The sequence below is a fragment of the Priestia sp. JV24 genome (assembly GCF_025910025.1).
Taxonomy (GTDB): domain Bacteria; phylum Bacillota; class Bacilli; order Bacillales; family Bacillaceae_H; genus Priestia; species Priestia megaterium.
The window spans coordinates 172,190-229,860 of the sequence record NZ_JAPCIN010000010.1 but is presented as its reverse complement, the minus strand read 5'-3'; the positions used below and the strand labels follow the sequence as shown (position 1 = coordinate 229,860).

General features: G+C 38.2%; 50 protein-coding genes and 1 riboswitch (2 of these 51 running past the window's edge). Of the genes, 18 read left to right on the top strand and 32 right to left on the bottom strand.

Going from position 1 to position 57,671, the window contains the following annotated elements; genetic code table 11:
* Positions 1-70, bottom strand: the start of a protein-coding gene (gene folP, locus OK414_RS04030; protein ID WP_016763130.1) for a dihydropteroate synthase. 779 nt of this gene lie to the left of the window's left edge; the window shows 70 of its 849 coding nt (coding positions 1-70); its start codon is at positions 68-70; the stop codon falls past the left edge of the window.
* A gap of 353 nt (positions 71-423) precedes the next feature.
* Here folP and OK414_RS04025 point away from each other — a divergent pair, with 353 nt between their 5' ends.
* Complete coding sequence (locus OK414_RS04025; RefSeq protein WP_080743195.1) at positions 424-1,410, top strand: S8 family peptidase; 987 nt, start codon at positions 424-426, stop codon at positions 1,408-1,410.
* 69 nt (positions 1,411-1,479) lie between these two features.
* Here OK414_RS04025 and OK414_RS04020 read toward each other — a convergent pair whose 3' ends face one another.
* Genes OK414_RS04020 through OK414_RS04005 form a run of 4 tightly spaced genes read right to left on the bottom strand, consistent with a single transcriptional unit; the run spans position 1,480 to position 5,176 of the window.
* Positions 1,480-2,676, bottom strand: coding sequence for an ABC transporter permease (locus OK414_RS04020; RefSeq protein WP_016763129.1), 1,197 nt, complete (start codon positions 2,674-2,676; stop codon positions 1,480-1,482).
* On the bottom strand, positions 2,673-3,362 hold the full coding sequence (locus OK414_RS04015) for an ABC transporter ATP-binding protein (RefSeq protein ID WP_013081850.1): 690 nt from the start codon (positions 3,360-3,362) through the stop codon (positions 2,673-2,675). Before OK414_RS04015 ends, OK414_RS04020 begins: the two co-directional genes overlap by 4 nt.
* The gene (locus OK414_RS04010; RefSeq protein ID WP_263045694.1) at positions 3,359-4,489 is read right to left on the bottom strand and encodes an efflux RND transporter periplasmic adaptor subunit; all 1,131 of its coding nucleotides are present in this window, start codon (positions 4,487-4,489) and stop codon (positions 3,359-3,361) included. Before OK414_RS04010 ends, OK414_RS04015 begins: the two co-directional genes overlap by 4 nt.
* Complete coding sequence (locus OK414_RS04005; RefSeq protein WP_034654215.1) at positions 4,490-5,176, bottom strand: Yip1 family protein; 687 nt, start codon at positions 5,174-5,176, stop codon at positions 4,490-4,492.
* Positions 5,177-5,520: 344 nt separating this feature from the next.
* Between OK414_RS04005 and OK414_RS04000 the strand changes: the two genes are divergently transcribed.
* The 3 genes from OK414_RS04000 (at position 5,521) to OK414_RS03990 (ending at position 8,415) form a co-directional block, all read left to right on the top strand.
* Positions 5,521-6,828, top strand: a complete 1,308-nt coding sequence (locus OK414_RS04000; protein ID WP_047933653.1) for a homocysteine synthase — start codon at positions 5,521-5,523, stop codon at positions 6,826-6,828.
* Positions 6,829-6,925: 97 nt separating this feature from the next.
* Complete coding sequence (locus OK414_RS03995; protein ID WP_034654219.1) at positions 6,926-7,663, top strand: phosphate ABC transporter ATP-binding protein; 738 nt, start codon at positions 6,926-6,928, stop codon at positions 7,661-7,663.
* Complete coding sequence (locus tag OK414_RS03990) at positions 7,660-8,415, top strand: ABC transporter permease (protein WP_013081845.1); 756 nt, start codon at positions 7,660-7,662, stop codon at positions 8,413-8,415. Before OK414_RS03995 ends, OK414_RS03990 begins: the two co-directional genes overlap by 4 nt.
* Before the next feature lie 30 nt (positions 8,416-8,445).
* Here OK414_RS03990 and OK414_RS03985 read toward each other — a convergent pair whose 3' ends face one another.
* The 6 genes from OK414_RS03985 to OK414_RS03960 form a co-directional block, all read right to left on the bottom strand.
* Complete coding sequence (locus OK414_RS03985) at positions 8,446-9,453, bottom strand: aromatic ring-hydroxylating oxygenase subunit alpha (protein WP_221788827.1); 1,008 nt, start codon at positions 9,451-9,453, stop codon at positions 8,446-8,448.
* Positions 9,454-9,845: 392 nt separating this feature from the next.
* Positions 9,846-10,289 (bottom strand): hypothetical protein, encoded by a 444-nt coding sequence (locus tag OK414_RS03980; RefSeq protein WP_016763123.1) that lies wholly within the window; start codon positions 10,287-10,289, stop codon positions 9,846-9,848.
* 217 nt (positions 10,290-10,506) lie between these two features.
* The gene (gene ppc / locus OK414_RS03975) at positions 10,507-13,275 is read right to left on the bottom strand and encodes a phosphoenolpyruvate carboxylase (RefSeq protein WP_095380101.1); all 2,769 of its coding nucleotides are present in this window, start codon (positions 13,273-13,275) and stop codon (positions 10,507-10,509) included.
* A gap of 462 nt (positions 13,276-13,737) precedes the next feature.
* Positions 13,738-14,247, bottom strand: coding sequence for an acyl-CoA thioesterase (locus tag OK414_RS03970; protein ID WP_013055518.1), 510 nt, complete (start codon positions 14,245-14,247; stop codon positions 13,738-13,740).
* Positions 14,248-14,397: 150 nt separating this feature from the next.
* Positions 14,398-15,444, bottom strand: coding sequence for a DUF5105 domain-containing protein (locus tag OK414_RS03965; RefSeq protein ID WP_263045748.1), 1,047 nt, complete (start codon positions 15,442-15,444; stop codon positions 14,398-14,400).
* Positions 15,445-15,626: 182 nt separating this feature from the next.
* A complete protein-coding gene (locus tag OK414_RS03960) occupies positions 15,627-17,222 on the bottom strand; it encodes an APC family permease (RefSeq protein WP_263045695.1) in 1,596 nt (531 codons plus the stop codon).
* Positions 17,223-17,278: 56 nt separating this feature from the next.
* A riboswitch (ZMP/ZTP riboswitch) is annotated at positions 17,279-17,357 on the bottom strand.
* Between the two features lie 384 nt (positions 17,358-17,741).
* Here OK414_RS03960 and OK414_RS03955 point away from each other — a divergent pair.
* From OK414_RS03955 to OK414_RS03945, 3 genes are all read left to right on the top strand, one after another.
* On the top strand, positions 17,742-18,341 hold the full coding sequence (locus OK414_RS03955) for a cupin domain-containing protein (protein ID WP_080621362.1): 600 nt from the start codon (positions 17,742-17,744) through the stop codon (positions 18,339-18,341).
* Between the two features lie 377 nt (positions 18,342-18,718).
* Entirely contained in the window at positions 18,719-18,922 is a 204-nt protein-coding gene (locus OK414_RS03950; protein ID WP_013055514.1) for a DUF3311 domain-containing protein, read from the top strand.
* Positions 18,922-20,421 (top strand): sodium:solute symporter family protein, encoded by a 1,500-nt coding sequence (locus OK414_RS03945; RefSeq protein ID WP_263045696.1) that lies wholly within the window; start codon positions 18,922-18,924, stop codon positions 20,419-20,421. The genes OK414_RS03950 and OK414_RS03945 overlap by 1 nt, the downstream gene beginning before the upstream one ends.
* Positions 20,422-20,450: 29 nt before the next feature.
* On the opposite strand, the gene OK414_RS03940 is transcribed toward OK414_RS03945, so the two are convergent.
* The gene (locus tag OK414_RS03940; protein WP_016763120.1) at positions 20,451-21,881 is read right to left on the bottom strand and encodes an alanine/glycine:cation symporter family protein; all 1,431 of its coding nucleotides are present in this window, start codon (positions 21,879-21,881) and stop codon (positions 20,451-20,453) included.
* Positions 21,882-21,984: 103 nt separating this feature from the next.
* Positions 21,985-22,974, bottom strand: a complete 990-nt coding sequence (locus OK414_RS03935) for a glutaminase (protein WP_013081836.1) — start codon at positions 22,972-22,974, stop codon at positions 21,985-21,987.
* A 266-nt stretch (positions 22,975-23,240) separates the two neighbouring features.
* Between OK414_RS03935 and OK414_RS03930 the strand changes: the two genes are divergently transcribed.
* Together OK414_RS03930 and OK414_RS03925 are read left to right on the top strand one after the other, a co-directional pair.
* Entirely contained in the window at positions 23,241-24,491 is a 1,251-nt protein-coding gene (locus tag OK414_RS03930; RefSeq protein ID WP_263045749.1) for an ATP-binding protein, read from the top strand.
* A gap of 4 nt (positions 24,492-24,495) precedes the next feature.
* Entirely contained in the window at positions 24,496-25,434 is a 939-nt protein-coding gene (locus OK414_RS03925) for a response regulator (RefSeq protein WP_016763117.1), read from the top strand.
* Between the two features lie 39 nt (positions 25,435-25,473).
* On the opposite strand, the gene OK414_RS03920 is transcribed toward OK414_RS03925, so the two are convergent.
* From OK414_RS03920 to OK414_RS03885, 8 genes are all read right to left on the bottom strand, one after another.
* Complete coding sequence (locus tag OK414_RS03920; RefSeq protein WP_013081833.1) at positions 25,474-26,082, bottom strand: malonate decarboxylase holo-ACP synthase; 609 nt, start codon at positions 26,080-26,082, stop codon at positions 25,474-25,476.
* Positions 26,070-27,770, bottom strand: coding sequence for a biotin-independent malonate decarboxylase subunit beta (gene mdcD / locus OK414_RS03915; RefSeq protein WP_263045697.1), 1,701 nt, complete (start codon positions 27,768-27,770; stop codon positions 26,070-26,072). Before mdcD ends, OK414_RS03920 begins: the two co-directional genes overlap by 13 nt.
* On the bottom strand, positions 27,757-28,059 hold the full coding sequence (locus tag OK414_RS03910) for a malonate decarboxylase subunit delta (RefSeq protein ID WP_034654233.1): 303 nt from the start codon (positions 28,057-28,059) through the stop codon (positions 27,757-27,759). Before OK414_RS03910 ends, mdcD begins: the two co-directional genes overlap by 14 nt.
* A 23-nt stretch (positions 28,060-28,082) precedes the next feature.
* Complete coding sequence (locus tag OK414_RS03905) at positions 28,083-28,949, bottom strand: triphosphoribosyl-dephospho-CoA synthase (RefSeq protein WP_263045698.1); 867 nt, start codon at positions 28,947-28,949, stop codon at positions 28,083-28,085.
* 5 nt (positions 28,950-28,954) lie between these two features.
* Positions 28,955-30,607 carry a malonate decarboxylase subunit alpha gene (gene mdcA / locus OK414_RS03900; RefSeq protein WP_263045699.1) on the bottom strand — a complete coding sequence of 551 codons (1,653 nt, stop codon included), beginning with the start codon at positions 30,605-30,607 and terminating at the stop codon, positions 28,955-28,957.
* A 37-nt stretch (positions 30,608-30,644) separates the two neighbouring features.
* Positions 30,645-31,571, bottom strand: a complete 927-nt coding sequence (gene mdcH / locus OK414_RS03895; protein WP_263045700.1) for a malonate decarboxylase subunit epsilon — start codon at positions 31,569-31,571, stop codon at positions 30,645-30,647.
* Positions 31,572-31,795: 224 nt separating this feature from the next.
* Positions 31,796-32,752 (bottom strand): LLM class oxidoreductase, encoded by a 957-nt coding sequence (locus OK414_RS03890; RefSeq protein ID WP_263045701.1) that lies wholly within the window; start codon positions 32,750-32,752, stop codon positions 31,796-31,798.
* A gap of 57 nt (positions 32,753-32,809) precedes the next feature.
* Positions 32,810-34,009, bottom strand: a complete 1,200-nt coding sequence (locus OK414_RS03885) for an MFS transporter (protein WP_034654246.1) — start codon at positions 34,007-34,009, stop codon at positions 32,810-32,812.
* A gap of 329 nt (positions 34,010-34,338) precedes the next feature.
* Between OK414_RS03885 and OK414_RS03880 the strand changes: the two genes are divergently transcribed.
* From OK414_RS03880 to budA, 6 genes are all read left to right on the top strand, one after another.
* Positions 34,339-34,707: a winged helix-turn-helix transcriptional regulator gene (locus OK414_RS03880; RefSeq protein ID WP_013055500.1), complete on the top strand. Its 369-nt coding sequence runs from the start codon at positions 34,339-34,341 to the stop codon at positions 34,705-34,707.
* 84 nt (positions 34,708-34,791) lie between these two features.
* Positions 34,792-34,971 (top strand): hypothetical protein, encoded by a 180-nt coding sequence (locus tag OK414_RS03875; RefSeq protein ID WP_013055499.1) that lies wholly within the window; start codon positions 34,792-34,794, stop codon positions 34,969-34,971.
* Complete coding sequence (locus tag OK414_RS03870; RefSeq protein WP_013055498.1) at positions 34,971-35,168, top strand: YwbE family protein; 198 nt, start codon at positions 34,971-34,973, stop codon at positions 35,166-35,168. Before OK414_RS03875 ends, OK414_RS03870 begins: the two co-directional genes overlap by 1 nt.
* 870 nt (positions 35,169-36,038) lie before the next feature.
* On the top strand, positions 36,039-36,203 hold the full coding sequence (locus OK414_RS03865) for an aspartyl-phosphate phosphatase Spo0E family protein (protein WP_014461503.1): 165 nt from the start codon (positions 36,039-36,041) through the stop codon (positions 36,201-36,203).
* 226 nt (positions 36,204-36,429) lie between these two features.
* On the top strand, positions 36,430-38,109 hold the full coding sequence (gene alsS, locus OK414_RS03860) for an acetolactate synthase AlsS (RefSeq protein WP_404932071.1): 1,680 nt from the start codon (positions 36,430-36,432) through the stop codon (positions 38,107-38,109).
* Positions 38,110-38,125: 16 nt separating this feature from the next.
* A complete protein-coding gene (budA, locus tag OK414_RS03855; protein ID WP_263045702.1) occupies positions 38,126-38,839 on the top strand; it encodes an acetolactate decarboxylase in 714 nt (237 codons plus the stop codon).
* A gap of 112 nt (positions 38,840-38,951) precedes the next feature.
* On the opposite strand, the gene OK414_RS03850 is transcribed toward budA, so the two are convergent.
* From OK414_RS03850 to OK414_RS03825, 6 genes are read right to left on the bottom strand one after another with little or no spacing between them, the layout of a single operon-like run.
* Positions 38,952-39,374 carry an NUDIX hydrolase gene (locus tag OK414_RS03850; RefSeq protein WP_013081823.1) on the bottom strand — a complete coding sequence of 141 codons (423 nt, stop codon included), beginning with the start codon at positions 39,372-39,374 and terminating at the stop codon, positions 38,952-38,954.
* 7 nt (positions 39,375-39,381) lie between these two features.
* On the bottom strand, positions 39,382-41,223 hold the full coding sequence (locus OK414_RS03845; protein WP_034654252.1) for a 2-aminoethylphosphonate aminotransferase: 1,842 nt from the start codon (positions 41,221-41,223) through the stop codon (positions 39,382-39,384).
* Positions 41,216-42,346, bottom strand: coding sequence for a phosphonopyruvate decarboxylase (gene aepY, locus OK414_RS03840; RefSeq protein WP_034654254.1), 1,131 nt, complete (start codon positions 42,344-42,346; stop codon positions 41,216-41,218). The genes OK414_RS03845 and aepY overlap by 8 nt, the downstream gene beginning before the upstream one ends.
* Complete coding sequence (gene aepX, locus OK414_RS03835; RefSeq protein ID WP_263045703.1) at positions 42,339-43,856, bottom strand: phosphoenolpyruvate mutase; 1,518 nt, start codon at positions 43,854-43,856, stop codon at positions 42,339-42,341. Before aepX ends, aepY begins: the two co-directional genes overlap by 8 nt.
* A gap of 13 nt (positions 43,857-43,869) precedes the next feature.
* Positions 43,870-45,279, bottom strand: coding sequence for a Mur ligase family protein (locus OK414_RS03830; protein ID WP_263045704.1), 1,410 nt, complete (start codon positions 45,277-45,279; stop codon positions 43,870-43,872).
* Positions 45,276-47,897 (bottom strand): putative amidoligase domain-containing protein, encoded by a 2,622-nt coding sequence (locus tag OK414_RS03825; protein WP_263045705.1) that lies wholly within the window; start codon positions 47,895-47,897, stop codon positions 45,276-45,278. Before OK414_RS03825 ends, OK414_RS03830 begins: the two co-directional genes overlap by 4 nt.
* A 245-nt stretch (positions 47,898-48,142) precedes the next feature.
* Here OK414_RS03825 and OK414_RS03820 point away from each other — a divergent pair, with 245 nt between their 5' ends.
* On the top strand, positions 48,143-48,817 hold the full coding sequence (locus tag OK414_RS03820) for a hypothetical protein (protein WP_263045706.1): 675 nt from the start codon (positions 48,143-48,145) through the stop codon (positions 48,815-48,817).
* A gap of 3 nt (positions 48,818-48,820) precedes the next feature.
* Here the strand turns inward: OK414_RS03820 and speE are convergent, their stop codons facing one another.
* Positions 48,821-49,708 carry a polyamine aminopropyltransferase gene (speE, locus tag OK414_RS03815; RefSeq protein ID WP_034654266.1) on the bottom strand — a complete coding sequence of 296 codons (888 nt, stop codon included), beginning with the start codon at positions 49,706-49,708 and terminating at the stop codon, positions 48,821-48,823.
* Between the two features lie 388 nt (positions 49,709-50,096).
* Between speE and OK414_RS03810 the strand changes: the two genes are divergently transcribed.
* A complete protein-coding gene (locus tag OK414_RS03810) occupies positions 50,097-51,278 on the top strand; it encodes an MFS transporter (protein WP_034654269.1) in 1,182 nt (393 codons plus the stop codon).
* A gap of 49 nt (positions 51,279-51,327) precedes the next feature.
* Here the strand turns inward: OK414_RS03810 and nasC are convergent, their stop codons facing one another.
* Together nasC and nirB are read right to left on the bottom strand one after the other, a co-directional pair.
* Positions 51,328-53,478, bottom strand: a complete 2,151-nt coding sequence (gene nasC, locus OK414_RS03805) for an assimilatory nitrate reductase catalytic subunit NasC (protein WP_034654271.1) — start codon at positions 53,476-53,478, stop codon at positions 51,328-51,330.
* 19 nt (positions 53,479-53,497) lie between these two features.
* Complete coding sequence (gene nirB / locus OK414_RS03800) at positions 53,498-55,843, bottom strand: nitrite reductase large subunit NirB (protein ID WP_263045707.1); 2,346 nt, start codon at positions 55,841-55,843, stop codon at positions 53,498-53,500.
* A 336-nt stretch (positions 55,844-56,179) separates the two neighbouring features.
* On the opposite strand from nirB, the gene OK414_RS03795 reads away from it, so the two are divergent.
* On the top strand, positions 56,180-56,614 hold the full coding sequence (locus OK414_RS03795) for a hypothetical protein (protein WP_016763097.1): 435 nt from the start codon (positions 56,180-56,182) through the stop codon (positions 56,612-56,614).
* A 55-nt stretch (positions 56,615-56,669) separates the two neighbouring features.
* On the opposite strand, the gene lrgB is transcribed toward OK414_RS03795, so the two are convergent.
* On the bottom strand, positions 56,670-57,350 hold the full coding sequence (gene lrgB / locus OK414_RS03790; RefSeq protein ID WP_013055484.1) for an antiholin-like protein LrgB: 681 nt from the start codon (positions 57,348-57,350) through the stop codon (positions 56,670-56,672).
* Positions 57,351-57,383: 33 nt separating this feature from the next.
* Positions 57,384-57,671, bottom strand: partial view of an antiholin-like murein hydrolase modulator LrgA gene (gene lrgA / locus OK414_RS03785; protein WP_034654275.1) — the 3' portion only. It continues 147 nt past the right edge of the window; the window shows 288 of its 435 coding nt (coding positions 148-435); the start codon falls outside the window, past its right edge; the stop codon is at positions 57,384-57,386.

Sequence of the window (57,671 nt, the reverse complement as noted above, 5' to 3'; positions counted from 1 at the left end):
GCGTACGGTCCGCATAATTCAGTTCATACTTTCCGCATTTAATGACCGATTGAGACGTTAAAGTTGACACTATCCTCAGCCCCTTCGTAATTTGCAAATTGATGTATATTTATAAATATCATGTATTTTGAGAATGTCATACCGTTCGTAATTATATCAAAAGTTACCAGTCCTATGTGATTTTTCTTGGAGTTTCTTTCTTCTATAGTGTGAGATAAACATTAAAAGTGAATACACAGATAACATTAAAAATCTCTATCGGGCTTGTCTTCAGGGTCTTTTTTCCTCTTCTCACATCTTTTGTGAGTCTTTTTATTTAAAAAGAAAGGATTCGCATGAAAAATGTTTAATTTATAGCAATAGTTGGGAATTTATAATTAAACAACTTCCGTTTTTATGAAATTCATTTTAAGGAGGATGACTATGACTCAACAACCGTTACAAGTCAAATTAATTCCTTATACAATTGAGTCGATTATCGACTCAACAAACGAAACGCCTAAAGGAGTAAGCTTAATTCAAGCGCCTGCTATTTGGGAACAAAGCAATCAAGGAGAAGGCATTGTAATTGCAGTTATCGACACTGGTGTTGACACAAATCATCCTGACTTAAAAGATTGTATTATCGGAGGAAGAAACTTCACTTCGGATTATGACGGGGATTCTTCTGTATTTGAAGATAATAATGGGCACGGCACTCACGTGTCTGGTACCATTGCTGCTGCGCTCAATAATGAAGGGGTAGTAGGAGTGGCACCCAAAGCAAAAATTCTAAGCTTAAAAGTACTTACCGGTGAAGGATCGGGAAATTACGAATGGATTATTGACGCTATTAACTACGCCGTCGAATGGCGCGGTCCTAACAATGAGCGAGCACGAGTTATTTCCATGTCACTCGGGGGACCACAAGACGTTCCAGAACTGCACGAAGCTGTTCAAAATGCTGTGAATAAAGATGTTTCTGTTGTTGTTGCGGCTGGAAATGAAGGTGACGACCGCGAAGAAACCCTTGAATATTCATATCCAGGAAGTTACAACGAAGTCATTCAAGTAGGAGCAGTGGACAGCAGCTTAAATCTTGCCCCTTTTACTAATGCAAATGAAGAAGTGGACCTAGTCGCACCGGGAGTTAACATTATCTCTACTTACTTGGAAAATAAGTACGCGACTCTTTCAGGAACTTCAATGGCAACTCCCCACGTGGCAGGAGCTTTAGCTCTATTAATTAACTTATGTGAGAAGGAATTTGGCCGCTCTTTAATCGAAGCCGAAATCTATGCTCAGCTTGTAAGAAGAACCCTTCCTCTTGGATATCGAAAAAGCTCTGAAGGAAACGGATTTCTCATGCTCGATTTGGTAGAGAAAATACATGATATTATTAACGTAGCCCGTATCAACCCTAGTAAGTAATAAATAAGAAAAACGAGAAATCTTCTTGGTTCTCGTTAAATTAAAATAAAGACATGCGAACGCATGTCTTTATTCATATCTTAATGCTTCGATTGGATCTAGCTTCGCCGCTTTGTTTGCAGGAAGCATGCCGAATACAATGCCAATCGTCATGGAGAACAACACTCCTCCAAGTACTACTTGCCACGAAATTAATGACGGCCAGCCAGCAAATAATGAAACAAGAGCTGCCCCGCCCGCGCCGAGGCCAATTCCAAGCAAACCACCAATTAACGTGAGGGTAATGGATTCAATCAAAAACTGAGTTAGAATTTGTCTTTTAGATGCTCCCAACGCTTTACGAATACCAATTTCTCTTGTACGTTCCGTTACAGAAACCAGCATAATGTTCATAACGCCAATCCCGCCAACAAGCAGGGAAATGCCTGCAATCGATCCAATAATCGTTGTCATAATCCGCGTTACATTTCCAATGCTATCTGCTATTTCTTCTAAGTTCTGCACTTGGTAAGCGTCTTCCGCATCATGCAAATTATTTAACAAATCCGTTGCGTCATTCCCTACTTTTTTTAGTTGATCAGAGCTTTTTGCTTGAACACTAAGGTTTGTGTAATCGAGCTTACCGAAGCTTGATTTATACGTATTATTCGGAATATAAATGGTTGGTATTTCAAATGCTAAAAAGCCCGTTGCCTTTTTTGTGACACCAATAATTTTGATAGGCTGGCCTTGCACCCATACTACTTGTCCAAGGGCTTCTTTTTTATCAAATAGCTCTTTTTTCATATCGCTTGTGATAACACCTACTCGATTACCTGATAAAAAGTCAGAGCTGTCTAACATTCTTCCTTTTGAAACTTCCAGCTGATTAACTTCAATATAGCCTTCGTTAATAGCATTAACAGTCGTATCAGATTCCTTGTCTCTATATCTTATCCCCATTCCCATTGAACTAGAAGCCACCACATTCTTCACTCCGGGAATAGTCGAAAGAGCTTTAATATCATCCTCTGTAAAGATAGGCTCACCCGTCATTGAAAGGTCATCAGCTTGCATCTCGTCTTCAGGAGGCTGATAGTATACATCAACTGTATTGCTTGCTCCTGTTATTTCCGACTTAATCATCTGTTCTCCGCCCTGACCAATGGCTACAACGATAATAACAGCCGCTACGCCAATGATAATACCAAGCATCGTTAAAATAGAGCGCATTTTATGAGCAAGAACCGAAGAGAGAGCCATGCGAATATTTTCTATCAAACTCATAAGCTATCGTTCTCCTTATCGCTATGACTTAGCACTTTACCGTCACGAACGATAACTGTACGCGATGTGTATTCTGCCACTTCAGGTTCATGGGTAATGACTACAACCGTTGTGCCATCTGCATTAAGCTGAGAAAATTGCTCCATAATATCAGCACTTGTTTTTGTATCTAGAGCTCCTGTTGGTTCATCTGCTAAAATAAGCGTCGGATTGTTAACAATAGAACGAGCAATAGCAACGCGCTGCTTTTGCCCTCCTGATAGCTCGCTCGGTAAATGTTTCATCCGCTCACTCAGCCCTACTTTTTCAAGCGCAGCTTCTGCTCTGGCTCGTCTTTCCTTACGCGTTACACCGGCATATACCATTGGAAGCTCTACGTTTTCTACCGCTGTTAAACGCGGCAACAGCTGAAATTGCTGAAAAACAAAACCGATATGAATATTTCTTACTTTTGCAAGCTGCTCATCACTATAAGTGGAGATTTCTTGTTCATTTAATAAATAGGACCCTGAAGACGAACGGTCTAAACATCCGATAATGTTCATTAGCGTTGATTTACCAGAGCCAGAAGGTCCCATAATCGCAACAAATTCACCGTCATAAATCTTCAAATTAATATCTTTTAAAATTGGCACTTCCTCTTTGCCAAGATGATAACTTTTATGAATATTCACAAGCTCGATCATTGAACAGTCACTTCCGCACCGTCAGTTAAGTTCTTTGTAGGATTTGTAATGACTTTGTCTTTAGAAGATACGCCGCTTTTGATTTCACTAAATTTATTTGTTGTTTCTCCAATCTTTACTTCCTTACGAACCGCCTTTTTATCTTTCACCACATATACATATTTTTCTCCGTCTTCATTTACAACTGCTTTTATCGGCAGTGATGAAGCTTTTTTACTGCTTGTTTCAATTTCAAGCAGCAGCTTAAATCCCGGCTTAATCATCGTGATATCTTGGTCATCTACTTTTACTTCAACTGGATATTGATTAGCCCCATCATTGCCCGCTTCTGCTGATGCCTGCTGCTGAGGTAGATAGTCAATTTGTTTAACGCTCCCTGCCCATTCTTTATCAGGCAGCACATCTGATGTAATTTTGACAGCTTGACCGGTTTTAATTTTTAATGCATCGTACTCAGACAGCACACCAGTAGCTAAGTATTCATCGGTATTACCAATATGTATAAGCGGTTTTTGAACGTCACTTGTGTTATTAACCGCTTCTTTATCTACTTCTAGCACCGTCCCATTAATATCACTCGCTACGTCTAAATTACGTTCTTTTTTAGCAATTGATTTGGCTTCTAGTTTGTTTCGTTCTAAATCAATTTTAGCCGTTTCTAAATCGAGATTGAGCTGCGTACGTTCTGTATCGATTTGATCTCTCGCTTCTTGCTTACTCATTTCTTTTTCCAATTCTTTTTGTTTTTTATTTAAATTAGAAAGCTGTTTGCTTACTGAGTCAATTTGCAGCTGACTGGATTTTTTTTCTAGCTTATTTTGTTCTTGCTCTAAATCAAGCGTATCGCTTTCGTATGTTACAAGAGAGGTTCCCTGCTGGACACGAGATCCTTCTGTTACGCGAAATCGTTCAACCTCGCCTTTTTCAGCATCAAAATAGACATATTGCTCATCAGCAAGCTTTAACGTACCGGGAACCATAACTGTATTTCTTAACTTTTTTTCCTTTATATTTGCTACGTGAACATTGATTGCTTTCCCACTTACACTTTGTGCACGATATACGTTAATTCCAATAACCGCCACAATAACAACTGCTACAGCTGTAATAATTATTCCTTTTTTCATTTACAATCCTGCTCCTTTAAGCGCTTCTGAAGCAGCTCCTCCAACTCCTGAAATAGCGGCTCCTAAGATGAATAAAATAATCACTGTAATAATAGAAGCAGCTTTTGATACATTTGCCACTTTTTGTAGTCCTACTGCTGTCAGAATAAGTCCCCAGATAGAAAAGATTTCAATGGAAGTAAATACTCCTCCCATAGCACCTTTCGCATCAACCATTCCATTTAACGAAGTCACATTAGCTGAAGTATGTGCTAGTGCAGCTACTCCCGTATTAATTAGCTGACCGATTGCTGTGATGAACGTAACAAACAAATTTAAGCTAAACATTTGACGGTAAGTTGTTTTTCCAGTCCCTAACTTTGCAATTAAAAACAAAATTAAACTCGTGAATGCCAGTGTAGCAACTATTGCAATCACTCCTCCAACCGTTCCGCCGATCATACTAAATGTTGAATTCACTTCAATGCCAGCTTCTTTTTGCTGCTGTAATGCTTCTTTTGCCTGAGGGGTATAGACGGCTAGAATCGTTGTTGCAGCTGTTAAGATGAGGATAAGTAAAAGAGGTCCCCAAATGACCGGGCTGCTTTTCATTTTCTCAAACTGTACAACTGGACTCGTAATAAAACCAAAAATAGAGGGCTTTCCTTTCTCTTGGACTTCCGAAGATACGTTAACTTCTGTGCTCATAATCAAACTCCTTTTATATTGTTTCGTTATTAGCTCTTAAGACCCGTCTTTTGCTGTTTTTTAAAGTTTTCTAGCAAAATCGACTCTTTCTAAGAAACTCTCAAACACCTAATATTCTAACATAATTATACAAATTAATTTACATTTTTATTACATTTTATATTTTTTATGGTATTTTTAGAAATTAAAGAGATATCTTAATGCTGAATGACAGTATTAATCTTATTTATATTTTCTAAATATTCAAATTATAATTTGACATCATTCAATAGAATTCGTATATTATGATTAAAGTTTATTATTCCTATGTTTTTTATAAGTTTTATATTTAAGGAGGAGTTTCAATGTCTACTAAGAAACCATTTCGTCCTGAAACACAAGCCATCCATTCTGGCCAACAGCTTGACCCGGCTACTTTTTCGCGTGCGGTACCTATTTATCAAACAAGCTCATTTGGGTTTAAAGATACGGAGCATGCTGCATCTTTATTTAATTTAAGTGAACAAGGCTACATCTACACTCGAATTGTAAACCCTACTACGGACGTTTTTGAACAGCGAATTGCTGAGTTAGAAGGCGGAGTAGGTGCTCTAGGAGTAGCTTCGGGTCAGTCAGCTACTACCTTTTCCATTTTGAATATCGCTTCCGCAGGAGATGAAATTGTATCAGCAAGCAGTTTATATGGAGGAACATATAACCTCTTTTCGTCTACGCTTCCTAAACTGGGCATTACCGTCAAATTTGTAAACGCTGATAATCCAGAAAATTTTAGAAATGCAATCACTTCCAAAACAAAGGCAATTTATGCTGAATCCGTTGGAAACCCGCAGGGAAATGTGCTAGACATCGAGGCAGTTGCAGACATTGCCCATGAGCATGGAATTCCTCTTATTATTGATAATACGGTTCCAAGCCCTTACCTTCTTCGTCCCATCGATTTCGGAGCAGATATTGTCGTTCATTCTGCTACTAAGTTTCTTGGAGGACATGGAACAGCAATTGGGGGTGTTATCGTAGACAGTGGAAAATTTGATTGGGAAGCGAGCGGGAAATTTCCAGACTTAACAACTCCAGATCCAAGTTACCATGGCCTTGTATACACAGAAGCTGCCGGTGAAGCTGCTTATATTACAAAAGCGCGCGTTCAGCTTTTACGAGATATTGGAGCTGCTTTATCACCTTTTAATTCCTTTTTACTCCTTCAAGGGGTAGAAACACTCCACCTGCGATTAGAGCGTCACAGCGAAAACGCATTAAAGGTAGCAAAATTTTTAGAGCAGCATGAATTAGTACAATGGGTAAATTATGCGGGGCTTCCTTCCCACCCTTCCTATTCTTTGGCACAAAAATACTTGCCTAAAGGGCAAGGAGCAATTTTAACCTTTGGTGTAAGGGGAGGAAAAAACGCTGCGGCTAAGTTAATTGATTCGGTTCAGTTATTTTCTCATTTAGCCAATATCGGCGACTCTAAATCACTCATTATTCACCCGGCAAGCACTACTCATCAACAGCTATCTAAAGACGAACAAAAAGCTTCGGGTGTGACGCCAGAACTTATTCGTTTATCGGTTGGAACAGAAGCAATCGACGACCTTCTTGAAGATTTAGATTATGCCTTAAAAGCCAGCCAAAAAGTGAATACAACTGTTTAAAAGCTGTGATTTTTCACAGCTTTTTTTATATCATCCAATAACTTTTTATACTTTCGCTTATGCTACAATAAACAAAACGAATGAAAAAGGAGTTACTATGAACACGTTCAATTCAATACCTGCTATTACATTTACAGACGTTCATAAAACATTTAAGGATAAAGAACATAGTGTTTTAAAAGGCATATCGGGTACAGTAATGCAAGGCTCGCTCGTCATGATGGTAGGACCATCAGGATCGGGAAAAAGCACCCTTCTTTCCATGTGCAATTTACTTTCTGCACCTGATGAAGGAAGTATTGAAGTATATGGAAAAGACATTAGCAAATGGACTATTTCTGATTTACGAAAAAAAGTGGGCATTGCTTTTCAATCAGCTCCTGTTATTGATGGAACAGTGCGAGATAACATGATGCTTGTTCAAAAACTCCATGGCAAGCAGGATATTATGCCTGAAGAACTCTGTGCCTTAACGGGTCTTTCACCTGACTTGTTAGAGCAGGATGCAAGAGATTTATCCGGTGGTCAAAGACAAAGATTATCATTAGCCCGCACGCTGTCGAACGGATCTGACCTTTTACTTTTAGACGAAATCACTTCCGCTTTGGATGCCACTTCTGCTCATGAAATTGAGCAGCTTATTTCTCATTTACATAAAGAGCGGAATAAAACGATTATTTGGGTTACCCATAATTTAGATCAAGCGAAACGTTTAGGAGAGGAAGTCTGGCTTTTAATGAACGGAGTGATTGTAGAAAAAGCGAAGACGGAGACCTTTTTTCATACTCCTGTAAAAGCTGAAACAAAACAATTTATTGAAGGAGCCTTTCTATGAGTTCACTTTCACTGATTTTTACAATCGTTTTTGTTTTTATTGCTCTTTTTTTATCAAAATCTTTTCGTATAGGACTCGAAAAAGATATTATCATTGCCAGTATTCGAGCAGCCGTTCAGCTGTTAGTGATCGGATATGTTTTATCGTTTATTTTTGACGCGAATCACCCTGCGTTTATTATTCTCATTTTATTCGTTATGCTGACGGTCGCTTCCCAAAATGTTGTAAAGAAAAAAAAGCAGGGATTTAAAGCTTTCTTTCGTGTATTTGTCACTCTTTTTATTGTAGAAATCCTGACCCAAAGCGTTATGCTCGGACTACATATTATCCCTGCTACTCCGCGATATATCATTCCCGTCAGCGGTATGATTATTGGAAATTCGATGATTTTGGCCAATTTATTTTTAAATCGGTTAGATGCTGAAGTAAATAGAAGACGAGACGAAATTCAATTGATTCTGGCGCTTGGCGGCACTCCTAAACAAGCTATTCATAGTATTTTAAATGCCGCAATCAAAGCTAGCATGATTCCTACTGTAGAAAGTCAAAAAACAATTGGACTCGTTCAGCTTCCGGGTATGATGACAGGCCAGATTATTGGAGGGGCAGATCCGATACAAGCTGTCAAATTCCAGCTGCTTATCGTTTTTACTATTCTAGCGTCTGCTACGCTTTCCTGCGTCATTTTAAGCCAATTAACATATCCTACCCTTTTTAATAGCTATCAGCAGCTTATCCGTGAGCATGCATAAAAAAAGAAAGGAGACTCCTTTCTTCTTTTTTTATTGAGCAGCTTTTTTTAACCTTGATCCTATATCACTTCCAAAGGTTACTCCTAAATCGCCGAGCCATCTTCTATACGCAATACTCAGTCGGTCCGGATTCAAATGAAGCTCTGCTTGTAAGTCAAGCGGCAGCTCTTCTGGTTTTTGACTTTCCACAATACTGGTATCTTGTTCAATAATAAGCTGCTGAAAATCGCGGAAATATTGATCAGGTGCATCAAACGAATAGTTTCTAGAAACCAGCGCAAACACGGTGGACTTTCTTTCCTCTTCAGGTAAAACCGCAAACAGCATTGAAAAGATTTCACCCGTTTCGTGGTTCACTTTTTTCAACCTTGCAACGGTAGGACGAAGAATTTCAAAGGTGTAATAAATAGTCGTAAAGTTACCCGTGCCATCTGCATCTGCGTACACAGCGATTTCATCAGAAACGTATCGGTTATCTTTCCAATGCACCTTATAATCAGGAATTTCGGCGTAGTCAGAGTGTCCCAGGCTTCCTTCGTGAACAAAAGCCAAATGGCTTACATCTAGAAAGTTTTCTACGACACGAGGAGCTGCTGCCTGCAGAGTATGAGGGTTGGCGCAAACCGTTTTGAATCCGGAGTTAAGATGTTCATCATACAGGGGAAGAGGAGTATCACCTGCCTCGCTGTTCATCTTCACCCATATAATCCCGTACTTTTCAACGCAGTCATACACCTGTGCTTTTGCTTTTGAAGGAATAGCTCTTCCCGGCGGCTGTTGAGGAATTTTCACACAAGCCCCGGCATCATCGTATTTCCATCCGTGATAAGGGCATACAATGCAATCATCTACCACTTTTCCAAGAGATAACGCTGCACCGCGGTGGATGCACAAATCCTTAAATGCTTTAATAGCATTAGTTGTGCGAAAAAGTACAACTCGCTCTTCTAAAATCGTTACTTGCAAGGGCTGATCTGTTAAATCATGTGAATAAGCTGCAGGCAGCCATTCCTTAGCCAATACTAAATCTTTAATCATCTGCATCGCCTCCGTACAATAAGTAAATTTATTTCTTGTTTATAAAAAAAACCGCAGAAATAGAAGGAGTGCTTCTAATTCCGCAGCTTTTTCGTTCCGTAAAACAGACTATAAGCGCGCGAAGATTCTACATGATTGCAGATAGAGCGACCTTAGCACTTCATCTACAATGACCATACGTATTCATCGCTATTTTTTTAACCTTAAAACCTAACCCTTATATATTGAATAAAGAGCGGCCAGCCGCTAAAAGCTTTTCTGTCCACTGATTTCTCTTAGTTTTACTTTATCAATTTCCCACTGAAAAATCTCTTGATTTGTAAGCATCTCTAACATAATTTTTTCGGTTAAACGAATAAAAGCTGCGGTTTTAAAAACCGCAGCTTGCTTTATTATGAGCTCATATAACTAGCTGTATATTTTTTCGTCTGCTTTTGTATTTCTTGATTTAAATGCTTGAAAAATGAGAGGGTTTCTTCATAATCCGTCGCTTTTTCATGAAACTTCAATGTAAGACTTTCTTCAAACAACGTTTCTCCCTGATGACCAACCGCTTTCAGCTGAACATCTGTAACAATACCTTGCGAAATCGAACATAATAAATAATTAAAGCAATGAACCGGAACGATATGCATGAGATGAAAATCGTCGATAGTTCTATCACTTTTTGTTTTCTTAAATTCCACGGTGAGTTCTTCTGGATGAATAAACACATTTATATGCTGTTTGGACAAACAAGTAGGATTCATCTTTTGTGTATACTCACAAAATTCCAGTCCAATAAATATAGAATTCTCGGAGTCATCTTCAATGAAGATTTGCGAATTTTTTACCATTGTCCTCGTCCTCCATATTCAATCTAGTTATCCCGTCACTCGCACCCATTTGTAGAATATTTCCATCCTTTCTCTATTCTATCATTGATTTTTCTCAATGCCTATTTCGCAGGCGGAAGTTCTCTTTAAAAGAGAGGGAACTGACAGACAGTTCTTTATGTGAGAAGAATAAACAAAAGACACCTCTTTTATTTTCTTGAGGTGTCTTTTGATATCATCAGCCTGTGTTACGCAACCCTGCTGCAATGCCGTTAATCGTTAATAACGCTTCTTTTAAAAGCTCTTCATTTAACGTTCCAGCCTCATCTTCACGCAGCTTGGAAATGACCTTAACTTGTAAGAATGTTAGAGGGTCCACATACGGATTTCGTAATTTAATAGATTCTTTAATCGTAGGAAGATGATCCATTAATTCTTTTTGACCTGTGATTTGAAGAATCATTTCTTTTGTGAGATTATATTCTTTTTTAATGGCGGTAAAAATCCGCTCTGAAATAGCCGGGTCTTGTACCATTTCCGTGTATTCTTTTGCTGCCATTAAATCTGCTTTTGTTAAGGCCATTTGCAGATTATCGACGGTCGAGCGGAAGAATGGCCATTCTTTATACATTTGCTGAAGAAGCTGTATATCTCCGGATTTCTCTACTAAATGCTGTAAGCCCGTACCTGCAGCGTACCAGGCTGGAAGCAGCTGTCTGCTTTGAGTCCATGCAAATACCCACGGAATCGCTCGCAAGTCTTCAAAGCGATCACTTCCTTTTCGACTCATTGGACGTGACCCAATATTTAAAGCCCCCAGCTCAGGAAGAGGTGTAGCTTGTTTAAAATACGTTAAAAAGTCTGGATCTTTGAAAACAAGCTCTTGATACTTACGTAAAGAAGCAGTTGAAATCTCGTCCATTGTTTCTTCCCATTCATGTGTACGAATATCACATTGTTCAGCTTCTTGAGAAACATTTGCTGCCGCTGTAAGAAGAGCTGAGACCGCTTGTTCAAGGCTTCGGTAAGCAATGTCATATAAAGCGTATCTAGAAGAAAGAACTTCTCCTTGCTCTGTAATTTTCACACCGTCTCCTAGCGTCTCAACAGGCTGAGATAAAATGCTTCGGTTTAACGGACCACCGCCTCGACCTAGTGAGCCGCCTCGACCATGGAAAAACTTCAGACGAACTTGATACTTCTTCGCCATATCATGAATTTCCTGCTGCGCTTTGTAGAGCTTCCAATTAGCAGTAAGCGTTCCTCCATCTTTGCTTCCATCTGAGTAGCCAAGCATAATTTCCTGCAAATCCTGCTGTTTCCTTAAGTGCTCACGATAAAAATCTAATTGAAATAGCTGTTCCATGATTTTAGGACCCGCTGTGAGATCATCAATCGTTTCAAGCAGCGGAGCTATATTTAACTTACTTTCAATGCGGCCATCTGCATGAAGGCGGTAAATACCCGCTTCTTTGGCGAGTACCATGACTTCTAACAAGTCACTTGCAGACTGCGTCATACTGATTAAGTAGACTTCAATAGATCTTTCTCCAAATTCTTTATGTGCTCGATGTATCATGTTAAATACTTCAATTACTTGCTGCGTTTCTTTAGAGTAATTCTCTACAAACGATATCACAGGTCTTGGGTCTTGAAGAACTTTCCCTAGCAGCTCGACTTTTTTCTCTTCCGTTAACGCTGAATAATCTTCAGCTAAAGAAACAGCATGGAAAATTTCTTTGATTGCCGCTTCATGTTCCCCGCTGTGATTACGGATATCAAGCGTTGCTAAATGAAAACCAAACAGCTCAACTTGGCGAATTAATTTACATAAGCTTTTTAACTGATAATCCTGAGGCTGGTGCTTTTGCAGGCTATCTTTGATTAGAAATAAATCATGTAGAAGTTCTTCCGACCTTTGATAACCTGCTTCCGATTCTCCAACTAAATTTAATTTATGAAGCATAATCGTAAGCTTGCAGCGATATACTTCGTGTTTGATTCTCCATCGCTTTTTCTCAGGCAGCAGCGATATTTCTTGATTAATAGAATCAAGAAGATTATCTGAAACTGCGACTCTTTTTGTAGACTGACTTAACCTTTGTCTCAATTGAGTAAGTGACTCTTTATATTTACGAATAGCTAACTTCCTTTGTTTGACAAGCGTTTGCCACGTTACTTTAGGAGTTACGTTTGGATTTCCATCTCGGTCTCCGCCAATCCATGAACCAAATCGAAGAATATTAGGCACCTTCCAATTTTCTTCGGGGTAATTCTCCTGCAATGAATTTTCCAACTCCTGATGAAGTTGAGGAAGCACTTCAAATAACGTTTCATCAAAATAATATAATCCATTGGATACTTCATCCATTACCGTCGGCTTGCGATCTCGCAGTTCATTTGTTTGCCATAAAATCAATACTTCGCTAAACAGTCTTTCTTCAATTTCCGTACGTTCACGTTTTGTTAACGTTGGATTATCCAAGTTTTTTAGAAGCTCAGCCATTCGTTTATGAATATCAAGGACACTTCGTCTAGTGGCTTCTGTTGGATGAGCAGTGATGATGAGCTCTAGGGATAGAGTTTGAAGCAAGTTAGCAATTACGTCTGGCGCCACGCCATTATTTTTAAGCGAAACAACGGCACTTTCCAATGAGCCCGGCTGCATAATAGAATCTTCTTGCTGCTGATATTCGCGTCTGCGACGAATTCGATGATTTTGCTCTGCAATATTAACTAAATGAAAATAAACTGCAAACGCCCGAATAACCTGCTCGCGCATCGGCTGTTCAAGAGTAACGATTTCATTTTTTATTTCTTTATAGATAACTTCATCTTTGTTTTCTCTAAGTGATTTTGCTACTTCACGTATTTTTTCTACTTTGCTGAGCAGTTCTGCTCCACCTTGGTGAACCAGAACTTTCCCTAACAATTGACCGAGAAACTTAACATCACGGCGCAGGGCAGTGCTGCTGTTTTGTCTTTCTGCTGCTTCTACTGTTACCATTAGACACGACACCTTTCTTCATAAATATTGTACTTTTTAAACTTTTTAGAAAATTATATTAAATTCATATTACCATGAACGAAAATAAATTTCATATAATTTTATTTCCTCCTCTCGTTCAGGAGAGGAGATTCATCAAATATAAAAGAGAGGTTAAGACATAACTAAATGAATCCAATCTAAAGACGAACAAATGGGATACATAAGCTGAACCGCTTGTGACACCGCAGTTGATTACTGTGCAAGACTTTGCTTTCCGCTGGCCGCCGATGAGCCTCCTCGTCTCTTTCCCTTTTCCCCCTTAGTCTTCCTCTTGCCCTCCAATCAACTGCTAGAAGGAACGAAACAGATGAAACCTACGTTCACCATAACAAAAAAAAACGAACCACTAATCAAACATGTTGATCACTGGTTCGTTTTTCATTTGAGCTAAAATACTTTTGTCTCGGCCTCTCTTTTATGCTACCAAGGTTGTCCTAAATCCAATACTGAGGCTAGTTCATTGCTTTTTTTACGCACTTGTTTACGCGTGGCAGCGCGATCTGCCCCCGTTTGAAACAGGTATTTTTCTTCTTCTGTTTCTGGAATAAGCTCCGGTACTGCACGGGGCTTTCCATCATCATCCATTGCCACAAAAGTTAAAAATGATGTGGCTGCAATTTGACGCTCCCCGGTTTTTAAATTTTCTTTAATCACTTTCACAAACACTTCCATGGATGAGCGACCTGTCCATGATACGTATGACTCCAAACATACAGAATCCTGAGGCGTAATAGGGTGCAGAAAATGAATAGAGTCTGCTGAAGCTGTTACACACTCTGTACGACTGTGACGATAAGCTGAAATGGACGCAATCATATCAATATCACTCATTAACTTTCCGCCAAATAACGTATTGTGATTATTAATATCATTAGGAAAAATGCGGCTCGTTCGAACGGCCTTTGTATCTTTACAATAATTTGCTTTCATTAGTAAGAACCTCCATTGATGCCTATCATAATAAGAATAAAAGAATGAATGAACCTATACTAGCATATTTTGATAAATTTAGCTTTACAAAAACTCGTTGATTTATTTACAGAAAACAAAAAAGAGAAGAAAAATTCTTCTCTTTTTTGTCTACCGAATATAGCTTGATCCAAACGTTTTACCTAACGAATCACTGTATAGGTCACTTGACTTTACAGTCCATTTCCCATCTTCTTTCACCATAAAAATTCGTAGGGGACGACTTCCTTCTTTCGTTTCTAATTCATTTACAATATCTTTGAATTTAGAAGCCGCAAACTCTTCAGAGTGTTCTGTATCGTAATCTTTCGTTTCATCTGTATATGCTCGCTTAAGCTGCGATACGTATGAATATAAGTCTGATAAATTAAGAGTAGTGTACTCCACTTCTACTACGGCTTTATTATTTGCATTCGCAATCACATTTGTTTTCACGCTTGCTTTTTCTTTTAAAACATCTTTATACATGTTAAAAAAATCTTTTTTTGCTTTGTCGGTTAAACTGTTAGAAAACGCACCTTTTAATTCCTCATTAAACGCTTTTTTCTGTTCTTCTATGACAGCTGTTTTGTCTGCTGTTACATATTTATCATAGTCTACGTTTTCTTTGTTTAAGTAAAGGACTTCTGTATAAGCTTGCAGAGCTTTTTCTGGATCTTGCAGTTTATTATAGCTTTTCGCGTATTTTTTCGTATCCAGTGTTAATGTCACTTCGTCAATTTCTTCATCATAATCAGATGATTTTGGCTGAAGCCCAATTTTGTACTTTTTATCTTTTTTGACTTCAAAGACAAACGTTAATTTTTTTTGTTTTCCAGCGCCAATCTTGTCAGATGCACTGCTTTCTAGTCCAAGCTCACGACTGTTCACTCCCGTTTTTGGAGACAGCTGTTCATCTCCTTCGTATAAATACACACCGTCGTAATCCGATAAAGATATACTGTTTTTGGAGACATTTTTCACTTTTAAATCAACTTTCAACAGCCCTTTTTCTTCACTTGTAGCTCCTTCATCACTATCTACTAAAATGTAAGAAGCGCTGTCAATGGATGCTTCAATCGCCTTATTTTTAGCCGACGTGGATCCTCCCGTTTCCTTAGAATTGTTGCAAGCCGCTAATACTAGCGTAAGTACAAAAGCTAAAGCCAAAACATTCATTTTTTTCACAGCTGCCTAATCCCCTTTATTTTGTTTTTTTAGAACTTTATCCCAAATAAAGGTTCCCTCTGTATAAATACTTAAACCTTAAAATCTATATTTTTTACAATATTTTGATAAAAACTAAGTCTAAATTCTCCACTCCTCTAAATAAAAAAACACGAGCACGGGCTCGTGTTTTTTTATTTAGATTTAAAATTTTCTTGATTGATTTGTTCAGCTTCTTTCATATATCGGTTAGATTTGCCACTTTTAATTCCCCAGTAATAAAAAGCTAATGATACGCAAGCAATCACTAGCATATCCCATCCGAAAGGCAAAATATTTTTGCCTCCGAATTTTTCGCTTCCTATGTAGGAAATAAAAATCATGCACGCTAAATAGATAAGCATCCAAGCCCCGGTTAAAAATTCTTTTTTAAAGCCCACCCATTTATTTTTCGCTTGGTAATAAAAATAAACAGGCAGGCCAATTGCCATAATAAAGATCACTTCACCTGTAAGTGGCCACCTTGCCCAGTAAAGCGTCAAGGAAGCAAAAACGAAGCCGCATGGCGCAATAACTGATGCCCCTTTTAAATAAAATGGACGGTAAAAGTGTGAAGCCGTTTTTCTTAATGTTATAAGCGCTACAGGACCCATAATATAAGAGATAAGCGTCGCTACTGAGATCACTTCTGCTAAGACACCCCATCCTCTAAATAAAAAGAGAAACAAGAAGCAAGCTGCTAAATTTAGCCACATAGCTGGGCGCGGGACATTGTAAAGTGGATGAAGAGTACCAAATATCTTTGGCAAGTATCCATTTTGCTGCATCCCGTATAACATTCTAGAAGTAGTTGCCGTATATGTAGCACCTGTGCCGGAAGGAGAAACAAATGCGTCTGCGTATAACACAATTGTTAGCCAGTTAATTCCAAGCGCAATCGCTAAATCAGCAAAAGGAGAATTAAAATTCAAATGATTCCATCCATCAGCAATTGATGACGGACTTACTGCTCCGATAAAGACAATTTGCAATATAATGTATACAATTCCTGCAATAAAAATTGAACCAATTACAGCTATCGGAATCGATTTATTAGGTGATTTTGCTTCTCCTGCCATATTTACAGGACTTTGAAACCCATTAAATGCAAACACAATACCTGATGTTGCCACTGCCGTTAAAACACTGGCCCACCCATAAGGGGCAACCCCATGCTCACTTGAAAAGTTTCCACTATGAAAACCAGCAAAAAATAAAGCCCCTGCCGTTAAACCAGGAATAATTAATTTAACAACCGTAATAAATGAGTTTGCTTTAGCAAAGAGATTTACCGTCCAATAGTTCACAAAAAAGTAAACGAATAATAACAAAGACGCAACTGCCAACCCCTTGGATGTTAAAATTCCATTGTCTACCAATTCGTGAGTCCAGCGAGCCCACTTCCACGGCCAAGTACTCATATATTGCACAGATGCAATAGCCTCCACTGTTATCGTTGAAGCGATTGAAATCCAGTTAGCCCAAGCAGCCAAAAAACCAATAAATGATCCGTGTGAATACTGAGGATATTTAACCATCCCCCCTGCTTGTGGAAACATCGCGCCCAGCTCAGCATATGATAGGGCAATGGTCAAAATAACCACCATTCCAATAACCCATGAAAAAATAGCCGCGGGTCCCGCAATTTGAGCTGCTTTCCATGCTCCAAACAGCCACCCTGAACCGATAATCGAACCTATGCCTGTCATGGTTAAAGCAAATGTTCCCATCTTCCTTTGCATATTGCTCATCCAAATCTACTCCTCTTCCCTAGGAAAATAAAAAAAACACTTGCGGAATTTTCTCAAGTGTTTGCCCAGGCGCGCGGCTTATACGCTATATGCTCCCCCATGGTCATCCATGTTGCGCCAGTCACATATAGGAATATATTTTTTATCAGTATATAACATTCATTACTATTACTCAATATACAAAATGTTTACATTACTTTTCTAAAAATAATAAATTATTCGTAAAATTACGAATTAACCTTCTGAAAATCTCTTTTTAATTATAAAAATAACTAAAATCCTAACTTTTCTTGTTGTTTGATTCTTTTACTTCACAAGCAGATTATCTTCTGAAAATTATACTAATATATAATATTCATTTACATAATAAGAATTAACAGCTATATATCCATAGAATTCTTGCACTAGACTCTTTACTTATATACAATATGAAGAAAAGATACTAAAGTGAACTGCCCACCACTTAGCTACGCTTGAAGTGGGAGACTCCTTTTAGGAAAACGTTAAAACCTACATATCATGCACTTCGCAACAAATGAAGTACTTCGAGCAAACTTCTCTGTTTATGCAAGCACAAAACAGGGAAAATTACGAAAAAAGATTGTTAGAGGGATGCTTATGAATTATGCAAATGTAAAAGTTCTTTATTTTGATGACGACGGAACCATTCCAAATCACCCTCGTCTTCCAGTTTTGTTGTATGAACACGTATTTATTAGTAAGAAAGAGAAAGTGGAGAGCATTTTCAATTCTCACAACTGGAAAAACAGCTGGGTAGGCGGTATACATGATTTTCACCATTACCACAGCAATTCCCATGAAGCACTAGGTGTAATTAGCGGATCTGCACGTTTAAAACTAGGTGGACATATGGGAGAAAATATCGTGGTGCATGCTGGTGATGTGCTCGTACTTCCTGCAGGAACAGGGCATATGCGTCTGCAGTCAACTGCTGATTTTAAAGTGGTTGGAGCTTATCCAGAGGGCATGGATTACAATTTACGAACAGGAAAACAAACTGATCGCCCTCACGTATTTGATGAAATTGCACAAGTACCTATTCCTACAACAGATCCTGTTTATGGCGACAAAGGACCATTGACAGAGTGGTGGAACTAGACAAGCACTTATTGTCTAGTTTTTTTATTTGCTCTGTTTTATTCTTTCCATGAATCTCTATTTGAACATACAAATTCTTTTCTTATGATGCAATAGCAATATACTTTATCTCGGCGAAATAAAAAAAACTTCCCGGTCAAAACTAAATTTCTTCTTTTCCGTTCTCTTTTTACTTCAAGAACAACTTCGCTTAGATTATTCCCCTTTTTTTCTTTCATAATTATTTCAAATATACTCTCATCACAAGCTCTTTTTTGTTTTTCTAAAAAAATTTCCATATATTATAACGAAATTTTCAAAAAACTTATTGCTTTACCATGTCAGACTTGCTATCATAGTGAACATTGTTAGATAAATTTTTAGTAGGAGGAGTAAAATTGAATAGAAAATTCATAATTTTTATTTTATTCATCATTCCATTTATTGCTCAATTCGCTTTTTTACCTTTTGTAAATAACATTCATCCAATTATTTTTGGATTACCTCTTTTGCATTTATGGTTATTTTTATGGGTCTTCTTAACGCCTGTGTGTACATTTATCATTTATCGTTTACAAAAATCTTGGGGGGACATTGAATAATGCAAGGAAATTTAACCGCACTTTTAATCACATCAGCAATTGTTCTTGTCGTTATCGCAATTGGCTTTATAGCGGGACGTGACAAATCATCTAGAAGCTCAGTTGAAGAGTGGGCTGTAGGGGGAAGACGTTTTGGAAGCCTGCTCGTCTGGCTTTTAGTAGGAGCAGATTTATATACTGCTTATACATTCCTAGGTCTTACAAGTACAGCTTATCAGGGGGGAAGCATCGCATTTTTTGCTATTCCTTACTCTGTTTTAGCCTTTTTAATTTCATACTTTTTTCTTCCAAAGCTTTGGACTGTTGCTAAAAAGCACAAACTTACTACGCTTGCTGATTATGCCAGAGAACGTTTTAGCAGTAAATTTCTCTCCTCTTTAATTGCTATAGTAGGTGTATTGATGCTCATTCCATATATTGATCTTCAGCTTAGCGGTATTCAAGATACTCTTCGCGTTGCAGGAACTGGCTACATTAACGTAAAAGCAGTCGTTATTCTTTCATTCTTTCTTGTGGCTCTTTATACCTTTTTCAGCGGAATTAAAGGTCCCACATATACGGCAATTATTAAAGATATTTTAGTATGGGCGATTATGTTATTTATGGTTGTTTCTCTGCCAATTGTGCATTTTGGAAGCTGGGGCAACATGATCGACAATGTTGCAAAGGATGCACCTCAGCTATTAACGATCCCAACACAAGGACCTAAAGGCATTCCATGGTTTATTACAGCATCACTCGTATCTGCTTTAGCTTTATTCATGTGGGCCCACGCTGCTACAGGTGTTTTCACTGCTAAAAGTGCAGATTCGCTTCGTAAAAATGCTATTTTCTTACCGCTTTACAATATTGTTTTAATTCTAGTCATCTTCTTAGGATTTATTGCTTATCAAGTATTACCTCAAGATACGACGGATCCTAGATTAGCATTATTAACCTTAATTCAATATTCATATGGCGGCATTGGCCAAGGGTTAGCTTATGCAACGATTGCTCTTGCTTCATTAATTCCATGTTCTATCATGGCTATCGGAGCGTCTAACTTATTTGCAAATAATATATTCAGAGATTTAATTAATCCAAATGTACAGGGTAAAACATTAACAATGGTTACTCGTTCTATGGTTTTCGTTGTTATTGGACTGGCACTTTTATTCGGTTTATTATTCCCTCAAGCACTTGTTTCCCTACAGTTACTGGGGGTATCCGGTATGGTACAAATCTTCCCGGCTATCGTTATCAGCCTGTTCTGGAGAAATCAATCGAAAGAAAGTACGATTGCTGGATTAGTAGTAGGGCTGGTTGTAACGTTTACCGTACATGCCACAGGAAATTCATTTGGTCTTTATGAAGGGTTCTGGGGATTATTATCTAACTTACTCGTAGTTGTTATTTTAAATCCAATCTTTTCGGCCAAAACAAAAGCAGCAAATAACGGCGTGAAAGAAACATTGTTTTCTAAAAGCACTCCGCAAACTGAATTAAAGAAAAACGCATAAAAAAGTTCAGCCAATTGGCTGAACTTTTTTTAGATAATATTCTCTTTTTCAGAAGGGAGTGAAGTAGATTCTCTTTCCCAACATTCGATATTTTGATTGTTTTCTAACGCATCTCTATAAAAGACTGGATTTTTTCCTTCCTTTTTTTGCTGAGTATAGTCATGCAAGGCGGAAAATGCCACTTTCGATAATAGAAAAATAGCAATCAAGTTCACGACTACCATCATCCCCATAAATAAGTCTGCCAAATTCCATACAAGCTGAAGCTGAGCGATCGATCCAAAAATAACCATCGCTAAAACACCTACACGATAAGACCAAAGCCACAACTTATTTGAATTTAAAAACTCAATATTCGTTTCTCCATAATAATAATTGCCAATTAACGTACTAAAAGCAAATAGAAATACCATGATAGCTAAAAACCCTGATGCCCAAGAGCCAATATGGGTACTAAGAGAAGCTTGCGTTAGTTCAATGCCGCTTAGTCCCTGCTTATAGGCGGGGGATAAGAGAACGATAAATGCTGTGCTTGTACAAATCACGAGTGTATCCGTCAAGACACCAAATGCTTGGATAAGACCTTGTTTAACTGGATGACTCGTCACTGCAGTTGCCGCGGCGTTGGGAGCACTTCCCATTCCTGCTTCATTGGAAAACAGTCCGCGCTTTACTCCGTTGATTAACGTTGCACCAATTGACCCCCCAAGCGCCTGTTCAAATCCAAATGCATTTTTCACAATTAGCGATAGAACCGCCGGCATTTGATCAATATTTTTAAAGATAATGAACAGAGCCATTCCAATGTATAAAACGGCTAATACGACCACGATGTATTCCGATATCTTGGCGATGCGTTTGATTCCGCCAAAAATAATTACCGCAAATATAACTGTCATAATAATCCCAACCAACAATCGGCTCGTTCCAAAAGAGTTCTCAAATGCTAGCGTAATCGTATTAGACTGCACAGCGTTAAACACCAGGCCAAATGATAGTGTAATGAGTACAGCAAATAGCCCGCCCATCCACCTTTTATTTAACCCTTTTTCCATATAATAAGCGGGTCCTCCTCGAAACCCGTTTGATCCTTTTACTTTATAAATTTGAGCGAGTGTACTTTCTACAAAACTTGATACTGAACCGATAATGGCAATAATCCACATCCAAAATACAGCACCCGGGCCACCAAGTGCAATAGCAATCGCTATCCCTGTAATATTTCCCGTTCCTACTCGAGCTGCCATGCTTATGCAAAAAGCTTGAAACGGAGAGACTCCTCCACCTTTAGCCGCTCGTCCTTCTTTCAAAACAAGTACCATTTCTTTCAACATGCGAAACTGCAAAAAACGAGAGCGAATCGTAAAATAAATACCAATTGATACAAGTAAAATAATTAATAAATTCGACCAAAAAAAATCATTGATGACGCTAATCACACTTTCGACTGCTTGTTGCATGCCTATCACCTCATTAAAAAATTTGGTAGAACAAATGCACAACATGAAAGTTTTTTCTCTTGGTGTTTATATTATTGAAGCGAATGAAGAGTACGTAAATAGACTAAAAAATACTCAAATCCCATTCTTTTGCGATTTTTTTTAGCAGCGTAACGCCTTTTACGCTATTCCCGTACTCATCAATAGCTGGACTGTATATTCCGATACCGCATCCGTCTGGAAATGGAGACTGCTTTTTCGTATTAGGTGGCACCAATGACATGATTCCTCCCGATACACCGCTTTTAGCTGGCATACCAACAAATGCCGCAAACTTTCCTGAAGCATTATACATACCGCATGTAAGCATGAGCGCTTTTGTTAATTTAGCTACTTCTTTTGGAATTACTTGTTTGTGAAATACTGGATGATATCCGTCTAACGACAGAATTAATCCAATCAGTGCAATATCTTCAGTCGTTACTTCAATTGAGCACTGCTTTAAGTAAACCTCTAGAACCTCCTCTACTTCTCCTTGTAAGTAATTCGTTTCTTTTAAATAGTAGGCAAGCGCACGATTTCGATGAGACGTTTGCCATTCTGATTCAAAGACCGTTTCATTAATAAGTGGTGTTTTCCCCGTAAGCATTGTTATCACATCAAACAAATAGCTTAATTTTTCTTTTGCCGTCTCCCCAGATAAAAGAGATGAAACCGTTAAAGCACCGGCGTTAATCATAGGATTGAACGGCTTTCCTGGTTTATGCATTTCCAGTCTTATAATAGAATTAAATGCATCTCCAGTTGGCTCTACATCCACTCTCTCTAGCACATAAGGAATGCCGCAGCATAAGCAAGCTGCTATAAAGCTAATGACTTTAGAAATACTTTGAAGAGTAAATACCGATTCATAATCTCCAGACTGGATAACAGTTCCGTCAGCACCAATCAAACAAATACCTAATTGAGACGAGTCCATATCTTTCAGAGCTGGAATGTAATCAGCCGTTTTTCCTTCTGAAGAAAATTCTTTTATTTGCTCTACCCACTCATGTAACTGCTCTTTTGCAGTGACGTGTAAGTAAGACATTTCCTGTTCAATTTCTCTTTTCATTAAAATCACCTCATCACTTAATTAACTTTTTATTTTAAAGCGCTTTCATAAAGCGGGATTTCATTTTCATTTTTAATGTACAATGCAACCTACGAGAGCATACAAAAACCTACAAAACTTTTTGTAATTATATTTTTATCTTTGGCACTCTTCTCCATTGTGCTGGACGCTGTCACAATGTATACTAATTCACGAATCACTTCAGGAGGTGAAATTATCTGAATTTTAAATCTTTCATTCGAAAAGATCCGTACATTTTATTGCTCATGCTCATTACTGTCCCGCTGGCGGGAGAGTTAAAATTTTATCCGTTAAATGAAACATTTCGAATTACATTTGGAGCTCCTACATTTTTCTTTTTCCTGTTGCTTTTAAAACGAAAAACCGTTTTAGCCGGGGGCTTGGTAACCGCTTTAAGTGTCGTTCTCTTTCGCATCATGCTCGATTATGTCATGCTCGATCATTTTCAATTTGCGGCTTCTGCACATACGCATTACCCTACGTTTTTCTTCTACTTTACGTATGCACTTTTATTTTTTGTTTTTAAAGTAAGCCGCATGAATTATAGTGCTATTGTAATTGGAGTGATTGGACTCATCATTGAAATTGCTGCTGATGTAGTGGAACTAACTGCGCAGTATATAGTTTTGCACACAACAATCCATGTCGATTCATTATCTGACATGGCCGTTATTGCTTTTGCTCACAGCTTCATTGTACTTAGCTTTTTTAATATGATGACGATTTATGAATCACAGTCACGAGAACGTCAAATTCGCAAACAAAATGAGCACATGCTAATGCTCATTACAAGCCTTTATGAAGAAACCGTTCATTTAAAAAAGACCCTTCATAATACAGAAGCGATTACAAAAGCTTCGTACGATTTATACCGCGTATTAAATCAGCAGGAAAAAGATCATTCTGTGCTAAACCAAACGCTCAGTAAAAAAGCGCTTCGGATTGCGGGAGATATTCACGAAGTAAAAAAAGACAACCAGCGTATTTTTGCGGGCTTATCTAAAACAATTTCAAATGAAAGTTTCCAAAATTATATGAAAGCAGAGGAATTAATCGAGCTGATCGTACGCATCAACAAAAAATATGCCGATTCTCTTCACAAACAAATTACCTTTTTTTCTTCTGTAAACGGGGAACATTTCAGCTACCACGTTTACACCATTTTATCGATCATTAATAACTTGGTAGCCAACGCAGTGGAAGCGATCAAAGATGAAGGAAGGATTGTTTTATCGGTACATAGACAAGCTGAACATGTAGAATTTCATGTACAAGACAACGGTCCTGGAGTACCTTTAAAGTACGAAAAAGCTATCTTTGAACCTGGTTTCACCTCAAAATACGATCAATTTGGAAACCCCTCTACTGGCATTGGTCTTTCTTATGTAAAAGATATTGTTCAAGAACTTGAAGGTACGATTAAAGCTACACAAGAAGACAGCGGAATGACGTTTATCATTCAAATCCCCCTTCGTAATCTAATTCAGAAAGGATGAGTTTATGCGATTTTGTATTACAGATGACGATTCAGCTATTCGTTCAACGCTCAGTCAGCTGATTGAAGATGAGGATTTAGGAGAAGTTGTAGAAGAAGTCGTCGACGGAAGCTTTTTAGATGCCTCTACGTTAAATTTAAAACAAATTGATATTTTATTTATCGATTTACTTATGCCAGGGCGGGACGGAATCGAAACGATCCGTCATTTAAAAGATTCATTTAAAGGAAAAATGATTATGATTTCACAGGTGGAATCCAAAGAATTGATAGGAGAAGCCTACTCATTAGGAATTGAATACTATATTACAAAACCAATTAACCGAATTGAAATTTTAACGGTTATTCGAAAAGTAACGGAACGAATCTCCCTTGAGAAATCAATCGATGATATTCAAACCTCCTTGAATAGTTTAGCGACAGCTCATCACGCCACCCCTTCAAGCCAGCCGGTAACGAAACAAGCCCATCTATACGATGTAGGTAAATTCTTATTAGCCGAGTTAGGTATTGTAGGAGAAAATGGTGCAAAAGATTTACTGGATATTTTACAGTTTCTGTACACTTATGACCAAAGAGAAAGTGTGGAAAAACATTTCCCTTCTCTAAAAAATATTTTTGTGAATGTGGCTGAGAAAAAATTAGGAGCTCACGCGTCTTCCATTGAAATTAATCGCGAAACCAAAGCTTGTGAACAGCGAATAAGACGAGCAGTTACTCACTCACTAAATCACTTTGCTTCTATCGGATTAACAGACTTTTCAAATCCGAAATTTGAAAATTATGCTTCTAAGTTTTTTGACTTTACAGCTGTTCGTAAAAAAATGAAAGAATTACAGGGAGATTCTAAAATTTTGCCGATTCGCATTAACACCAAAAAATTTATTCAAATATTCTTTTTTGAAGCAAAGCGCTTGTTAAGCAAGGAAAAAAGCTGGTATTGACAGAAAAGACGGAAAAGGTGCAAATGCCTCTTCCGTCTTTTATACTAATTGATTCAGTTTTACTAAGGAAGGTCCATATACAGTACGCAGAAGCAGCGTCTTTTCTCCCCTTGCATATTCCACCAGAGAAAATGCTCCTTTTTCTGTTTCTACCTGTACATCTACAGAAACTGGACACTCTTTTAACTGATTAACTATCAGTTGCGCTTGTTCCACCGACAAATAAGAAGAAAGGCGAATAAGTATATCCAAATCACTAGTTGTTGTAACAACTTCGGCACCACTTGCAAATTCGAATCCCACACTGCCGGTTGGTCCCCACGCAAAATCTTTTAAAATAATAGCAACTTCTTTTAAAGCACCTGTGGCTGGCATGTTTCTAAAGTGGCCGTTTTGAAAAATAGAAACGAGATCTTCCGGCCTAATTCTTTGTTTAACAGCCTGCTCAGATACAAATGCTCCAAAACGCTGATTCCTTCTTTCTCCTCTTACTCCAACAGGTATCAGGCTATCTCGTTGAACAGCCCGCCTTACAACGACAAACGGAGCCTTCCCTAAAGAATGCTCCACCCAATCAGGGATAGGTGTATAACTGATAAGCTTTGCTTCCTCTTTTAACTGAAGCAAATCATGAGCTATATATTCCATTGTTTTTCCAACTCATCTCTTACTAATAAAGAAGCTTTTCGCCCTTCCTTCCTTGCTTGCTCACTGTATAGCCGGTTGCTTAAATCGTACACACCTTCACGGCGTACATCTTCTACTGCTCCAGTCAAAATATCTTGAATCGTTTGAACGTCGCGCTCTGTGGGCTGCTCTGCTTGAATACCGCTAACCAGCTCATATAAAGCGCCAAGTGAGGCAAATGATTCAATATCATAAGCCATGGACGGGACTTTCTTTGAAACTTCTTCAAGTTCTTTTATACTTCTTTTAGTAATGCGCGCTGCCGACCGTTTGGACATGGCGTGAACATTCACTCCTTCGTCTTTTAAAGCCACAATTCGATTTGATTGGTACCCATGAGCTAGAAATGCTCCTGAAATTGCTTTTCCGACAATTAACGTAATAACCGGATGACCTGCTAAGCGCGCTGCTGCATAAGCATCAGCCGCAGCACCGCAAGCATAGTGAATACCTAGAAGTTCTTCATGATAGCCATACGCTTGACTCGGTACGTCCACAATGGCGATTATAGGCCGAGGAGATTGATTTCGATCTTCTTTTATTATTTCACGAACGTGCTTGGCAATTGCCCATCCTTCATCTAGTCCTATTTCCCCTTTCCGTGCACGTAAGAAACGATTATAAGGATTAGGTACAACCGATATATATCGGACCTTTTCTCTTCCTAGCAATGCGTCTTTATAAAGAACGGAAGGAATTTCAAAATCTGCTTCTTCATCATTTATTAAGGCGTTGATCCACACGCGACCGCGGCTGTTGGGCATGTTACCTCGAACTTCATTCAGCGAGTAAGAGACTGTTGAAGGGATAGGTTCATTTTTTGTTGTGTTATACAATTCTTGAAACTGATCAGGAGCCAGTTTTTCTGAAGGATCAACCTTACTAAGCAAATGTCTGTAAAAATCTACTTGTTCTGTTTTACTAGTTACTTTTCCTTTCTTCTGAAGCGTCTCTTGAACCGCTCGTTGAATAGCAGTGACATCATCCTGTGCTAAGGTATCTGCAAACCCGGTTTCATAGCGTTGCATACCGCCAATCGTTTTCCAGATTAAGCTTCGGTCTCTTGCATCAAACTCTTCAACCCCTGCTTCTTGTTCGATCACTTCAGGGCCGTTAAGGCCAAACCTTGCTTCTTTTGTCATAATGAGATAACTAAAGAGTGAAGCAGTGATGGACATTCCTCCAAAGCAGCCTACATTTCCTGAAATAACTCCGACAACAGGTGTATGCTCACGCAAAGCAACCACAGCTGAGCCAATTTCAGATATCGACAAAAGTCCATAATTGGCTTCTTGGAGCCTTACCCCTCCTGTATCGAATAGAAAAACAGGTCTAACAGGAACACCTTTTTTGTGATTATTAAGGGCTAGTTCTAAAGCTCCTGCAATTTTAGCTCCCGATACTTCACCAATGCCTCCCCCTTGAAACCCTCCTTCTATTGAAATGACAACGGCTGGCTCTCCTGCTATCATCCCACCTGCTATAATGACACCATCATCGCTTTGAGGAACAATATTTTGCTTAGGTAAATGAGGCGATTCGATTCCGTCAAAAGGGCCAAGCAGCTCACAGAATGTTCCTTGATCTAAGATGGCCTGCGCTCGTTCTCTTCCATTTAACTCAATAAAGCTTTGATTATTCACTCCCATTTTCACTCACCTCCAAAGCTTGTGCAAGACGCAAGGCGACTACACCAGGCGTAGCACCAAAATCATTAATTACAATTTTCGCTTGAATGGTATGAACACTAAAGAACCGGTCTAATACGGCTTTCCAGGTTTCACTAAATCCTTCACTTCCTGTTCGTACTGATACGTGAGCATGTTCTTCATCAGAAGGAACCATTAAAATTTCTAAATCCCCTGAACCAACAACGCCTACATGTGCGCGCTGAGTTAACTTTCCATCGGCTTTGTATTTAAACACTAACGTTTCCATTAGCCACTCCTCCCTGCAGACGTTTACGATTCTTTAAAAAGAGATATTCGATCTAAAAATAATACAGCAGCCAGCAAATCTGCGCTTCCGCCTGGAGAAGCGTTAGATGATAAAAGTATATGATCTAACGTTTTTAGCCGCTGTTTTCCCATTGATGTAGATACCCCTCCAGCTTCTAACACATTGGATGCCGCCATTTTAACCTCCTTTAACACAACCGGACCAGCACGATGCAAAATACACGTATCATCAAGGTTGGCGATTAGTGTTACTAAAGTATCAATCCTGGCTGATGTTTCATGTATGCCTAGCTTACGAGCTTTATGTAAAGCAGGCAAGCCTATATGAATTACGTGAGGAAATCCTTGCTTCGCCTCTCCAGCCGCTCCTTTTGCGCCATACTGTTTTTTCACCCAAAGTCCATTAGATGAATGCAGAGGACAAAAACGATCTGCATAACGAGCAATTTTCCCCGCAGCTTCTGTGATGGATGCAGGTGATGCTTGAATGCCGCAAACCGCTGTTGCAGACGCAAGTAGGCCTAATGCCCAAATGGCTCCTTTGTGTGTATTAACACCATCCGTAGCCCCGTACATAATTTGTTCGCCCTCGCGTCCAATTCGAGCAATTTCTTCCCTTAGCATCTGACTTGGCTGCTTTCCTTGACTGTATAATGCAATCTGTAAAAAGGTCGGTTGTAAAGCATAAGCAGAAGTTAACAGCGTCTCAATATTCATATCTTGATGAGATCCAGTTGTTGCTGCATCTACAAGCCCAGGCTTAGGTGTAAGCACCGCTTCATCAACCAGAGCGGTAACTGCCATTTTAGCTATTAGACATGAGTAAAACACAGCTGGTCTTGGCTCTTCTTGAATACTTTGAATACGCATATTTCTTACCAGCTCCTAAATTTAGCAGGCGGATTATACAAGCCATCCGACCATTCTACTAAATCTTCGACACTTCTTGCTGCCAATAATGAACGTTTTGCTTCTGTACGGCGAATCTGTAAATCTTCAGGAAAAGCCACTAGGCCATCTCTGCGCATCTTTTTCACTTTATTTTGGTTATATCGAAGGCCTATAGGTGTTACCCCTGCTACTGCTTCAAGCGCTGCTTTTCTTTCGTCCAAGCTTTGTGCTTTATATAAATAAGCAATTCCTTCTTCCGTCACAACATGCGTCACATCATCCCCGTAAATCATGACAGGAGCAGTAGCTACGCCTGCTTGTTTCGCTACCTTTATCGCATCCAAAGACTCCACAAAAACAGGCTCATTTCCTGATTGAAAGGTTTCAACCATTTGAACAACTAATTTTCTGCCTCTCGCTAGTTCGTGCTGCTCGTTTATCATATCCAACCAAGCAGGCGTAGAATGTCGGCGGCCTCTAGGGTCATGCCCCATATTAGGAGCTCCGCCAAACCCTGACAAACGTCCAGATGTGACGGTAGAAGAATTTCCTTCTCCATCTATTTGCAAAGTTGATCCTACAAAAGCATCTACCGCATATTGACCAGCCACTTGACACATCGCACGGTTTGAGCGCAGGCTGCCGTCGCGTCCTGTAAAAAACACATCAGGACGCGCTGCTGTGTATTGTTCCATTCCTACTTCTCCGCCAAAGCAGTGCACGCTCTCAATCCATCCGCTTTCAATAGCCGGAATTAACGTGGGGTGAGGATTCAGAGCCCAGTGCTTGCATATTTTACCTTTCAGTCCTAACTTTTCTCCATAGGTAGGCAGCAAAAGCTCAATTGCAGCGGTATTAAAGCCAATGCCATGATTTAATGATTGTACGCTGTGGCGCTCATAGATACCTCGAATTGTCATCATAGCCATTAAAATTTGGAGTTCTGTAATATGACGAGGATCTCGCGTAAATAAAGCTTCCAATTGATAAGGCTGATCCGCCACGACGATACAATCAACCCAAGAAGATGGAATATCAACTCGCGGAAGTTCTTCAACAAGTTCATTTACCTGCACAATAACAATTCCATCCTTAAACGCGGTTGTTTCGATAATGGTTGGTGTTTCTTCCGTATTTGCTCCTGTATATAAATTACCTTGTACATCCGCTTTGTCAGCAGCCACTAAGGCAATGTTCGGAATTAAATCAATGAAAAGGCGTCCGTAAAGCTCTAGATATGTATGAATTTCTCCAATTTTCAACGTCTCATCTTCAATCATTTGAGACACGCGAAGGCTTTGAGCACCGGCGTACGAAAAATCAATTTTTTCAGCAATTCCTTTTTCAAATATTTCGAGATGTTCCGGACGTGAAATACTAGACATAATCATATGAAGACCGTGTATTTTATCAGCGCTTACTTCATTCAGCGCCTTTGATAAAAAAGATGCTTGCTTTTGATTGTCTCCTTCAAGCACTACTTTATCTCCGGGTGATATAAGCAATTCTAACGCTTCAATAATGTGTTCATTACCTAATAACTTTCCTTTAAGAAGATGGTCTATTTTCGCAAGGCGCGCTGCTTTTTGATCTCGGCGAGTTGTCCATGATTTTGAAGTTTTTTTTATGCCACTCATGTTCTAGCTCCTTTCTGATACTTCTAAATTAATACGCTTACATTTTTTCTTTTTCCATTAAAATCAGCAAAGTTTTCATCGTAGATTCGGCTGCCGAAATAGCCCTTGCTTCAGGGAAGCTCTTAGCAGCCAAATCCGTTAGCACTCTTCCTGGAGCCATTTCAATATATAATCTTGTGCCCATTTCATACATAACTTCCGTCGTATCATGCCAACGGACGGGCAGGGCAACACTCGCTGCCAAATCTTCCTTAATATCAGCAGCTTTCCATAATTTCCGAGCTTTACAATTACCTATAAAAGGAACGGACGGGTCCTTTCCTTGCACCTCCGTTATGGTTTTTCGTAATTCACTCGAAACTCCTTCCATAAGAGGACAGTGAGAAGGCACCGTTACATGAAGCATTTTAGTTTTTCTAGCCCCTTTTTTAGATGCTTTTTCAAGAACTTTCTCAATTGCTTTTAAGGTGCCAGAAATCGTTATTTGATCAGGAGAATTTAGATTCGCTACGTACACAGGAGCTGCATCAGTTGATAGTTCATTTACAATAGAAAGAAGCTGATGTTCACGCAGTCCCATCACAACCCCCATACCATAACCATCAGGATAAGCATTTTCCATCAGTTTCCCTCTTTTTTTCACAAGAAGAAGAGCTTCTTTAAAAGATAACACTTCAGATGCAACTGCTGCTCCAAACGCCCCTATAGAATGCCCTCCTACCACGTCTGGCGAGTATCCTTTGTTTTTAAACGACCTAGCCGCAGACACTCCTGCAATAAAAAGACATATTTGAACATTTTTATTATATTTTAATTTTTCTGACGAATCTAAAGATAATACGTCTTGATTTAAAACCTCACTTGCTTCTTCAAACGTAGTCGCTAATCCCCATTTATTTTTTATATCATGAAGCATACCAGCATATTGTGCGCCTTGGCCTGGAAATAGAAATGCAACACTCATCGTGTTTCTCCTTTCGACTTTATATCATCCAAGGAGATAATGGATAATTTTATTATAAAGAACATAGGATCAATAACTCTAATACATATTTCTTATATATCCTATAACTTGAAATCTATATAAAAAGAGATTGAGACATAACGAAATCAATGGAAAAATCCGAACGGGTTAGATTCTCCATTAAGAATCTAACCCGTTCGGATCTTCAACTAAAGTACTTTTAGCTACAGATGAGCCGGAAAATGCGGAAGCACTTCTTCGCCAAGCTCATGTATAACTTCTTCAGCCGGACGCTTGCTATCAAAAAGAGCAAAAAAGAGATGATTAACTCCTATTTCTTTATAAATAGAAAGAAGTTCAATTAATGTATTACGACCTGCTCGAAATCCTAAACGAATTGGCGTTGGCATTTCATGGGGATCTTCTGCCAAATCTAGATGCATAGGTTGTTTAAAAGGTTTAAAAACGCCTGGATGATAGATATCAACCAGTTTCCTCCATTGGGTAATAGCTTCTGCTTGAAAATGGGGATGACGAGGATAATACATCCAGCCGTCCCCATACTGTGCAAACCACTCCATATTTTGCTGACTGTATCCCGTAATCATCGTTGGAATACGTTTCGTTGGCTTAGGAACGACATTTGCTCCCTGAATGGATCCCAAAGCAGACTCGATAGATGGAAATTCTTTATTTAACGCTTCTTCTAAATAATGAAAAGCCTCTGAAAATCGCTTTCCTCTTTCTTCATGAGGAATACCTAACCCTCGAAAATCTGCTTGACGGTCTCCAGAAGATACGCCCATAATCAAACGCTCAGGAAAAAGCTGATCAATGGTTGCCATTTCTTTGGCTACGCGAAGCGGATGGCGCAAAGGCAGCACAATAGCAGATGTACTAAGAGCAATCTCTCTTGTTTGACTGGCCAGATACGTCAAATAAATAAGCATATCATAAATTTGACCCGTGGCTGGATCGCCAAATGATGGATCTTGAAGAAGGACATCGCGGAACCATAAGCTTGTAAATCCATATTGTTCTGCAAGCTGCGTAAGCTCCACTTGTTTCTCCATCGTAGGCGTGGCATATTGATAATTTTCAAGCGGCATATGCAAACCTAACGTTAACTCATTCTCCTTGTACATACGACGATACGCCTTATGATGTTGAAATGTAGTCATTTGCTTCCTCTCCTTTTATAGCTAAGAGATCATCGCCTTTTGCGATGATCTCTTGTTTTATTTTGCTTTTGCTTCTATTGAGCGGCTCCATGCTGTTAATAAGACCGCTCCTAAAACCATCACTCCTCCAATCCAAGGAGTATGAACAAGACCAATCGAATCAACAATCAGGCCGCCTACAAAAGAACCAATAGCAATTCCAACGTTAAATGCAGCAATATTAAGCGCAGAGGCTACGTTCACTGCTGAAGGAACATACTTTTCAGCTAAGTTCACGACCAGCACTTGAAGTCCAGGTACGTTCATAAATGCCAATAAGCCCATGGCAAAAATCGTAATCGTTCCCGCTACTTTAAACGATGCAGTAAACGATAAAATAACTAAGATAACTGCTTGAATTAGAAACATCCAAAATAATGCTTTTAACGGATTTTTATTCGCAGCTTTTCCTCCGATTGTATTTCCGATGGCTACTGCTACACCGTATACCAGCAGTAAGATACTAACCGCGCTTGGTGCGTATCCTGTTAGTTTTTCAAGAATAGGTGCTAAATACGTATAAGCTACAAACGTTCCGCCATATCCTAAGGCAGTAATAGCAAACGATAGTAAAAGCGGCCCGTTTTTCAAAATTTTCAATTGATCACTAAACTTTGCCGGCGGCGCTTCCTTTAAGTTTTTAGGCACTAAAAGAGCACTTGCAATAATGGCAATAACCCCAAGGAACGCTACTCCCCAAAATGTTGCTCTCCAGCCGAAAGCTTGTCCAATAAATGTACCAAGCGGAACACCTGTAACAGTTGCAACTGTTAAACCTGTAAACATTAAAGCAATGGCACTTGCTCGCTTATCTTCTGGCACTAAATCAGCAGCGATAGTCGCACCGATAGAAAAGAAAATCCCGTGTGAAAATGCAGTAATAATTCGTGCTATAAGCAGCAGCCCAAAGCTTGTTGATAAAGCTGCTACTGAGTTTCCTACGATAAAAATAACCATCAATAGCATCAACAGTGATTTTCTGCTCATTTTACTTGTTAAAGCTGTTAATACGGGAGCTCCAAATGCAACTCCCATTGCGTATCCTGAAATTAATAACCCTGCTAGTGTAATGGAAATATTTAAATCATCTGCAAGCGATGATAATAAACCTACTGGAACAAACTCTGTAGTCCCGATTCCAAAGGCGCTAATAGCTAGCGCTAATAGCGGCAAAGAACCGCTTTTTTTACTTTGTTGTGTTTGTGAAAGTGTGTTCACTTCTTAACGCCTCCTGTTCGTTATGATAACTTCTTCATAATAGCTTCTCTTACGGCTAATTAGCTTAGGTACCTTTCATATATTCGCTAACTCGCCATCAACAATTGTTATTATGAGCGATGTAAAACCAAAGAAAAAGTACGCACTTTCAAGTGATATAGGCACCTGGAGGTTACAATAAGCGTAAATACTAAAGTCATGAACTATTGGGTATTCTAAAAAAATGCTTACACCTAGAAAATTTTGCTCTATAGTGATATGATAAACATCAGAAAAAATGCGAAAACATGCATTTGACCGTTATCTCTAGAACAAGGAGAGTTGTTAACGTGAAAAAATATAATATTCCAGTGGAAGCGGCACTAGAAGTCATTGGAGGCAAGTGGAAAGTCGTTATTCTTTGCCACTTAATTAAAGGGACAAAGCGCCCTGGAGAATTAAAAAGAATTATGCCGCGCGTTACGCAAAAAGTATTAACGCAGCAGCTTCGAGAACTTGAAGCAGACGGCATCATTGTTAGAAAAATGTACAATGAAATGCCGCCTCGAGTAGAATACTCTTTAACAGATTACGGATGGTCTTTAAAAAGCATTCTTGATTCATTATGCTCTTGGGGAGAACATCATATTGAAAAAACGTATCCTGATAAAGAAGCTGTACTTATGCAGCCTGTAGAAGAAGTCACTGTTTCTAATTAAAAAAAGCTGACTATCTAGTCAGCTTTTTCATTCCCTTACTTTCTTTGTTTTTTCAGATGATGTATATATTCAGGAGGAACCCATATGACAGAACAACTTAAAAAGAAAATTAGTCTTCAAGATGCTATCAAACAGCAGCTTGCTAATAAGAAAAATCAATCTTCAAGTAAAGCTCAAAATAGCAGCACCAATCAAGCAACCAAAAAGCTGACGAGTCAACAAACAAAAAAAACGAATAATCAGCGAAAGAGAACAGGTGTATAATGAACGGACAAAATAGAAAAGACGTAGCTCCTGGAATTGAAGTCGACATTGTTTTAAAAGCAGATCAGCGTTCTGGAAAACTTACACACGGAACGGTCAAAGACATTCTGACCAATTCAAGCTTTCACCCACACGGCATCAAAGTCCGTTTAACAGATGGACAAGTCGGACGCATAAAAGAAATTTACCCAAATTAAAAAAGCATGTATTCTACATGCTTTTTTAATTTACACTTCAAATAAATCTACTTATCATTTCCTACTTTTGTTAAAATAAAGAAGCACTGTCGTCCCCTTTCTTTCCCTTGGGAATTCACGCAAGGAAGAAAAAGGTGGTGGATAGTCTGAGACGAATCCTCAAGTCATTTTTCCTAGATGCTGAGAATGTTCAGCTCCTAACGGCTTACGTAGAGCTTTTAGGAACCATAGTCGCTCTTATTTTGCTATTTTTCCAGTAGTAAAATAAGTAATCACCGGTAAGTATCGTCTAAAAGGTTCTTCATCCATAAGGCTCGTGTGCTGATTGTCTTTAGGGAATCGTGTTTGGCGGCACTTCCCTATAGTAAAAAGACAGCTTCCTTGCAGAAATGGACAAGGTGTAATCAACTACGGCCGATTATGGGTGCGGGACCTTTTTCTTTATTAGTCTATGTCTTTTTTTCACTTCCCATACACAAAAATAAAAAAACCTCCGAGTTGGCGGTCTCGAAGGTTTTTTCTAGTGAATCGTTTTCGACAAATCCTCATCCAGGCTAACAAGGTTCAGATCTAATAAGATTATGTGATGAATTTCTTCACCTTACAAGTTACACTTGTCAAAGCTAAGAATTCATTCGCTTGTTAAGAATAACTGAACGTGCGCTCCAGATTGTCATTTTTCCTAGCCTCAGTATATCATACTTATTGAAAACAGGTAAAAAAAGTGTTCGACAAAGCTTGTTAGCAGCTCTTCACCTATGTCATATTTTTCAAAACAAAAAACATTTTACAAATATGAAGGAATTTCATACTATTAGATAAAAGATAAAACATAGAAGATAGAAGTATTCTGACTTGGAGAGGATTTCAATGAAGCAACCTCAGTTAGAAAAAGAAATTCGAGCCTTACAATCAGATATTTACCAATTAGCTAAAAAAACAAGCAGCTATTCTCACGGTGAGATTTTAAAATTAAGTCAAAAGCTAGATCAAAAAATTGTTAGTTACCAAAAGCTTTTTAACCATACCAAATAAGAGCCGCGTTGGACTTTCACTTGCTATCCCTCAAGTACCATAAACCTACAAATAAAACAGATATGTTTTATTCGCAATAGGTACATCTCTGCTTCCCTAATTAATAGGGAAGTTTTTTATTTAGAAAATTAAAACCTTCTCCTTTCCTTAGGTTAGTTGTCATACAAATTGGGTATCCAATCAGTAGGCCTTAAAACCTATCTAAGAAACATAAAGGAGAGAATGCATGATGAGTAATGCTGATACTGCCGAAACAAAAAAAGGCGCTGACTTACTAGTAGAAAGTTTGGCAAGTCAGAATGTGCCTTATATTTTTGGCATTCCAGGAGCCAAAATTGATGGCGTATTTGATATTTTGAAAGAAAAAGGACCAGAAGTAATTGTTTGCCGCCATGAACAAAATGCTGCGTTTATGGCAGCTGCTATGGGAAGACTGACAGGTACGCCGGGCGTTTGCCTTGTCACATCAGGTCCAGGTGCCGCTAACTTAGCCACTGGCCTTGTGACTGCTACTTCTGAAGGTGACCCAGTGGTAGCCCTAGCAGGAGCCGTTCCAAGAGCAGATCGATTAAAAAAGACGCATCAATCAATGGATAATGAAGGACTATTTAAATCTATCGCCAAATTCAGCGTTGAGGTAGAAGACGCTGCAAACGTTCCAGAAGTGATAACAGACGCCTTTCGCGAAGCTGTTTCTTCTCCTTCAGGAGCATCTTTTGTCAGCTTGCCGCAGGATGTAATGGATAGCGAAACATCAGCTTCCACTCTATCCGTTTTAAAAGCTCCTACGATTGGGACTGCCAATTTAGACGCTGTTGCCCAAGCTATACACACTATTCGCACAGCAAAACTACCTGTCTTGCTTTTAGGTATGAGAGCAAGTAAATCTAAAGCAGTGGAATCAATCCGTCAACTTATAGCAGAACATGACCTTCCTGTGGTGGAAACGTTCCAAGGTGCGGGAGCTGTTTCAAAAGAGCTTGAAACTCACTTTTTTGGGCGAGTAGGTCTTTTTCGCAATCAGCCTGGAGACGTCTTATTGAAGCATGCTGACGTCGTCTTAACAATCGGATATGACCCAGTTGAATACCCTCCTTCTCTTTGGAACTCAGAAAGTCAAAGAAGCATTATTCATTTAGATGATTTACAAGCACAAGCTGACCACCATTATCAGCCGGAAATTGAGTTAGTAGGGGATATTCCAAGCACAATTGACATATTAGCGGATAAACTCCCACATTTAATACGTTCAAAAGAAAGTGCTTCTTTTTTAAAAACGCTAAAAAGTAAACTTGAGCAACCTGACGATCAGTACGAGTTTTCTAATGACACTCACCTTCATCCCCTACAATTAATTGAAGCTCTGCAGAACTTTGTTGAAGATGATACTACCATCACCTGTGACGTTGGTTCGCATTACATATGGATGGCTCGTTATTTTCGTTCCTATGAACCTCAGCATTTACTATTCAGCAACGGTATGCAGACACTAGGTGTTGCTTTGCCTTGGGCTATTTCAGCTGCACTCGTTCGCCCCCATAAAAAAGTTCTGTCCATGTCTGGAGATGGCGGGTTTTTATTTTCAGCTATGGAGCTCGAGACAGCCGTTCGATTAAACTTACCAATTGTTCACATTATCTGGAACGATCAAACCTACGATATGGTTGGCTTTCAACAGCAGATTAAATATGGTCGAAAATCTGCAGTAGAGTTTGGCAGTGTAGACTTTATTACGCTTGCTGAAAGTTTTGGTGCCAAAGGATTTAGAGTTAACTCGCCAGAAGAATTTCCGGACACTCTAGCAAGCGCTTTTCGTGAACAAGGCCCAGTTATCATCGATGTTCCTGTAGATTATAAAGATAATGAAAAATTAAATACACAGCTACTGCCAGATCAAATTAACTGAAAGGACTGAGTAAAGAATGAGCAATAAAGAAAAATTAACGATTCACCAAACTTCCACCATGATCGCTTTATTAGACGGAGTATTTGACGGTGTTGTCACATACAAGGATTTAGCTAAGAAAGGTGATTTCGGCATCGGTACGTTTAATCAATTGGACGGTGAAATGATTGCCTTTGACGGAGAATTTTATCATATTGCTGATGGGAAAGCCGCGCCTATTGGCGAAGATGCAAAAACACCTTTTGCCATTATGACAACCTTTTATGAAGATATCTCTTATCGTGTAGAAAAGGAAATGAATCGTGAACAACTAGAAACCTTAATGAACGAGCTTATTCCTAGCCCGAATTTATTCTATGCAGTTCGCATTGACGGGAAGTTTAAGGAAGTAAAAACGCGCACGGTTGCAAAGCAAGAGAAGCCCTATCCTTCTATGGTAGATGCGGCTGCTGATCAGCCTACATTTACATTTTTAGATGTAAATGGAACACTAGCAGGTTTTTATACGCCAGAATATTCTTCAGGCATCGGTGTTCCAGGCTACCACCTGCACTTTATTGATGAATATAAAAAAGAAGGGGGACATGTTTTAGATATCTCTGTTCAGGATGTTACAATTCAAATCTGCAAAAAAACGAAATTAAATCTCAATTTATCGGAAACAAGTGAATTTTTAAATGCTAATTTAGAAGCCCATGATGTAGAAGAAGAAATTGCGACGGCTGAATAAACAACGATACTTTTACTGATAAAAAAATGCTCATCGTCATGCATGACGATGAGCATTTTTTATTTAATCGCGTTCAGGCTTCATTTCTAGCACAACACAGAAAACCTTCCGCCTATACGTAAAAAGAGCCTGTGTCTTTTAAAACATAGAAAAATGGTATTTCAGTCTCTTTTAGACATCTAGCCATTCGATCCTTAAAGTTATCTAATTTAATTATATTTTTTGCTTCCTCTAACGTAAAATATCCCACATCCTGCGTTTCATTGGAGACAGAAATTTCCCCGCTAATCGCTTTTCCCTTTAATAAAATAACAGTAGTAGATCGTTTAACATCTTGTTCTACTCCTAGAAAGTTGGTCACTTCAATAACAATTCCAGATTCTTCTTTAACTTCTCGTATCCCCGCATCTTTTATTGATTCACCTGCTTCAACAAAACCGCCTGGAAATTCCCATCCCCGTCTATGGTTCTTGACTAGAAGCACGTGATGATCTTGATTTACCACCATAACTGCTACAGCTAATTTTTGATTCAACTTTTTCTCACTCTCCTTTTAGACCGTTAAGATATTGTTCAAGAAGATGAAGAAATCTTTCTATATCTCTATATGTGATATCACCAATATTTGCTATTCGAAACGTTTCTAATTTATCAATTTTACCAGGATAAATGGTGAATCCTTGTTTATAAAAAAAATCATGCATAATATCAAAATTATACTTTTTATCGGAAGGCTCGAGGATAGAGGTAATAATTTTAGAATGATGTGTTTCAGGAACCAAATAGGTTAACCCAAGTTGAGTAATTCCATCCGTTAAAGTAGTCCATGATTTTGAGTAGCGTTCATATCGTTTCTCAATTCCTTCCCACTGAGTTTCTATAATTGCCTGCTTTAAGGCGTACATAGTCTGAACAGGAGGAGTAAAACGCAATTGTTTATTCATTTGGAAATATCGATACTGATCATATAAATGAAGATAAAGGTTACGAGGCTTTATTTGCTCCGTTTTTTCTAACCGGTCTTTATTTGCTATAACAAACGACACGCCTGCCATTCCTTGAAGGTTCTTATTTGCACTTGCGGCCAGATAGCTTATATTCATTTTTTGCATGTCAATTGGAACAGCTGCATACGAACTCATTGCATCCACAATCATTTCGATATTTTTCACTGCACAAAATTCCCCAATTTTTCCAATATCATTAAGAAGCCCCGTGGAAGTTTCACAGTGAACAAGCGCCAGATAAGAAACGTTCGTTGAAATCTTTTTTATAAAAATTTCTAAGTTGTTCATATCAATAGCCTGCTCGGCGGAGCTTTTATATTCTAAATAATTCAGTCCATAAATTTCAGCGATTTTACACATTCTTTCACCGTATGGACCATTATTGATAATAACAACCGTACCGTTATCAATTACTGAACTTAAAATCGATTCCACTGCCGCCGTTCCAGATCCGCCGAATAATACCGTAGTATACTTTTCTGGATTCCCCACAAATTTTGTTAGTTCAGCAGAGATAAATTCCATCGTCTCTCCAAATTCTTTTTCTCTCGGGCAAATGTCTTCCACTATTTGAGCATATTTGACGGTATCTGTTGTAGTTGCCGGTCCGGGGTTTAGGAGTATACTTCTCTTAACTGGATGCGTAATACCTTCTCGAGCTTTAATAATCGGATAAACAATAGCAGTTGCTCTTGCCCAGTGATCTTCATCATCCACTTCACACCATGCCAAATTATCCAGTTTATGAACATACACATTTGCTTTTTCGGAAATTTTAACGAGGCCATATTCATAATCGATCGTTTGATTAAACTGGAACAGCGTATTTGCTTCATCACAAAGTCTCTGAAATGTAGCATAAGAGAGTTTGGTTAAACCAACTAGTTCTGCATAGATACTATTCAACTCTTCTTTTTGTTTTGACATATTCTTAAGGTTATTATTTTCATCAGCCTCAATATACACTTCATCGCCAGCACCGTTCAACTTACTTGCTAGTATGACATCTGATCTCGAGTGGTTTACTAATGTTTCCAACGCATTCTTTTCATAAATTACATCTGATTCCAATAGTAAAAAATCTTCTTTAATATAATTTTTAAATTGATACAGCGTAAACAGGCTTCCCGTTGTTTCGTATCTAGAATTATAAACACATTTTATTTGAGGATATCTAACCATTAGCTTTTCATATTCTTCTTTCATATATCCTGTTCCAATAAAAATCGTCTTGACTCCTGCTTTTATTAACTTCGAAATGGAATGTTCAATAATCGATTTTTCATCAATCATCAAAAAACCTTTAGGGCGGTTTCCAGCTCTTTTACGAATCCTGCTCCCCATCCCTGCAGCTAGAATAACAGCTGTTTTAATCATCTAAAAACACCTGCAGTCTTTCTTTGACTTCATAAGGCTTCATTTCAGGACGCCCCAGGTTCTTTTTAGATCCTTTCGCTATTTTAAGATATAAAAACGTTAATTTTTTATCACTTTTCCACTGTTTGATATACGTCTCTAACTCATGTAAGTTATGAACATGAATAGAATTTTGATACCCACAGGAAGAAGCAATATCTACGAAATTAATGTTATGAGAGACCGTATGTTGTCCCCCTGTAGAATCATGGGTTTGATTGTCTAAAAGAATGTGTAATAAATTTGCTGGACAGTAGTATCCGTTGGTTGCTAGATTTCCCATGCGCATAAGCAACGCTCCGTCTCCATCAATTGTAATGATGTTCTTTTCATTTCTGCTCAAAGCTAAGCCTAAACCAATGGAACTAACGCACCCCATAGATCCAACCATATAAAAATTATTTCTTGCGTCTTCTATTTCGTAAAGCTCTCTTCCTGTTTTTCCTGTAGCGGCCAATTGAATAGTATCGTTGTCTTTTAATGAATTAACTACTTGTAATGCCTCATACCTTGAAGGTAACTCGTCGGTTGTTATCTGTTCACTTCTCATTTTAGGAGTAATGTTTTTCATTGATTTTTCTAAAAGCTTAACTGGCTCAAACGTTCCTTTTTTTACAATAAAGAAGTAGCTTTCATTATTTTCAATAGCTTGATTAGCCCGCTGTAATTGTTTTTTAACTTCCGCAAAATCAAAAGAAAAATATTCCCATTTTATTTTCATCGTATTTAGCAGGGCAGGAGTAATTTCTCCCATTAATTCATGCTGCGGTTCATCTGGACATCCAGGTTCTCCGCGAAAACTGACAAATCCAAGGACAGGAATTTTAAACGGATGAATAAGAGAGGTTAAAGGGGAAACAGCATTTGCTAATCCGGAGTTCTGCATTAAAACAACTGCTTTGTTGCCAGCAATTGATGCGCCAGCAGCAATCGCTACCGCTTCTCCTTCGTTTGCTGCTGCAACATATTCACATTCGTTGATAGCATAGTTAATAAGATGTTTAAGATAGGAACAAGGAACCCCGCTATAAAATTGAAAACCTAGTTTTTTTAATTGAGTTCCAAATACGGACGTACTAATCATTTTTCCCACCATCTTTTTGAATCTTTGTATACGTTTCGGTATCTATCCATGACCCCATTGTATATTTAACAGCAACCGGGTGAATTAGATTAACATAATTAAAGAAATCAGAAAACGTGAGCTGAGCAAAATCTTTTCTTTGCGCCAGTTCTTCCAAAGCTTTTTTTACAACCTCAGTGCCTTTTGCGGAAATTTTCCAAAGACCAATGAATTCACCGTGAATGTTGTTAGAGTTTGGATTGCACGACATTTGAATCAAGTCTACTGTTTTGGAATACAGCTGCTTGGAATAGGGAAGTTTAGCAGTTACATAAGATGTTTGATTCCCTTTTAACTCATAATCAGCTCCTGCTACAATAGTGATATCGCCACTTTCATGAATTAACTCCTCAAAAACATGTGTTTTATATACGATGTTACTATCGCTTATTAAAGTAGCCGTTCCTAACTTATCTCTTGCAGCATAGAGATGATATAATTCCCCTTTATTAGGAAACGCCTTATCTTCCATAGCTTTGTCGGAACCTACTTTTATACTATTTGTCACGCCGACTTTTTTTAACTGATTTATCTGCTCAGTTATCAAAGCTTCATTTGCTGATTCTTTTACCAGAATCATAGCGTTCATGCTATGATTGGCAGAGCTTAAATAAAGTTTCTCTGCGATGTCGAGCTCTTCAGCTTTTTGAAGACGGAAAACTTCCTCAAGCGGAGAGACATTTTTTTCTACGTTAATCAAGCTTTTATCGTAATAAATCTGAGCGGACGTTTTTTGCATAGCTGTAATGGAAGATCTTAAGTTATGGTTGGCCCAAATGCTCAAGCTAATTCCTAAATCACTAAATTTATCAGTTGGAACTGAATAATATTTGGTTGGAACAATAATAACCGGAAGCCTGTTTCCCCACTCTTTCATAAAAGCTTCAATCTCTGTCATATCTGACCTTTTACTATGAATCAAAACGGCGTCGGTTCCCGCTTGGCGATAAGCTTCTGCACGTTTTAAAGCTTCCTTCAGCCCCCACCCTGCAATAAAAGCTTCTACACGCGATACCACTACAAAATCTTCGTCATTTTGGCTATCTTTCATTGCTTTGATTTTGCCGCAAAATTCATTAATATCTGCAAGCGGCTGTGCTTCACCTTTAATAAATGAGTTTGTTTTTGGAAACAATTTATCTTCAATACATACGCCTGGAATGTCTCGCTGCTCCAATTTCTTAACTAATCTTCTTGCATTATTAAAGTTCCCATAGCCTGTATCACCATCTAGAAGAATTGGAATGGACGTTGCGTCACTCATAAACTCTAAGATGTCTAATACCTGTGTCCATGAAGCCTCATTATTATCTCTTACACCCAGTGCTGCAGATAATGACAGGCCGCTGGCCCATATCCCTTTGAACCCTGCTTCTTCTACAATCTTTGCAGATAGCGCACTGTGAGCCTCCATAATAAACTCTAGCTGTTTACTTTCTATCAACTCTCTTAGCTGTTTAGTCTTCTTCATGTCTATCCTCCTTTTACTCTTCGTTGTCTGGAATAAGTTTATTTCTTAATTCCTTAAAAGTAGGTTTTGTCATAACACGGTGCGTTACTTTTAATAAAATCATTGTATTTTCATTTAAATATGGCGCTAGCACATTGTATACTTCATCACCAGTCTTACAAAAATAGACTTTATTAGGGTCCATTCCACATTTTAAAGCTCCTGTCCCAATAGCTTTTGCTTCTTCTCCTACTACCACTAAAATATCAATCTTTGATTCCGCTGCTTTTTTTCCCATATCTTCATATTGTTTAATTGCATAAGGTCCTTCTCCTAGCTGAGGCATGTAACCTAATAAAGCAATAGATTGTTTCTCTTTTGACATATCACTAAGAACTCCGAGAGCTGTAGCCATCGATAAAGGTGAAGAGTTCCATGTATCATTAATTACCGTACATTCATTCATTCCTCTTTTAAATTCCAAATGTTCTTCTACTTGTTCAAACAAGCTAAGTCTTTGTATGGCAACGGAAATATCAACGCCCACATAAAATACTGCAGCAATGGCAGCCAGTGCATTATACACATTATGTTCACCATATCCAGGGATAAAAGCATCGTATTCTTTGTTTTGGTACTTTAAAGTAAAAGCCATTCCTCCATTAGCATATTTAATATCTTTTGTTTGAAATTGGGAACTATCATTTTTACCTATATATACAACATTTTGAAGGTGCCTAACATCAAGCACTCTCTTAATATTTTCATCATCTGCATTTAAAATCAAAATGCCGCTGTTTGGATCTAAGCCTTCTACAATTTCGGCTTTTGCTTTCATATATTCTTCAGGTGTTTCACAATCAGCGAGATGGTGCACGCCTATATTTAATAGAATTCGTATTTGTGGCTGAAAGTAGCGACACGCAACTTTTAAATAGCCCGGATAAGCGACAGGCATTTCAAAAACAGCTACTTCTGTCGTATCATCAATACCTGTTAAATAACGTAGATTTACAGACATAGAATTCATGCTCATCCACGTAGCTTTCACTTTATAATCTTCAATTAATATTTGTCGGATCATCTCTTTTGTGGTCGTTTTTCCACAAGTTCCTGTAACACCAATAACAGGAAGATCAAAAAGCCCTCGGTAGTATTCGATAAATTTCCAATAAGCCTCTTCTAATTGAGCTGTTTTAACAAGAATAATATTTCCCTCTAAGTTCGTGCACAGCCCAGGGTGATCTGTTATAACGACAATTGAATGATTTTCTTTCCAATACTTCCCTCTAATCGGTTCTCTATCTAAATGAAAGATGAGTGTATGATCCTCTATATCCTTTTTAGCGTAGTTTATAGCATGTTTAATAACAGGATTTCCTGATCCATAACAAAGGTCTCCCCCCGTTTGTTTAAGGATTTCATTTAATGTGAAGTGCTTCATGTTAAATCCTCCTTTTCTTCTTCGTAACCAGCCAGTGAAGACGCATAATTAAGCAGACGAATCCCCGCCAAAGTACGCAGCTTGTAGGCTCTAATTTGTGAGAATAGACTATCTGGTTTTGCATTTATTTCAAGTAACTTTATGGAACCGTACTGATCTATACATAAATCTACCGCCAGCTCCCCAAAAGGACCTACTTTCTCCTCTACTGTTGCAACAATATTTTTAGATATTTTAGCTAATTGGTTTATAATGAGCCTTCTGTCTGTTGGATCAGGATATAAACTGTTTAATATTTTACTGAGGCGCATATTCGTTTCAGAATCTTCCGTTAGCACATCTTCACCGGTGAGACGCGCAACCATACCCGTTCGAAGCCAAATTTGCTTTTCATTTTTTTGCATATAAACCCGTATTTCCAAATTTTTATCTTTATGCTGTTTTCTGCGAATTCCTTCTTGAACAAGATAAGGATTGTTTTTCATCAAAGGAGAGAGCAAAGTAAATAATTCTTCCATATTACTGAATTGATGCAGCTCTTTTTTATTAAGATCGAACCAAAAGATGCCTGTTGGTCGGCGAACGATACGCATGACTCCTTTACTTAAGGCTCCGCCAAGCGGTTTTAAATAAACTTCTCCATAGCTATCAAGCATTTCTGCAATGTCAGCAGAATTTTGTACGAGACGTGACTCTGGAAGAAATTCTTCATATTCTTTCATAAGAAGTTCATATGTTGCCCACTTATCTCCCGTAAGCTGAAACAAATTTGAAGAATTAACAAAAGGAATTTTATAAATCGCCTGGAGTTTTGCCCTTACTTCATCTATTAAAATATTCTTTCTACCATCTATGAAATAACGGTCATAAATAACAGCAGGAAAAGGAAAAAGCCCTTCACCGTTAATGGTTGTTCCTTTAACCAATTTTTTCTCCCAATCAATATCTTCGGGTTCAAACACATATACAAGCATTCGCTTTTCAGTTGCTAAGCGACATAGATGATGGAAATAGGTTGTTTGTCTTTCAAAAGGACGGTTAGCAAGAATGCCAATGATAGGACCTAAAGTTATGATGCCTTCTGAAGCTGATAGCTTGGGGCACCAATCTTTCGGGAGAGATAGTTTATCACGGAGAGATTTAGAGAGTTGAACCATATTTGGATGGCGAAATGAAAAAGGATAAGAATGAACAGTTGCAGTTGATATTGCCTTTCCTGCACTAACAATCGTAGACTGCCCCTCTTTGAGGCCGTATTTTAAACGGAGCTTTTTGGGGATTTGAATAATATGTCCGCGGTCATAGATTTCTTTAGAAATCTTTACATTCCAATTCCTACGAATATCCTTTGATTCATCACAAGGAATTTCTTTTTCTATCATTTCAAATAGAAAAGATAGTTCATTTTGATAGTGTGGATAGCTGGATGTTTTCATAAGATTGGCCTTGATATCTTTCCACATTCGTTTAAGAAAGATTTTATTCCCTTGATAGTAGGCACGCTGCGTAAGTGGATGAAATAAAAATTCGCTTTTTAATTCATGATGATGGGTAGCAACTAGCTGAGCAAGAGCTAAAGTGGAGAGAGTAATTCTAGGGTCGATAATCCAAGAGCTTAAAGTTAAATACTCAAATCCATACGGTTTCTCACGATAGCGTCCAAGGCCTCCATGGTTCGTCTTCCGTCTGAGTTTAGCGGTCTTAGATTCTTCTATCAGCGCTACGGGAATAGCAAGGTAGTGGTCAAGAGCTCTTAATAAGGATAAAGAAAGCGGAATGCCAAAATGAATATGTCCTCCACATTGATACCCTGAAAACGGCATGCTGCCTGCCCGAAAATGAATATTTTCATATGGTACCTGTGCAGATGCTTTTTCTATTAATTTTTGAATATTCTCAAATAGTTCTGTTGATGAATTCGCTTTTTCAGGCCTAACTTCTACTAATGCATACTCACCGCTATCTTGCTCTATTTGTCTTTCATCACAGCCTATCGGACCTTCAACAGAAAAAAAAGTAGAAGCTGGTAGAAGCTCTCCATCACAACTTAACATAAACTCAACGTCAGCACCCATGCTAAAAGGAACACTAGGCTTTAATGGATTTTCTATCCATTCACTTTCTGATGAGTTAATATCTGTGACGATACACTCTCCATTTTCTAATACCCCCATTTTGACAAAGCCGCTTTTAGCTCCCGTTACATAAAGCGCTCGAATGGCTATGCTTACCAACATTTCCGGTACATCCATGCTGTTTATCCGTTCTAATTTCCAGCCGAAGGCTTTTGTTCGAATGGGTATTTCATTAAATACAACGTGTTCACTAGTAACTACTTGTACTGATTTTACGTTCAGCCCTTCCACTTCTAGGAAATATTCTTTGTCTATTGCATACATTTTCGTAAAATAATCATATCCTTCATATATTGCTTGATCCTTTGTATTTACGATGACAATATCTCTTCCGCTATGGTGACCATACTTCCTCCCTATCACTGGATATGAACAGGTTTTGGGGTCAACTAATTCAACAGACGGTACATTATTCAGATTAAGAGTTTGCAACGTCATTTCTTTATCAGATAATATCCCTAACTCTTCTCTCATTGGATCCATTTTAAAGCCTCCTAATTAGAACTTTCTATCGTATTTTGCTACTTTAATGCCCTATAACAATAATCAGCTACTCCTATAGTATGTAAATATACAAAATACTCCTGTACATTTATCTATTTATTTCCACCATCTCTAAAAACTTTTTATGTATTTATTTAACACGTGTAATAATTCACCGATTTTATTTTTACTGCATTTATTATAGAAAGGATAGATTTCAAACGATATAAAAGGAGAAATAGTCAATGACATTAAAATTCATTCATGGAAACTACTTAAAATACAACAAAGGAACTGGTTTTATAAGCTGTCACGTGGATGCACTTCATGCAGAACCACCCGCTGCTGATTTATTTACGGATAAAATTGTAGAAAATTTAGTCAAGAAAACAGGATGTGCAGGAATCGTTAGTACGATTTCCAGAACCATAGCAGATTTAAATAGAAATCTAAATGAAACAAACCATGAGGGGATACATGAATATAGAAGCACAATCAAAGAAATTGTTAAATCTTTAAAAATAATAGATAGTGATAATTTCCTTTTAACACCCTATTTGCATTTATCTTTTCATGGAATGAAGGACACACATTACGGGCCTCATGCAATTGAAGTGGGGACTTTATATGGACAATCTTGCTCAAAGGAAGTTAAAGATTGGTTCCAACAGGAGCTGACTAAAAAATCTGAAGATTCGTTCCCGAAAATCCATGTAATATTTGATAATAAATTTGTTGGAAACGAATCAATTGCCTTTCACAGACAAGGTGACAATAGCGGCTATCTAGGTTACAGTCATAATTTTAATACATTTCAAATTGAATTATCCCGGACTCTGCGCAGCAAACACAGAACTACTATAACGAAGATATTTTCCGAGATTATTGATGACTTTCAACAAACATTCGTCGCTACTTAGTTTTTAGGAATCTTTTCCGTCTACTATTTCCTTTATATATTTAGGTAAAACAAATGATGCACGGAAAATTTCAGGATCAATATATTGAGTATCTGTATGCTGTAGCTTCGTCAAATCGGCCTGAAGAGGATCCATTTTTTTAGAAGCAATCGTAAAACTCCAAATGCCGCAAGGGAAAAGAGGTATAGTCACTAAATATGTGCGGACAATTGGAAATAGCTCCTTTAAATTTTTAATTGTGCCTTGTAATGTAGAAGTATTGTAGTAAGGAGATCCTGATTGAAAAACAACCACGCCATCATCCTTAAGGCTGTTGTAGACATATTGATAAAAATCAGGTTGAAATAGTTTTTTTCCCGGTCCAACAGGGTCAGGCCGATCAATTATGAGAACATCATAAACTCCCTTTTGTTCTTGAATCCAATCTATTCCATCGCGATGTATCATATTGAGCCTAGTTTCACCATCATAACAAGAAGCCGGAGTTAGCCATGTGCGGCAGATTTCTGTAACTTTTGGATCGATTTCGACTACATCAATTTGTTGAATTCCGTCATACTTCATGGCCTCCCGTGCAGGACCACAGTCTCCTCCGCCAATCATCGCAACTTTTTTAGGATTTGAATGAGTTATAATCGGCACATGGCTAATCATTTCATTATAAATAAACCCTTCTCCTGTTGAAATTTGTGGAGTACCATCTAGCACCAACATTTTCCCATACCATTTTGTATCCACAATACTGATTTGTTGATAGGAAGATTGCTCATAGTGAAGCAGACTTTTTACTTTATACCCCATTTTCACTCTAGCCTGTCCAACGTAACTCCATATCCAGAGAACTCCATTATCATCCTTTTTATAACCTGAAAGAGGATGCTTTTCTGTCACTTTTTCCACCTTCTATTTCAAAAATTTGTGTTCTATATAAAATATGAATTATTTTTTATTTCGCTATAATTCGATAGCACAAATTTATAGATGCTTACTCTATTAATCTCTTCTGATTTCAATTTTCCTTCCATTCTTTCGACAATATTTCTACTTACTGTTTCTTTCAAAGCTTTTTAACCGTTTCTTCATCAGCACTTAGATAGAATGTAAGTGTAAGTGTAAGTGTAAGTCTAAGTTATCTCTCCACTTTTATCTGGGTCCGCTCTTCAATAAAAGTACGGAAGAAAACCTAACACAGAATGATACATAAGAAAGAAAGCGTAGTATCATAATTACCATATTGCAACAGCTTTACGCTGGATATAAAAAAGGAGGTTTTTAAGTAATGTTTTCTAAACGGCCCTTATCTGTACTTCTTATCTCGACTTTATCTATGATTATTGCTTTTTCAGTATGGTCTGTCTTCGCACCTATCGCTGCAGATATTCAAGTAATGTATTCATTAACCAATGCTGAAAAAAGTGTCTTAATTGCCACTCCCGTCTTATTAGGTTCCCTCATGCGAATCCCGATGGGGATTTTAACAGATCGCTTCGGGGGAAGAAAAGTCTATTCTTTGACTATGCTGGCTCTTTTACTCCCTACCATTTGTGCAGGCTTTACTCATTCTTATTCTATGCTGCTCTTTTGGGCATTTTTTATCGGCATGGCTGGAACAACATTTGCTATTTCCATTACCTATGTCTCTAAATGGTATTCACCTCAAAAGCAAGGTTTTATTTTAGGAATTGCTGGGATGGGCAACTTAGGATCGGCGGTAGCAAGCTTTAGTATTCCACTTATCTTTTTTTCTTTTGGCTTGCCTTGGGTATTTTGGAGTTTAGCAATTGCGGTAGCCTTAATGGCTCTTTTATTATGGGTAGGAACTTCAGACCACCCTTCTGTTGCTTCCCCCAAAACGCTGCAGGAATCTTTATCGGTATTAAAATTTAAAGAAACGTGGTTTTTATCCATTTTCTATTTTTTAACATTTGGTGGATTTGTAACGTTCAGCATCTATCTTCCTACCATTTTGCATGATCAATTTAACGCTTCAACTGTAGACAGTGGACTGAAAACAGCTGTATTTGTCGTGCTAGCAACGTTTGTACGGCCTCTTGGAGGATATTTATCGGATGTCTTCGGAGCAAAAAAAGTACTCACCTTCGTCTTTACCGCAATGCTACTAATAGGGTTATTTATTGCATTTACCATCACTGCCTTCTCCCTATTTAGCGTAGGTTGTTTACTTGCAGCCATTACTCTTGGTATCGGAAATGGAGCTGTTTTTAAAATGGTTCCATCTGTTTCAACAGGAAATATTGGAGCTGTTACCGGGATCGTAGGAGCATTCGGAGGAGTAGGCGGCTTCTTTCCCCCTATTGTGCTAGGCTTTATAAAAGATACAAGCGGAGATTACGTTGTCGGTTTTTCCTTACTAGCGCTTTTTGCCCTATTCTGTCTCTTACTAAATTATTCTGGATTCAAAAAACAAAATGTACGTATTAACCAAAAGCACCTTGCCTGATTCCATGCAAAAAGCCTCTTTTTTCAAGAGGCTTTTTGCATCAGCATTTTTAATAGCTGTTTCTTTTTACAGAAGGGCTAATCTTCACAGCACTTACTTTAAACCCCGGCATCTTACAGGCGGGATCTAATTTCTCAGAAACAAGGTTATTAACATTTTGAGAATCCGCCCAGTGAAAAGGAACAAATACGGTATCTGGCCGAATGCCCTCTGAAAATTTGCTTCTTACCACAATCCTTCCATATGAAGATTCAATTTGTACTAATTCTTGATTCAAAATTTCATATTTTTTCGCTGTTAACGGGTGGATTTCCATAAAAGATTCGAAATTTCTAGCAGATAAAGACGCACTTTTTCGCGTTTGCACACCCGTTAAATAGTGCGACATCACTCTCCCCGTTGTTAAATAGAGAGGATATTTTTCCGTTATTTTTGCTTTAGGTACAATAGCTTGATTCGAGACAGGGACCATCATCGCTTTTCCATCACTATGAGCAAAACGCGTTTCAAACAGGCGCTCGGTTCCTTTATCTGTTAAGCTTCTGCATGGCCATAAAATTCCTTTTTCCTCTCGTAATCGTTCGTACGTAATACCAGAGTAATCCGCGATCCCTCCTTTACTTGCTATTCGCAGTTCATTAAATATTTCTTCAGCTGATGAAAATGAAAAATGCTCCTCTTTCCCTAAAGCTTTAGCAATTTCACATAGTATTTCCCAGTCGTGTTTGATTTCGCCGCCGCATGGAAAGCTAGCTTCGCGTAATGTAACTCTTCCCTCTACATTTGTCATGGTTCCTTCATCTTCCAAGTAGGAAGATGCTGGTAAGATCAAGTTTGCTAATTTTGCCGTTTCTGATTCAAACATATCTGCTACCACTAGAAATTCAAGCTTTTCAAAAGCCTTCTTAACAAAATTAGCATTTGGATTTGAAACTGTTGGATTTGAACACATCAAAAACAGCCCTTTAATCTCACCATCATGAATTTTTTCAATCATCTCATATGCAGAAACACCTTTTCTAGGAAGATCTTTCTCCTCTATGTTCCACACATCTGCTATATACATCCGGTGCTCATGATTTTCGATTGAACGGTAGCCTGGAAGCTGATCCGCTTTTTGACCATGCTCCCGGGCTCCTTGCCCATTTCCTTGACCGGTAATAGCCCCATATCCGCAGCGAGGTTTACCGATTTTCCCAACAGAAAGTAGAATATTCAAAAAATTTTGCACCGCAGCACTTCCGTCTGTTTGCTGCTCTACCCCTCTAGCAGTAAAAATCATTCCCGTTTTTCTTTGACCAAACATACGGGCAGCTTGGTACATCTCTTCAAGTGGCACTCCCGTTATTTCTTCAATGATATTAAATTCTAGAGACGCCACATATTGAATTACTTCTTCAAATCCATTGACACGTTCTTGTAGAAATCGTTCATCTAGATAATTTTCTTCGATAAGGATCTTCAAGATTCCATTGGCTAATGCCGCATCGCTCCCCGGCTTAAGTTTCAAGTGTAAATCAGCTATTTTAGTTGTAGCGGTTTCTCTTGGATCAATTGCAATAATAAAGGCTCCGTTTTCTTTTGCTTTCTCAAAATAAGGCATAATCGTTGGCTGACATTCCGCAATATTTGTTCCAGCTAACATAATACATTCAGTAAACGGAATCTCCTGCAAGCTATTCGTAAATCCTCGGTCCATGCCAAATGTTTTACTAGCAGCAGAAGCAGCAGCCGACATACATAAGCGTCCATTGTAATCAATATACTTTGTTTTTAACGCAACTCGAGCAAATTTCCCTAATAAGTAAGCTTCTTCATTTGTAATAGAGGCACTTCCATAAACACCCAGCGCATCTGCTCCATTCTTCTCTTGAATCTCTGCAACGTTTTCTTTAATATAGTGAAGAGCTTCTTTCCAAGAAATCTTTACAAACTCTCCGTTTACTTTTAATAAAGGATATTGAATCCGATCTTTATGCAAAGGATGCTGATGCGCATTCATTCCTTTGATACATAACCTTCCTTGAGAAGTAGGGTTGTCTGTTCCAATTGTTTTATACGTTTTCCTTTTTACATGTGTTTGTTCAACTAGCTGCATTTTGCACTGCATGCTGCAGTAAGGACACTGAGTATTATAGATACGCTCGGTTTCAACTTGCTTTTGCTGCTCACGAAAATATTTCAATAGCATCTCAGTCATCGTAGGTCACCCTTCTTTCCTATAATAAATATGTGATTGCACGAGAGCGCTCTGAACTGAGCTGCTTCATTAAATACTCTCGATTGTCTACCTCAAACAAAACTTCTCTGACATGAACAATTCCTACTCGCTCGATCCAGCTCCCGACGGTTTCCAAATAGTTCCCCGTTTCACGGTAATATTGAATCAAAGAACAGCTGATTTCTACTGCTTCTTCGTTCGTTTCGGCCACATAAAACAGCTCCCCGCTTCTGGCTTCTGCGCTGCTTCCGCCGACATATATTTCCCATCCTCTGTCTATTCTTCTTAATCCTATATCACTTGTTGTTACATTCTCTGCAATGTGAGAACACGAAGCAATACTGATTTTGATATCACATGGGGTCTTTACATATTCAAGCTGTTTATCTAATTCATTTGATAAAGCAAGAGCAGGTTCATACTGACAAATACACGTTCCTTTTCCTATATAAACAGATACATTTTTAACTGTACGTTCATATAGATGCTGAAGTCCTCTATCTATTTCCTCACTTACCAACGGAAGATATTCTTTTTTCACTCCAATAAGTTGAATGCGCTGATCACTTGTTAAACGAATATTAGAGATGTTGTACCTTTCAGCTACATTTGCTATGTTCCTTAATTCCTGTACATTTGTCAGACCACCGTGAATTTGCGGTACCACTGCATAAGTCCCATCGTGAAGCAAAACGGCCTGTTCATTCTCCGTAGTAAATAAAGAATGTCGATTGTTTTCATAATGAGGATTCATCATATCTAAATAGTAATGAAGACCGCCTTCACATAACGAACAGCCTTTCATGTCTTTAAACTTTAATATTTCTCTTACTTGCTGAACCGTCTCAAATTGATATTGCTGCATTTCTCTTACCAGCTCATCTTCTGATAAATGTGTACATGTACAAAAGGTTTTTTGTTCAATGATTTCATCAAACTCATCGCTTTGAATATATGTTAAAAGATCTGTTACAAGGGGTTTGCATCCTCCGCATGAACCAGAAGCTTTCGTGCAATTTTTTATTTCATCTACTGTCGTTAAATCATTTTTCTGTACTGCTTCAATAATGGCTCCCTTTGTTACACCGTTACAGTTGCATACAATATCTGTAAGTGGCATAGAAGTTACTGCATTCTCTTTTTCATGTTGAGAAGGAAATAATTGTACTTTTTCCGCTTGCGACAAATCCTTTTTTTCATTAATCATTTGTGATAGCTTTATAGCCTCACTGGTATCTCCAAAAAGAACAGCTCCCACTATTTTCCCCTTGCGAAAAACGACTTTTTTGTATATACCATCTAACATATTCGAAATCGTAATGGCTTTTGTACCTTGATTTTCCTTGAACTCTCCGACTGAGTAAACGTCTATTCCTGATATTTTTAATTGAGTGGAAAGAACGGACCCGCGATAACCATCGTTTTTTATTTGGCAAAGGTGTCGTGCTAAGACTTTTCCTTGTTCGTAAAGAGGAGCAACAAGGCCGTATGTCATCCCTCGATGTTCCGCGCATTCACCTACTGCATAGATATCCGGGGTGCTCGTTTCTAAATAATCATTTACGATGATTGCTCTATTTGTTTCTATTCCACTTTTTTTAGCTAGATTAACATTTGGCCTCACTCCTGTAGCCATTACAACTAAATCAGCTGCAATTTTGCTGCTATCGTTAAATCGGACGCCTTCTGCTCGATTTCCCCCTATAATCTCATCCGTATGTTTGTTTAATAGAAAACTCATGCCTTGCTTTTCTAATTCTTCTCTTAACATAGCAGATGCTGCTCTGCCTAACTGTCGCTCCATTAAGAAACCCGAATGATGAATGACTTGAACATCCATTCCCAAATTTAATAGTCCTCTAGCAGCTTCCAGCCCTAACAGACCCCCTCCAATAACCGCTGCTTTTTTATACTGTTTAGAAATTTTAATCATTTCCTGACAGTCTTCGATGGTACGAAAACCGAGGACACCTTCTTTGTCAGACCCTTTAACGGGGAGCATATACGGGCTCGAACCAGTAGCAAGAATAAGCTTGTCGTACATCGTCTCTCTGTTTTTATCTGTTTTTATTATTTTTCTCTTGGTGTCTATGTGCGTAACGCTTTCTCCTTTAAATAAAGTAATATTATTTTCCTTATACCATGCTAAAGAATGAATATTGATATCTTCAAGCTTTGTACTGCCTTGTAAAACGGTTGATAATAAAATTCGATTATAGTTAACGTGAGGCTCACTTCCAAAAACAGTAATATCAAAACAATCTGGAGAATGAATAAGAATTTCTTCAATACAGCGCATTCCTGCCATTCCATTTCCGATTAATATTAGCTTTTGTTTCGTCATATAAAAACCTCCAACACATAGATTCAGACCGTAAAATATACAGTTTTTATTATTTCATAAACTTCTCTAAAAGAAATGAACCTTGTTATAACTTCTAACATTAAAATCTGTTTAAAGCTTATGAATACGCCGATACCATTCGTTGAAAGCAAGCTTTTATATAGAAGATTAATATGCTTTAAAAAGGGGTAGAAAAAAGGATGCTATGCTTATATCACCTTTCCCTACGCCTTATAAGTAATCTATATAAAATTTTGTTATCTTCTTTTTGCCTACTGTTTATTTATTTTGAAATCAATTATGATAAAAAAAGAGTCTGAATTGGAGGTTTAAAACATGTCAATAACCGTTCACGCCACTCAGTGGATTCATTTTCAAATTAAATTGTATAACCTTCATTCCAAAACGAGATCGCTTAAAGATCAAAAACTAGAATTACCTCTGCCAGAATTCCATCAAAACCTAATCATATTTACATCAGCAGCTCATCATGGCCTTACGTTTGGATATCAAGCCATTCAATGGGATACACCCTATACTTCCTGTCCGATTTACATAGAGCATCAGTCTATTCCATGGTCCACTTTAGAACAACGTTCCCATAAGCACATAACCGAACATATTACAGCTATTTTCTTGGAGACAATGTTTTATAGACAAAGTCAATTCAAACAATGTCAATTTTGTTTTGAATTTATCATTCCTGAGAGTCTTTTTGACCATACAACCTGTCAAAACTGCGCATCACGACATTTTGGAGTGGTGTATTAATTAACAAACAAAAGCCTGAAGGAGTCAGAAAATCTCTGACTCCTTCAGGCTTTTGTTACATGACTAGCTGAACAAAAAGTGGAATAACGGCAACTGTGACGACGCCTACAATAACAACTGCAATACTTGCCATAGCTGCCTCTACTTCTCCCATTTCAATCCCTACGGCTACTCCTAGCGCATGCCCAGAAGTTCCAAGAGCTAATCCTTTCGAAATTGGATTCTTCACCTTGAATACTTTTAAAAATAAAGCGCCCAGCGCATATACGATGACTGCATTAAAAATAACAGCAAAGGAAGTAATAGCAGGAATCCCTCCAATATCTTGAGACAATGGCAGCGCAATCGCTGTTGTAGCTGCTTGTGGAAGCATTGATTTCATCACAACTTCATCCATATGAATACCTTTAGCAATCGCAAAAATAATCGCTACCGAACAAACTGACCCTACCGCAATAGAAGAAAGAATTTGCCACCAGTACTTTTTTAATTTATCGGCTTGCTTATATAAAGGGATGGCAAAAGCAATTGTTGCCGGTTCTAAAAAGAAGCTGATAATCTTCCCCCCGCTGCTATATTCCTCATAAGAAAAATGACCAATTTTCAAAAAAGCAATTCCGAGTACCATTGCCACAAATAAAGGAGTAAATAAGAAAAAACCTTTTGACTTTTTAAATAAATACGTTCCAATGCCGTACGCAGCTAAAGAAACCACGATTCCAAAATACGGATTCATCTTTCCAACCACCTTGTCTCTTTATAATTGATGTTAAGCAATACCTTGTTTTTTCGTTTTTTCACTCATATCTACATCTTTTATTTCTTCTTTTGCTTTATTATCTTTTGTCATGCCAAGTATAAGCTGTGAAAATAAGCCTGTAACGCCTAACAAAATAATCGTTGCCACGATGATAACTAAACAAATTTGAATGCCGTACTGCTGCATAATACCTAATGAATTCATAACAGAAATACCTGCTGGTACAAATAAAAATCCGATCAAAGAAGTTAAAGCCGTTCCCAGTGATTCAACTTGCTCTAGTTTAATAATCTTCAA

What these genes read in the sequence shown, in the direction of transcription:
- OK414_RS04025 (WP_080743195.1), top strand. Translation starts at nt 424, where the DNA reads ATGACTCAACAACCGTTACAAGTCAAATTAATTCCTTATACAATTGAG.
- OK414_RS04020 (WP_016763129.1), bottom strand. Translation starts at nt 2,676, where the DNA reads ATGAGTTTGATAGAAAATATTCGCATGGCTCTCTCTTCGGTTCTTGCT.
- OK414_RS04015 (WP_013081850.1), bottom strand. Translation starts at nt 3,362, where the DNA reads ATGATCGAGCTTGTGAATATTCATAAAAGTTATCATCTTGGCAAAGAG.
- OK414_RS04010 (WP_263045694.1), bottom strand. Translation starts at nt 4,489, where the DNA reads ATGAAAAAAGGAATAATTATTACAGCTGTAGCAGTTGTTATTGTGGCG.
- OK414_RS04005 (WP_034654215.1), bottom strand. Translation starts at nt 5,176, where the DNA reads ATGAGCACAGAAGTTAACGTATCTTCGGAAGTCCAAGAGAAAGGAAAG.
- OK414_RS04000 (WP_047933653.1), top strand. Translation starts at nt 5,521, where the DNA reads ATGTCTACTAAGAAACCATTTCGTCCTGAAACACAAGCCATCCATTCT.
- OK414_RS03995 (WP_034654219.1), top strand. Translation starts at nt 6,926, where the DNA reads ATGAACACGTTCAATTCAATACCTGCTATTACATTTACAGACGTTCAT.
- OK414_RS03990 (WP_013081845.1), top strand. Translation starts at nt 7,660, where the DNA reads ATGAGTTCACTTTCACTGATTTTTACAATCGTTTTTGTTTTTATTGCT.
- OK414_RS03985 (WP_221788827.1), bottom strand. Translation starts at nt 9,453, where the DNA reads ATGATTAAAGATTTAGTATTGGCTAAGGAATGGCTGCCTGCAGCTTAT.
- OK414_RS03980 (WP_016763123.1), bottom strand. Translation starts at nt 10,289, where the DNA reads ATGGTAAAAAATTCGCAAATCTTCATTGAAGATGACTCCGAGAATTCT.
- ppc (WP_095380101.1), bottom strand. Translation starts at nt 13,275, where the DNA reads ATGGTAACAGTAGAAGCAGCAGAAAGACAAAACAGCAGCACTGCCCTG.
- OK414_RS03970 (WP_013055518.1), bottom strand. Translation starts at nt 14,247, where the DNA reads ATGAAAGCAAATTATTGTAAAGATACAAAGGCCGTTCGAACGAGCCGC.
- OK414_RS03965 (WP_263045748.1), bottom strand. Translation starts at nt 15,444, where the DNA reads ATGAATGTTTTGGCTTTAGCTTTTGTACTTACGCTAGTATTAGCGGCT.
- OK414_RS03960 (WP_263045695.1), bottom strand. Translation starts at nt 17,222, where the DNA reads ATGAGCAATATGCAAAGGAAGATGGGAACATTTGCTTTAACCATGACA.
- OK414_RS03955 (WP_080621362.1), top strand. Translation starts at nt 17,742, where the DNA reads ATGCACTTCGCAACAAATGAAGTACTTCGAGCAAACTTCTCTGTTTAT.
- OK414_RS03945 (WP_263045696.1), top strand. Translation starts at nt 18,922, where the DNA reads ATGCAAGGAAATTTAACCGCACTTTTAATCACATCAGCAATTGTTCTT.
- OK414_RS03940 (WP_016763120.1), bottom strand. Translation starts at nt 21,881, where the DNA reads ATGCAACAAGCAGTCGAAAGTGTGATTAGCGTCATCAATGATTTTTTT.
- OK414_RS03935 (WP_013081836.1), bottom strand. Translation starts at nt 22,974, where the DNA reads ATGAAAAGAGAAATTGAACAGGAAATGTCTTACTTACACGTCACTGCA.
- OK414_RS03930 (WP_263045749.1), top strand. Translation starts at nt 23,241, where the DNA reads ATGCTCATTACTGTCCCGCTGGCGGGAGAGTTAAAATTTTATCCGTTA.
- OK414_RS03925 (WP_016763117.1), top strand. Translation starts at nt 24,496, where the DNA reads ATGCGATTTTGTATTACAGATGACGATTCAGCTATTCGTTCAACGCTC.
- OK414_RS03920 (WP_013081833.1), bottom strand. Translation starts at nt 26,082, where the DNA reads ATGGAATATATAGCTCATGATTTGCTTCAGTTAAAAGAGGAAGCAAAG.
- mdcD (WP_263045697.1), bottom strand. Translation starts at nt 27,770, where the DNA reads ATGGGAGTGAATAATCAAAGCTTTATTGAGTTAAATGGAAGAGAACGA.
- OK414_RS03910 (WP_034654233.1), bottom strand. Translation starts at nt 28,059, where the DNA reads ATGGAAACGTTAGTGTTTAAATACAAAGCCGATGGAAAGTTAACTCAG.
- OK414_RS03905 (WP_263045698.1), bottom strand. Translation starts at nt 28,949, where the DNA reads ATGCGTATTCAAAGTATTCAAGAAGAGCCAAGACCAGCTGTGTTTTAC.
- mdcA (WP_263045699.1), bottom strand. Translation starts at nt 30,607, where the DNA reads ATGAGTGGCATAAAAAAAACTTCAAAATCATGGACAACTCGCCGAGAT.
- mdcH (WP_263045700.1), bottom strand. Translation starts at nt 31,571, where the DNA reads ATGAGTGTTGCATTTCTATTTCCAGGCCAAGGCGCACAATATGCTGGT.
- OK414_RS03890 (WP_263045701.1), bottom strand. Translation starts at nt 32,752, where the DNA reads ATGACTACATTTCAACATCATAAGGCGTATCGTCGTATGTACAAGGAG.
- OK414_RS03875 (WP_013055499.1), top strand. Translation starts at nt 34,792, where the DNA reads ATGACAGAACAACTTAAAAAGAAAATTAGTCTTCAAGATGCTATCAAA.
- OK414_RS03870 (WP_013055498.1), top strand. Translation starts at nt 34,971, where the DNA reads ATGAACGGACAAAATAGAAAAGACGTAGCTCCTGGAATTGAAGTCGAC.
- OK414_RS03865 (WP_014461503.1), top strand. Translation starts at nt 36,039, where the DNA reads ATGAAGCAACCTCAGTTAGAAAAAGAAATTCGAGCCTTACAATCAGAT.
- alsS (WP_404932071.1), top strand. Translation starts at nt 36,430, where the DNA reads ATGATGAGTAATGCTGATACTGCCGAAACAAAAAAAGGCGCTGACTTA.
- budA (WP_263045702.1), top strand. Translation starts at nt 38,126, where the DNA reads ATGAGCAATAAAGAAAAATTAACGATTCACCAAACTTCCACCATGATC.
- OK414_RS03845 (WP_034654252.1), bottom strand. Translation starts at nt 41,223, where the DNA reads ATGATTAAAACAGCTGTTATTCTAGCTGCAGGGATGGGGAGCAGGATT.
- aepY (WP_034654254.1), bottom strand. Translation starts at nt 42,346, where the DNA reads ATGATTAGTACGTCCGTATTTGGAACTCAATTAAAAAAACTAGGTTTT.
- aepX (WP_263045703.1), bottom strand. Translation starts at nt 43,856, where the DNA reads ATGAAGAAGACTAAACAGCTAAGAGAGTTGATAGAAAGTAAACAGCTA.
- OK414_RS03830 (WP_263045704.1), bottom strand. Translation starts at nt 45,279, where the DNA reads ATGAAGCACTTCACATTAAATGAAATCCTTAAACAAACGGGGGGAGAC.
- OK414_RS03825 (WP_263045705.1), bottom strand. Translation starts at nt 47,897, where the DNA reads ATGGATCCAATGAGAGAAGAGTTAGGGATATTATCTGATAAAGAAATG.
- OK414_RS03820 (WP_263045706.1), top strand. Translation starts at nt 48,143, where the DNA reads ATGACATTAAAATTCATTCATGGAAACTACTTAAAATACAACAAAGGA.
- OK414_RS03810 (WP_034654269.1), top strand. Translation starts at nt 50,097, where the DNA reads ATGTTTTCTAAACGGCCCTTATCTGTACTTCTTATCTCGACTTTATCT.
- nasC (WP_034654271.1), bottom strand. Translation starts at nt 53,478, where the DNA reads ATGACTGAGATGCTATTGAAATATTTTCGTGAGCAGCAAAAGCAAGTT.
- nirB (WP_263045707.1), bottom strand. Translation starts at nt 55,843, where the DNA reads ATGACGAAACAAAAGCTAATATTAATCGGAAATGGAATGGCAGGAATG.
- OK414_RS03795 (WP_016763097.1), top strand. Translation starts at nt 56,180, where the DNA reads ATGTCAATAACCGTTCACGCCACTCAGTGGATTCATTTTCAAATTAAA.
- lrgB (WP_013055484.1), bottom strand. Translation starts at nt 57,350, where the DNA reads ATGAATCCGTATTTTGGAATCGTGGTTTCTTTAGCTGCGTACGGCATT.